54 protein-coding genes, 2 pseudogenes and 1 riboswitch (1 of these 57 running past the window's edge) are annotated in these 50,329 nt (G+C 45.5%); of the genes and pseudogenes, 44 read left to right on the top strand and 12 right to left on the bottom strand.

The genetic code is table 11. The features are described from left to right. Nucleotides 1–230: pseudogene (locus AC5W14_RS03740) on the bottom strand (ectoine hydroxylase); the annotation flags it as partial. Between the two features lie 243 nt (nucleotides 231–473). Here AC5W14_RS03740 and AC5W14_RS03735 point away from each other — a divergent pair. The 24 genes from AC5W14_RS03735 (at nucleotide 474) to AC5W14_RS03620 (ending at nucleotide 25,703) form a co-directional block, all read left to right on the top strand. Next, nucleotides 474–2,861, top strand: coding sequence for a 3-hydroxyacyl-CoA dehydrogenase/enoyl-CoA hydratase family protein (locus AC5W14_RS03735; protein WP_496193679.1), 2,388 nt, complete (start codon nucleotides 474–476; stop codon nucleotides 2,859–2,861). Nucleotides 2,862–2,880: 19 nt separating this feature from the next. Continuing rightward, nucleotides 2,881–4,065, top strand: a complete 1,185-nt coding sequence (locus AC5W14_RS03730; protein WP_496193678.1) for an acetyl-CoA C-acetyltransferase — start codon at nucleotides 2,881–2,883, stop codon at nucleotides 4,063–4,065. Between the two features lie 19 nt (nucleotides 4,066–4,084). Next, entirely contained in the window at nucleotides 4,085–5,869 is a 1,785-nt protein-coding gene (locus tag AC5W14_RS03725) for an acyl-CoA dehydrogenase FadE (RefSeq protein WP_496193677.1), read from the top strand. Between the two features lie 175 nt (nucleotides 5,870–6,044). Beyond that, entirely contained in the window at nucleotides 6,045–7,031 is a 987-nt protein-coding gene (locus AC5W14_RS03720) for a hypothetical protein (protein ID WP_496193676.1), read from the top strand. A 72-nt stretch (nucleotides 7,032–7,103) separates the two neighbouring features. Further along, nucleotides 7,104–7,463, top strand: a complete 360-nt coding sequence (locus tag AC5W14_RS03715) for an arsenate reductase family protein (RefSeq protein WP_496058960.1) — start codon at nucleotides 7,104–7,106, stop codon at nucleotides 7,461–7,463. Nucleotides 7,464–7,490: 27 nt separating this feature from the next. Continuing rightward, the gene (gene gcvH, locus AC5W14_RS03710) at nucleotides 7,491–7,874 is read left to right on the top strand and encodes a glycine cleavage system protein GcvH (RefSeq protein ID WP_496058961.1); all 384 of its coding nucleotides are present in this window, start codon (nucleotides 7,491–7,493) and stop codon (nucleotides 7,872–7,874) included. A 151-nt stretch (nucleotides 7,875–8,025) separates the two neighbouring features. Continuing rightward, nucleotides 8,026–9,282 (top strand): MFS transporter, encoded by a 1,257-nt coding sequence (locus tag AC5W14_RS03705; RefSeq protein WP_496058962.1) that lies wholly within the window; start codon nucleotides 8,026–8,028, stop codon nucleotides 9,280–9,282. 77 nt (nucleotides 9,283–9,359) lie between these two features. After that, nucleotides 9,360–9,468: riboswitch (SAM riboswitch) on the top strand. A gap of 166 nt (nucleotides 9,469–9,634) precedes the next feature. Then, nucleotides 9,635–10,663, top strand: coding sequence for a methionine ABC transporter ATP-binding protein (locus AC5W14_RS03700; protein ID WP_496058963.1), 1,029 nt, complete (start codon nucleotides 9,635–9,637; stop codon nucleotides 10,661–10,663). Then, nucleotides 10,656–11,321 (top strand): methionine ABC transporter permease, encoded by a 666-nt coding sequence (locus AC5W14_RS03695; RefSeq protein ID WP_496193675.1) that lies wholly within the window; start codon nucleotides 10,656–10,658, stop codon nucleotides 11,319–11,321. Before AC5W14_RS03700 ends, AC5W14_RS03695 begins: the two co-directional genes overlap by 8 nt. A gap of 16 nt (nucleotides 11,322–11,337) precedes the next feature. Next, nucleotides 11,338–12,174, top strand: a complete 837-nt coding sequence (locus AC5W14_RS03690) for a MetQ/NlpA family ABC transporter substrate-binding protein (protein ID WP_496058965.1) — start codon at nucleotides 11,338–11,340, stop codon at nucleotides 12,172–12,174. Nucleotides 12,175–12,417: 243 nt separating this feature from the next. Continuing rightward, entirely contained in the window at nucleotides 12,418–13,209 is a 792-nt protein-coding gene (gene sufC / locus AC5W14_RS03685; protein ID WP_496058966.1) for a Fe-S cluster assembly ATPase SufC, read from the top strand. A gap of 20 nt (nucleotides 13,210–13,229) precedes the next feature. Then, the gene (gene sufD / locus AC5W14_RS03680; RefSeq protein WP_496058967.1) at nucleotides 13,230–14,540 is read left to right on the top strand and encodes a Fe-S cluster assembly protein SufD; all 1,311 of its coding nucleotides are present in this window, start codon (nucleotides 13,230–13,232) and stop codon (nucleotides 14,538–14,540) included. After that, a complete protein-coding gene (locus tag AC5W14_RS03675) occupies nucleotides 14,541–15,764 on the top strand; it encodes a cysteine desulfurase (protein ID WP_496058968.1) in 1,224 nt (407 codons plus the stop codon). Next, nucleotides 15,751–16,200, top strand: a complete 450-nt coding sequence (gene sufU / locus AC5W14_RS03670) for a Fe-S cluster assembly sulfur transfer protein SufU (RefSeq protein WP_496058969.1) — start codon at nucleotides 15,751–15,753, stop codon at nucleotides 16,198–16,200. Before AC5W14_RS03675 ends, sufU begins: the two co-directional genes overlap by 14 nt. Nucleotides 16,201–16,265: 65 nt before the next feature. Further along, nucleotides 16,266–17,663 carry a Fe-S cluster assembly protein SufB gene (gene sufB / locus AC5W14_RS03665; protein ID WP_496058970.1) on the top strand — a complete coding sequence of 466 codons (1,398 nt, stop codon included), beginning with the start codon at nucleotides 16,266–16,268 and terminating at the stop codon, nucleotides 17,661–17,663. Between the two features lie 160 nt (nucleotides 17,664–17,823). After that, nucleotides 17,824–18,690 (top strand): DUF72 domain-containing protein, encoded by an 867-nt coding sequence (locus tag AC5W14_RS03660; RefSeq protein ID WP_496058971.1) that lies wholly within the window; start codon nucleotides 17,824–17,826, stop codon nucleotides 18,688–18,690. 74 nt (nucleotides 18,691–18,764) lie between these two features. After that, complete coding sequence (locus tag AC5W14_RS03655) at nucleotides 18,765–19,589, top strand: sulfite exporter TauE/SafE family protein (RefSeq protein WP_496058972.1); 825 nt, start codon at nucleotides 18,765–18,767, stop codon at nucleotides 19,587–19,589. Nucleotides 19,590–19,624: 35 nt separating this feature from the next. After that, nucleotides 19,625–21,022, top strand: a complete 1,398-nt coding sequence (locus tag AC5W14_RS03650) for a bifunctional metallophosphatase/5'-nucleotidase (RefSeq protein ID WP_496193674.1) — start codon at nucleotides 19,625–19,627, stop codon at nucleotides 21,020–21,022. Between the two features lie 16 nt (nucleotides 21,023–21,038). Beyond that, nucleotides 21,039–21,833, top strand: a complete 795-nt coding sequence (locus tag AC5W14_RS03645; protein WP_496058974.1) for a thymidylate synthase — start codon at nucleotides 21,039–21,041, stop codon at nucleotides 21,831–21,833. Beyond that, nucleotides 21,830–22,312, top strand: coding sequence for a dihydrofolate reductase (locus AC5W14_RS03640; RefSeq protein ID WP_496058975.1), 483 nt, complete (start codon nucleotides 21,830–21,832; stop codon nucleotides 22,310–22,312). Before AC5W14_RS03645 ends, AC5W14_RS03640 begins: the two co-directional genes overlap by 4 nt. Nucleotides 22,313–22,574: 262 nt before the next feature. After that, nucleotides 22,575–24,104 (top strand): sodium-dependent transporter, encoded by a 1,530-nt coding sequence (locus AC5W14_RS03635; RefSeq protein WP_496193690.1) that lies wholly within the window; start codon nucleotides 22,575–22,577, stop codon nucleotides 24,102–24,104. Next, nucleotides 24,104–24,208, top strand: coding sequence for a methionine/alanine import family NSS transporter small subunit (locus AC5W14_RS03630; RefSeq protein ID WP_120194430.1), 105 nt, complete (start codon nucleotides 24,104–24,106; stop codon nucleotides 24,206–24,208). The genes AC5W14_RS03635 and AC5W14_RS03630 overlap by 1 nt, the downstream gene beginning before the upstream one ends. Before the next feature lie 192 nt (nucleotides 24,209–24,400). Further along, complete coding sequence (gene lipA, locus AC5W14_RS03625; protein WP_496058976.1) at nucleotides 24,401–25,312, top strand: lipoyl synthase; 912 nt, start codon at nucleotides 24,401–24,403, stop codon at nucleotides 25,310–25,312. Nucleotides 25,313–25,370: 58 nt separating this feature from the next. Further along, the gene (locus tag AC5W14_RS03620; RefSeq protein ID WP_496058977.1) at nucleotides 25,371–25,703 is read left to right on the top strand and encodes a YutD family protein; all 333 of its coding nucleotides are present in this window, start codon (nucleotides 25,371–25,373) and stop codon (nucleotides 25,701–25,703) included. A 45-nt stretch (nucleotides 25,704–25,748) separates the two neighbouring features. Here AC5W14_RS03620 and AC5W14_RS03615 read toward each other — a convergent pair whose 3' ends face one another. Next, nucleotides 25,749–26,027: a DUF3055 domain-containing protein gene (locus tag AC5W14_RS03615; protein WP_252315288.1), complete on the bottom strand. Its 279-nt coding sequence runs from the start codon at nucleotides 26,025–26,027 to the stop codon at nucleotides 25,749–25,751. A gap of 14 nt (nucleotides 26,028–26,041) precedes the next feature. Further along, complete coding sequence (gene glpX, locus AC5W14_RS03610) at nucleotides 26,042–27,016, bottom strand: class II fructose-bisphosphatase (RefSeq protein ID WP_496058978.1); 975 nt, start codon at nucleotides 27,014–27,016, stop codon at nucleotides 26,042–26,044. A 157-nt stretch (nucleotides 27,017–27,173) separates the two neighbouring features. Between glpX and AC5W14_RS03605 the strand changes: the two genes are divergently transcribed. The 5 genes from AC5W14_RS03605 to thrB all read left to right on the top strand — a co-directional run bounded on the left by AC5W14_RS03605 (nucleotide 27,174) and on the right by thrB (nucleotide 31,855). Beyond that, nucleotides 27,174–27,632, top strand: coding sequence for a DUF86 domain-containing protein (locus AC5W14_RS03605; protein ID WP_496193673.1), 459 nt, complete (start codon nucleotides 27,174–27,176; stop codon nucleotides 27,630–27,632). 12 nt (nucleotides 27,633–27,644) lie between these two features. Next, the gene (locus tag AC5W14_RS03600; protein WP_496058980.1) at nucleotides 27,645–28,442 is read left to right on the top strand and encodes a TIGR01457 family HAD-type hydrolase; all 798 of its coding nucleotides are present in this window, start codon (nucleotides 27,645–27,647) and stop codon (nucleotides 28,440–28,442) included. A gap of 128 nt (nucleotides 28,443–28,570) precedes the next feature. Then, nucleotides 28,571–29,869: a homoserine dehydrogenase gene (locus AC5W14_RS03595; RefSeq protein ID WP_496058981.1), complete on the top strand. Its 1,299-nt coding sequence runs from the start codon at nucleotides 28,571–28,573 to the stop codon at nucleotides 29,867–29,869. Then, a complete protein-coding gene (thrC, locus tag AC5W14_RS03590) occupies nucleotides 29,866–30,936 on the top strand; it encodes a threonine synthase (RefSeq protein ID WP_496058982.1) in 1,071 nt (356 codons plus the stop codon). Before AC5W14_RS03595 ends, thrC begins: the two co-directional genes overlap by 4 nt. Further along, nucleotides 30,926–31,855 (top strand): homoserine kinase, encoded by a 930-nt coding sequence (thrB, locus tag AC5W14_RS03585; RefSeq protein ID WP_496058983.1) that lies wholly within the window; start codon nucleotides 30,926–30,928, stop codon nucleotides 31,853–31,855. The genes thrC and thrB overlap by 11 nt, the downstream gene beginning before the upstream one ends. A 75-nt stretch (nucleotides 31,856–31,930) precedes the next feature. Here thrB and AC5W14_RS03580 read toward each other — a convergent pair whose 3' ends face one another. Beyond that, complete coding sequence (locus tag AC5W14_RS03580) at nucleotides 31,931–32,173, bottom strand: NifU family protein (protein WP_252315292.1); 243 nt, start codon at nucleotides 32,171–32,173, stop codon at nucleotides 31,931–31,933. A 203-nt stretch (nucleotides 32,174–32,376) separates the two neighbouring features. On the opposite strand from AC5W14_RS03580, the gene AC5W14_RS03575 reads away from it, so the two are divergent. Further along, the gene (locus AC5W14_RS03575) at nucleotides 32,377–32,688 is read left to right on the top strand and encodes a DUF1462 family protein (protein ID WP_496058984.1); all 312 of its coding nucleotides are present in this window, start codon (nucleotides 32,377–32,379) and stop codon (nucleotides 32,686–32,688) included. A gap of 21 nt (nucleotides 32,689–32,709) precedes the next feature. On the opposite strand, the gene AC5W14_RS03570 is transcribed toward AC5W14_RS03575, so the two are convergent. Beyond that, a complete protein-coding gene (locus tag AC5W14_RS03570; protein WP_496059643.1) occupies nucleotides 32,710–33,783 on the bottom strand; it encodes an NAD(P)/FAD-dependent oxidoreductase in 1,074 nt (357 codons plus the stop codon). Nucleotides 33,784–34,191: 408 nt separating this feature from the next. Further along, nucleotides 34,192–34,344: pseudogene (locus AC5W14_RS03565) on the bottom strand (TetR/AcrR family transcriptional regulator); the annotation flags it as partial. 216 nt (nucleotides 34,345–34,560) lie between these two features. Here AC5W14_RS03565 and AC5W14_RS03560 point away from each other — a divergent pair. Genes AC5W14_RS03560 through dapF form a run of 3 tightly spaced genes read left to right on the top strand, consistent with a single transcriptional unit; the run spans nucleotide 34,561 to nucleotide 35,923 of the window. After that, nucleotides 34,561–34,797, top strand: a complete 237-nt coding sequence (locus AC5W14_RS03560; RefSeq protein ID WP_496193672.1) for a YuzB family protein — start codon at nucleotides 34,561–34,563, stop codon at nucleotides 34,795–34,797. A gap of 17 nt (nucleotides 34,798–34,814) precedes the next feature. Beyond that, nucleotides 34,815–35,063, top strand: a complete 249-nt coding sequence (locus tag AC5W14_RS03555) for a hypothetical protein (RefSeq protein ID WP_496058986.1) — start codon at nucleotides 34,815–34,817, stop codon at nucleotides 35,061–35,063. Further along, nucleotides 35,060–35,923 carry a diaminopimelate epimerase gene (gene dapF, locus AC5W14_RS03550; protein WP_496193671.1) on the top strand — a complete coding sequence of 288 codons (864 nt, stop codon included), beginning with the start codon at nucleotides 35,060–35,062 and terminating at the stop codon, nucleotides 35,921–35,923. The genes AC5W14_RS03555 and dapF overlap by 4 nt, the downstream gene beginning before the upstream one ends. A 19-nt stretch (nucleotides 35,924–35,942) precedes the next feature. On the opposite strand, the gene mqnE is transcribed toward dapF, so the two are convergent. Next, nucleotides 35,943–37,049: an aminofutalosine synthase MqnE gene (gene mqnE / locus AC5W14_RS03545; RefSeq protein WP_496058988.1), complete on the bottom strand. Its 1,107-nt coding sequence runs from the start codon at nucleotides 37,047–37,049 to the stop codon at nucleotides 35,943–35,945. A 263-nt stretch (nucleotides 37,050–37,312) separates the two neighbouring features. On the opposite strand from mqnE, the gene AC5W14_RS03540 reads away from it, so the two are divergent. From AC5W14_RS03540 to AC5W14_RS03530, 3 genes are all read left to right on the top strand, one after another. Then, nucleotides 37,313–37,513, top strand: coding sequence for a Spo0E family sporulation regulatory protein-aspartic acid phosphatase (locus AC5W14_RS03540; RefSeq protein WP_496058989.1), 201 nt, complete (start codon nucleotides 37,313–37,315; stop codon nucleotides 37,511–37,513). Between the two features lie 69 nt (nucleotides 37,514–37,582). After that, a complete protein-coding gene (locus tag AC5W14_RS03535) occupies nucleotides 37,583–37,936 on the top strand; it encodes a HesB/IscA family protein (RefSeq protein WP_496058990.1) in 354 nt (117 codons plus the stop codon). Nucleotides 37,937–38,061: 125 nt separating this feature from the next. Next, the gene (locus AC5W14_RS03530; protein WP_496058991.1) at nucleotides 38,062–38,571 is read left to right on the top strand and encodes a hypothetical protein; all 510 of its coding nucleotides are present in this window, start codon (nucleotides 38,062–38,064) and stop codon (nucleotides 38,569–38,571) included. Nucleotides 38,572–38,628: 57 nt separating this feature from the next. On the opposite strand, the gene AC5W14_RS03525 is transcribed toward AC5W14_RS03530, so the two are convergent. Beyond that, entirely contained in the window at nucleotides 38,629–39,618 is a 990-nt protein-coding gene (locus AC5W14_RS03525; RefSeq protein ID WP_496058992.1) for an NAD(P)/FAD-dependent oxidoreductase, read from the bottom strand. A gap of 326 nt (nucleotides 39,619–39,944) precedes the next feature. Between AC5W14_RS03525 and AC5W14_RS03520 the strand changes: the two genes are divergently transcribed. Beyond that, nucleotides 39,945–41,150, top strand: a complete 1,206-nt coding sequence (locus AC5W14_RS03520) for an NAD(P)/FAD-dependent oxidoreductase (protein ID WP_496058993.1) — start codon at nucleotides 39,945–39,947, stop codon at nucleotides 41,148–41,150. Nucleotides 41,151–41,247: 97 nt separating this feature from the next. Then, nucleotides 41,248–41,577 carry a YuiB family protein gene (locus AC5W14_RS03515; RefSeq protein WP_496193670.1) on the top strand — a complete coding sequence of 110 codons (330 nt, stop codon included), beginning with the start codon at nucleotides 41,248–41,250 and terminating at the stop codon, nucleotides 41,575–41,577. 52 nt (nucleotides 41,578–41,629) lie between these two features. Here AC5W14_RS03515 and AC5W14_RS03510 read toward each other — a convergent pair whose 3' ends face one another. Both AC5W14_RS03510 and AC5W14_RS03505 read right to left on the bottom strand, forming a co-directional pair. Next, complete coding sequence (locus AC5W14_RS03510) at nucleotides 41,630–42,442, bottom strand: cobalamin-binding protein (RefSeq protein WP_496193669.1); 813 nt, start codon at nucleotides 42,440–42,442, stop codon at nucleotides 41,630–41,632. 17 nt (nucleotides 42,443–42,459) lie between these two features. Beyond that, complete coding sequence (locus tag AC5W14_RS03505; RefSeq protein ID WP_496058996.1) at nucleotides 42,460–42,942, bottom strand: divergent PAP2 family protein; 483 nt, start codon at nucleotides 42,940–42,942, stop codon at nucleotides 42,460–42,462. 659 nt (nucleotides 42,943–43,601) lie between these two features. Between AC5W14_RS03505 and AC5W14_RS03500 the strand changes: the two genes are divergently transcribed. The 4 genes from AC5W14_RS03500 to AC5W14_RS03485 all read left to right on the top strand — a co-directional run bounded on the left by AC5W14_RS03500 (nucleotide 43,602) and on the right by AC5W14_RS03485 (nucleotide 47,276). Beyond that, entirely contained in the window at nucleotides 43,602–44,150 is a 549-nt protein-coding gene (locus AC5W14_RS03500) for a TRAP transporter small permease (protein ID WP_496058997.1), read from the top strand. Nucleotides 44,151–44,176: 26 nt separating this feature from the next. Beyond that, nucleotides 44,177–45,442 (top strand): TRAP transporter large permease, encoded by a 1,266-nt coding sequence (locus tag AC5W14_RS03495; RefSeq protein WP_496058998.1) that lies wholly within the window; start codon nucleotides 44,177–44,179, stop codon nucleotides 45,440–45,442. A 51-nt stretch (nucleotides 45,443–45,493) separates the two neighbouring features. Further along, a complete protein-coding gene (dctP, locus tag AC5W14_RS03490) occupies nucleotides 45,494–46,480 on the top strand; it encodes a TRAP transporter substrate-binding protein DctP (RefSeq protein WP_496193668.1) in 987 nt (328 codons plus the stop codon). 325 nt (nucleotides 46,481–46,805) lie between these two features. Further along, nucleotides 46,806–47,276 (top strand): S-ribosylhomocysteine lyase, encoded by a 471-nt coding sequence (locus tag AC5W14_RS03485; protein ID WP_496059000.1) that lies wholly within the window; start codon nucleotides 46,806–46,808, stop codon nucleotides 47,274–47,276. A 60-nt stretch (nucleotides 47,277–47,336) separates the two neighbouring features. Here the strand turns inward: AC5W14_RS03485 and AC5W14_RS03480 are convergent, their stop codons facing one another. Then, a complete protein-coding gene (locus AC5W14_RS03480) occupies nucleotides 47,337–47,927 on the bottom strand; it encodes a cysteine hydrolase family protein (protein WP_496193667.1) in 591 nt (196 codons plus the stop codon). Nucleotides 47,928–48,087: 160 nt separating this feature from the next. Here AC5W14_RS03480 and AC5W14_RS03475 point away from each other — a divergent pair, with 160 nt between their 5' ends. Continuing rightward, nucleotides 48,088–48,585 (top strand): Lrp/AsnC family transcriptional regulator, encoded by a 498-nt coding sequence (locus AC5W14_RS03475; RefSeq protein ID WP_496193666.1) that lies wholly within the window; start codon nucleotides 48,088–48,090, stop codon nucleotides 48,583–48,585. Next, nucleotides 48,585–49,772, top strand: coding sequence for an aminotransferase (locus AC5W14_RS03470; RefSeq protein ID WP_496059003.1), 1,188 nt, complete (start codon nucleotides 48,585–48,587; stop codon nucleotides 49,770–49,772). The genes AC5W14_RS03475 and AC5W14_RS03470 overlap by 1 nt, the downstream gene beginning before the upstream one ends. Nucleotides 49,773–49,810: 38 nt before the next feature. Here the strand turns inward: AC5W14_RS03470 and AC5W14_RS03465 are convergent, their stop codons facing one another. Further along, nucleotides 49,811–50,329 carry the 3' end of a sodium-dependent transporter gene (locus AC5W14_RS03465; RefSeq protein WP_496059004.1) on the bottom strand. It continues 828 nt past the right edge of the window, so only the last 519 of its 1,347 coding nucleotides appear in the window; its start codon lies beyond the right edge, outside the window — the gene reads right to left on this strand; it ends in the stop codon at nucleotides 49,811–49,813.

The following is a 50,329-nucleotide window of genomic DNA, read 5'->3' as shown; positions in this document are numbered from 1 at the left end:
CGCTCCTGGTTGCGTTCCATCGTCTGCTTGAGTTCACGGATCATCGTTTTGATTTCATCGGGCTCAAACAGGTTTTCAAACAGCAGGTAGCCGTTTTCATCGTAAAACGCTTCGTCGGCTTTCGTAAGCGGGCCGTCGGAAAAGTCGGGGTTTCTATACGCCACAGGGTCCTTGCGCTCCGTAATGGACGCCTCGGCCTGGTGGCGGGATGGGTATCTATCTGTTGTCATGGTTTGATGCACTCCTTCAGTATTAAATTTAGACCTCCGGTGTTATAAGCTTTTTCCTATTATTCGGAAAATAAAACATGGAATTACAAAAAGATACAGTTTTCGTGCCTTTTTTATATAGAAGGAAGGTATTTTTTATTTCCATAAAAAATACAATCGGAAGGGCTTGCTAAAGTAAACCCTTTCATTTATAGTTAAAGCATGCATTATGAATGAGTATTCATTCAAACAAGGAGGCCGATCATGAAAACATCCATTCAAAAAGCAGCCGTACTTGGTTCCGGCGTGATGGGATCAGGCATTGCCGCACATTTGGCTAACATAGGAATACCGGTAATCCTAATGGACATCGTTCCAAAAGAGCTGTCTGAAAAAGAACAAAAAGCAGGGTTAACAATGGAAGCTAAAGCCGTTAGGAACCGGCTCAGTGAAGTATCAAAAATGAAGCTGTTAAAGCAGAAGCCTGCGCCTTTAACATCCAGATCCAATTTAAGTTTAATTGAAACCGGTAATATGGAAGATGACATGGAACGCATCGGTGAAGTGGACTGGGTCATTGAAGTAGTAACAGAAAATCTGCCGATTAAACAGAAAGTGTTTGAACAGGTGGATAAATACCGTTCGGATACGACAATAGTAAGCTCCAACACGTCCGGTATTTCCATCGAAGCCATGGCAGAAGGACGCTCCGAGTCTTTTCAAAAGCACTTTCTCGGCACTCATTTCTTCAATCCACCCCGTTATCTAAAGCTGCTGGAAATTATTCCAACCCAGCATACGAGCCGGGAGATTGTGGAAGGGATGAAGCAGTTTGCTGAAGATACGCTCGGAAAAGGCGTTGTAGAAGCAAAAGACACGCCGAATTTTATTGCAAATCGAATTGGAACATACGGGCTTCTCGTCACTGTGCAGGAAATGAAAAAGCAGAATTTATCAGTCGGGCAGGTGGATGCTGTTACAGGACCGCTAATAGGCCGGCCGACAAGTGCGACGTTTCGTACGCTTGATGTTGTAGGGCTGGACACGTTTTTGCATGTAGCCAAAAATGTTCATGACCAAGTGGATGGAGAAGAGAAAGAAGTATTTGATCCTCCTGCTTTTATGAAGGAAATGGGAGAAAAGGGCTGGATTGGCAGCAAAGCCGGCCAGGGATTCTTTAAAAAAGAAAAAACGGCAGAAGGCAGCAGCATTCTCGAGCTGAATACAGACACAATGGAGTACCAGGAACGCCAAAAGTGGAAGTCACCTGTTATGGAGCAGGCAAAACAGCAGAAAGATCCTGCAGCGAAAATGCAGACACTGGTGTTCAGCGAAGATGAAGTCAGCCATTTTTTATGGAGCATCTTAAAGCCGGTTCTTCTATATTCAGCTGAGAAGAAAGAAGAAATTGCAGATGACATTGTCGCAGTAGATGAAGCCATGAAGTGGGGATTCGGCTGGAAGCAGGGACCTTTTGAAATATGGGATGCGCTTGGCTTTAAAAAGACAGCCGGCCGCATGACCGCAGAGGGAATAACACTTCCCGGGTGGATTCAGCACATGCTTGACAGCGGTATTGACTCTTTTTACCAAAATGACGGCACTTACCTTGAGAACGGCTCCTATCAGCAAAAGCAGGTAAATAAAAAAGAGATTTCGCTCGCTTCGATTAAAAAGTCAAACGGCGTCATTAAGCAAAATGCCGGTGCTTCCCTTATTGATATCGGAGATGATACAGCGCTGCTGGAATTCCAATCGCCGAACAACTCCATCGGGCTGGACGTTATTCAAATGATCAATCAGTCGATAGAGGAAGTAAATAAAAATTACAAAGGCCTTGTTATAGGAAACCAGGGTAAGAATTTCTGTGTAGGTGCGAATTTAATGATGATTCTCATGGAAGCCCAGGATGATAATTTCTTTGAAATAGATATGGTCATCAAACAGTTCCAGCAGGCGGCTATGGCCATTAAATATGCAGAACGTCCGGTCGTTACGGCTCCTCATGCGATGACGCTCGGTGGCGGAGCGGAAATATGCCTGCCGTCTGCGAGTATTCAGGCTGCCTCGGAAACTTACATGGGGCTTGTGGAAGTCGGTGTCGGTCTTATACCGGGCGGCGGCGGAAACAAAGAGCTTTACATGCGTAACATTGAAGGCCTGGATCCAAAAGATACAGCCGGTCTTCTGAAAGCTTCTTTTAAAACCTTTGAAACGATTGCAACGGCTAAAACCTCAACGTCCGGCCATGAAGCAATAGACAATGGATTCTTAAAGGACAGAGACGCGGTTATTACGAATGCAGACCACGTGCTTTATCATGCGAAACAGCAGGTAAATCATCTCTTTGATACAGGCTACCGCGCTCCGCAGCGTGAGAAAGTTGCCGTGTCCGGAGAAGCAGGCTACGCCGCAATGAAGCTTGGTGCAAAAACAATGGAGCTTGGAGGCATGGCCTCACCACATGACTTGAAAATTGCTGAAAAGCTGGCACATGTTATTGCCGGTGGAAAAGTTCCAAAAGGAACGATGGTGGACGAACAATACCTCCTTGACCTGGAAAGAGAAGCATTCCTGAGTCTTGTAGGAGAACCGAAGTCACAGCAGCGCATGCAGCACATGCTGTCTAAAGGAAAACCGTTGAGAAATTAAATGAATGGAGGGATCAGCCTTGAATGAAGCAGTAATTGTTACAGGAGCAAGAACTCCTGTTGGAAAAGCAAATAAAGGTACACTCGCTGCCACCCGCCCGGATGATCTGGGAGCCTTAACGATAAAAGAAACACTGAAAAGAGCAGGCGGACTTGACCCGTCAACGATTGATGATGTCATTATCGGATGCGCGATGCCGGAAGCAGAGCAGGGAATGAACGTTGCAAGAAGCATCTCTGCATTAGCCGGTCTGCCTTATACGGTGCCGTCTATCACAATTAACAGATATTGTTCATCCGGCCTGCAGAGCATTGCATACGGTGCAGAGCGGATTATGCTGGGGCACTCCCAGACTGTTATCGCCGGAGGTGCGGAATCAATGAGTATGATTCCAATGGGCGGACACGTGATCGCTCCCAATCCAACGCTTGTAGATGAAGCGCCGGAGTATTATATCGGCATGGGTTATACAGCCGAGGAAGTAGCGAACCGCTTTGGTGTGAGCCGGGCAGATCAGGATGCATTTGCAGCAGAAAGCCACCGTAGAGCGGCGGCCGCTGTAGAGCAGGGGAAATTCACCGATGAAATCGTGCCGGTTGAAGTGACAAAACGTTCAGTAGGCAAAGATAATAAATTAAAAGAATCCAAGGCAATGTTTTCAATGGATGAAGGCATCCGTAAAGACACAACAGCAGAAACGCTCGCAGGTCTCCGCCCGGCGTTTCATCCGAAAGGATCTGTCACTGCCGGAAACGCGTCGCAGATGAGTGACGGTGCAGCCTCTGTACTCCTGATGGACAGGCAGAAGGCCGAAGCAGAAGGGCATAAGCCAATTTTAAAATTTCATGGTTTTTCCGTCGCCGGTGTTCCACCTGAAGTAATGGGAATCGGGCCGGTCGAGGCCATCCCTAAAGCAGTCAAGCTGGCGGGACTCGAGATGTCGGATATCGGGCTGTTTGAGCTGAATGAAGCATTTGCTTCCCAGGCTCTGCAGGTTATCAGAGAGCTGAAGCTTGATCATACAAAAGTAAACGTCAACGGAGGCGCGATCGCCTTAGGGCATCCGCTTGGATGTACAGGAACGAAGCTCACTTTGTCTCTTATGCATGAAATGATCAGACGCAATGAACAGTTTGGTGTTGTAACGATGTGTATTGGCGGAGGAATGGGCGCTGCTGGTGTGTTTGAACTGCTTCCACAATAATAAAAAGGAGGAATAGATTATGAGCAGCACAATAGAGCTTCATACAAAAGGCGGAGGGTTTTTACTTGGTGAGGTAACAGCAGACCAGGTATTCACACCGGAGGATTTCACAGACGAGCATAAAATGATTGCCAAAACGACAGAAGACTTTGTGGTTGGAAAAGTAGTGCCCGAAACAGAAAAGCTGGAAAATCATCAGTTTGACGTCTCCCGCCGCCTGTTAACCCAGGCGGGGGAACTCGGCCTGCTTGGCGCGGATGTTCCGGAGAAATACGGCGGCATCGGCCTTGATAAAATCAGCTCCACTCTTATTACAGAAAAATTCTCGCGTGCCGGTTCCTTCTCGTTGAGCCAGGGAGCGCATGTTGGTATCGGCTCTCTTCCAATTGTGTTTTTCGGCAATGAAGAGCAGAAAGCCAAGTATCTTCCGGATCTGGCGACAGGCACGAAAATTGCAGCCTACGCGCTGACAGAGCCGAGCTCCGGTTCCGATGCCCTCGGTGCAAAGACAACCGCTGTTCTAAATGATGCCGGGACCCACTATAAGCTCACAGGTGAGAAGCAATGGATTACAAACTCCGCCTTTGCCGACGTCTTTATTGTGTATGCCAAAATCGACGGCGAGCATTTCTCCGCCTTTATTGTAGATCGGGAAATCGAAGGGGTATCTACAGGTCCGGAAGAGAAAAAAATGGGTATTAAAGGGTCTTCTACAAGAACCTTGATTCTGGATAATGCCCACGTACCGAAAGAAAATCTGCTCGGTGAAGCAGGACGCGGCCACATTATTGCGTTTAATATTTTGAATGTAGGCCGTTATAAGCTTGGCGTCGGCTGCGTCGGCGGTTCCAAACGGGGAATTGAGCTGTCTGCCAAGTACGCGAACGAGCGCAAGCAGTTTAAAGTGCCGATTGCTTCTTTCAGAGGCATTCAGGAAAAGCTTGCTACGATGGCATCAGAAACGTATGCATTGGAGAGCTCCATTTACCGCACCGGTGGTCTTTTCGAAGAGCAGCTCGGCAGGCTGAGCGAAGCGGAACAGGAAGATGGCGGAAAAGTAGCGGGGGCGATTGCTGAATATGCGATTGAGTGCTCCCTGAATAAATTCTACGGATCGGAAACACTCGATTATGTCGTAGATGAAGCGGTACAGATTCACGGCGGCTACGGCTTTATGGCGGAGTACGAAGTAGAGCGCGCCTACCGCGATTCCCGAATCAACCGTATTTTTGAAGGCACGAACGAAATCAACCGCCTGCTTGTACCAGGCACGATTATGCGGAAAGCGATGAAAGGCGAGCTTCCGTTTTTAGAAGAAGCCAAAAAGCTTCAGTCCGAAATCATGTCAATGATGCCGGAAGAGCCGGGATCCGAGCCGCTCGAACAGGAAAAAATGCTTCTTAGAAATCTCAAAAAAGTATTTCTTCTCGTATCGGGGAGTGCTGCTCAGAAATATGGCAAAGGGCTTGACCAGGAGCAGGAGCTTCTCTTTAACTCGGCTGATATCGTAAGCGATATTTATTCCATGGAATCCGCGATTCTCCGCACAGAGAAAGCGATGAACAAAAATGGAGCCGAAAAAGAAAACATGAAAATCATGCTCACTCAGGTGTTCTGCCAGGAGGCAGTAAACCGTATTGAAGCCCATGCTAAAGAATCCATTATTCATATGGAAGAAGGAGACTCGCTCCGCACGATGCTCTCCATTCTCCGTAAACTGACGCGACACACGCCGACAGACGTGATCCGCATTAAGCGCAGTATCGCAGAAAAGGTGCTTAAAGAAGAGCGCTATGTAATCTAAAAATGCATAAAAAGAAAACGGGCAGAGTTTCTGTCCGTTTTTTTTAATGCTTATACATAAAAATCTTTTTATGATTATGTACCTATTACTTTGTGTTTACATAAAAGTAAAAATTCGTTAAAATGTATATAATATACGATAACGAAAAGGGAGGAATGGTTGAATGAAGAGGGGGATGAACCAAAAGATGATAATGGCGGCTGGTTTACTTGTCATCTTAGCAGCTGGATGCTCGGAGGAAGAAGCAGGGCCGGAAGCGGAAGAAGTAGAAAGTGCAGAGATTTCAGAGGGAGAAGAGGCTGCACCGGAAACAGAGGAAGAAGTAGTAGAAGAGCCTGCCACTGAAGAAAAAGCAGAAAACAGCGAAGAGGAACAGGCAGATGAGACGGCAGCTTCCCTGGAGGAGGAGCAGGAACCATCAACTGAAGAAACGATAGAAGAAGAAAAAGAGGACATACAACATGAGGAATTGGCTGGATTGGAAGGGGAATGGCTGAATTTAGAAGATGAAACAGGACACTTTATTTTTTTTGAGGTTAAATTAGGCAATGATAATAATACATTTCAAGTTATATACGATGATGATTTTCATTCTAATAAAACAGAAGTCAATTATGAAATTATCGACATAAATGATGGAGTAATAAAAGCAGAAGGAGATGTAGATTATGGAACAGGATCTACACTTATCATAGAACTATTAGAAAGTGATAGGCTTTTGTGGAAACAGCCATCAAGTGAAATATTTTTTGGCAAATTAGAAAATGGGTCATTTAAAGAAAGTGAAAATCAACCGAACGACGAACGAAATGAAACGGAATCCGGCAGTGAATCAAATACAGGATCTGCGTCAGAAGAAGCAGACTCCGAATCGGAAACAGATGCTGTGCCGGATACAGAATCAATAACTTTGGAGGAACAGCTGGTAGAAGAACTGATTCAATATGGGATTGAAAACGGCGGTACCCGTGACAGCTTTACATTTTACGAACAGGCCTGGGAAACCGGAGCGGATGGCAACCGGTATTATGTTATGACGGTTGGAGACGGTTCGAGAGTGACTACTTTCCATGGTGGAGAGGACGGGCATCTTTATTTCTTGAACCTGGATGCTTTCCCGGATGCGGAGACCGTAGAATATACGAGAGTGGACTCTTATTAAGCCTGTTAATTATTGAGTCCAACCAGAAAGAAAGATAAGCTATACTAACAAGTAGAAGAAAGGAGGCATAACATGGCAGTGGACATTTACAGCTATCCAGCCTGCAGCACCTGCAAAAAAGCAGAAAAGTGGCTGGAATCGCAGGAGGTACCATTTACAAAGCATCATATTGTAGAATCTACTCCCTCAGCAGAAGAAATTAAAAAACTTCATCACCTCAGCGGGTATCCGATCCAGAAATTTTTCAACACGAGTGGAAAGAAATACCGCGAACTGGGCCTCAAAGATAAAGTGAAAGAAGCGGAGAACGAGGAACTATATGATATTCTCGCCTCAGATGGTATGCTAATAAAAAGGCCTATCGTAACAGATGGGAGCCAGGTTACATTAGGGTTTAAAGAAGCGCTGTTTGAGGAAACGTGGAAACAGTAAAGATAATGAAAACTGGAGGAATGAATAATGAGCGTACCAACGGAATTGAAGTATTCACAGGAGCATGAGTGGGTAAAGACCGAAGGAGAAAAAGCAAGAGTCGGCATTACAGACTTTGCCCAGTCTGAGCTTGGAGACATCGTATTTGTTGAACTGCCGGAAGTAGGAGACGAAGTTCAGGCAGATGAACCTTTTGGAAGTGTAGAATCAGTAAAGACAGTTTCTGAACTATACGCGCCTATCAGCGGTAAGGTTGTTGAAGTGAATGAAACCCTGGACGATTCGCCGGAATTTGTAAATGAATCTCCTTATGAAAAGGCCTGGATGATTGTTGTAGAACCATCCGACAGCAGCCAGATCGATAACTTAATGTCTGCAGAAGCTTACGAGAAAATGGTAAGCGCAGAGTAAATCACGGTTACATAAGAAGCCCGCCTCTAAAGCAGAGGCGGGCTTCTTTTATTTGAAATAAACTACCCTCTTTTCTTTTTCGGCAATGTTCTATATATTAAAAGGAGTGAATTTCATTCGGTTGTCGAAATAAAACGGAGGCACTCTGATCATGAAGGGTATTGCGAGGGAATGGACTCATCAATTTAAGCATTACAATAAAAATGTACGTTTGTTCTTAATCGCTTCCGTGCTTTCCAACATGGGCATGGGAGTCTTTATGATTATGTATAACTACTACATAAGAGAACTCGGGTACCTGGATGATGTAAACGGACGGGTGATCGCGGCCCAGGCAACGGCTACAGCGATTGCACTGCTTCCTGCCGGCCTGCTGAGCGACCGTATCGGGCGGAAAAAAGTTATTATGGCCGGGGCCCTTATGCTTGGGGTGAGTCTGTTTCTTCGTTCCGTCGTGGAAGCAGAAGGCCTGCTGCTGGCGGGAGCGTTTTTAACAGGAGCGTTTATGTCTTTTGTGCAGGTTTCTTCCATTCCGCTGCTGGCTGAAAATTCCACGGAAAAGCAGCGCGTCCATTTATTCAGCTTTAATTTTGCATTAATTATGGTGGCGAACGTCATAGGAAATGGCATGGGAGGACTGATGAGTGACGGCGCCCGGATGCTGCTCGACTTTTCCGCTCTGCAGAGCCTGCGTCTTACTCTGCTGACAGGAGCCTGTTTAAGTTTTGCTGCTATATTTCCGGTATTGAAAATTAAAGAAGAACGCAGGCTGACGGTAACGAAGACCGGTGCCGGCTCTTTTAAGGAAATTTTACATACAAATCGGGCCGGTATCAAAATGATTGCCCTGTTTGCCGTGGCGCAGATGATTATCGGATTCGGCTCCGGACTTGTTATTCCGTACCTGAATTTGTATTTTACCGACCGCTTTGACGTAAGTTATACCGCCGTCGGCCTGATCCTGGCTTTAGGGCAGGGTATGACGGCTGTAGCATTTATGATAGGCCCGACGCTTGTCCAGAAAGTCGGGGAAGTACGTGCGGTAGTTATTTTACAGCTGAGTTCGCTTCCGTTTCTGCTTGTTACCGCCTACACGCAGAATATCTGGTTTGCGGTTATCGGTTTTTTATTCCGTCAGGCTTTAATGAACGCAGGGAACCCGATCCAGATGTCGTTAATGATGAGAAGCGTAGGGGATAATATTAAAGGCCTTGCCAACTCTATCGGGCAGATGGTATTTCAGCTGGGCTGGGCTGTAATGGGACCGGTATCGACGTCGATTGTACTCCTATATGGCCCATATTATGGATGGGCATGGGTATTTACGTTAACGTGTGCTCTCTATTTAACAGGGTCCATTTATTTCTATCTCGTGTTTAGAAAAGTCCCGCAGAGCAGTGATATATAAGCCCCGGCAAATGATTTGACACCCGGGCAGTCCCATGCTAAGCTTCGATTTGTACTCAATAACCTACATATGAAACACTCTTATCATGAGAGGTGGAGGGACTGGCCCTTTGAAGCCCGGCAACCGTCATTACATGTAATGAAATGGTGCCAATTCCTGCGAAGCATCCGCTTTGGCAGATGAGAGAAAGGAATGAACCGAGCCCTTTCTGCTTATGATAAAAGCTGAAGGGTATTTTCTTATGGTTAAATAAGGGAGTACGTATTTTTTAGCTGAATAAAGATTCTGTTCTAAGACCAAGTTATCTGGTATGATAAGTAAGGTTAATAAAGAAAAGAAACAGGGTGGGCATATGATAACACTAGAGAAACTATCGAAAATATTTTCTACATCCAATGGAGATATAACGGCAGTAGACAATATAGACTTAACGATAGATGAAGGAGAAATATTCGGCATTATCGGCTACAGCGGCGCAGGAAAAAGCACGCTCATCCGTCTGTTGAATATGCTTGAGAAACCGACATCTGGAAAAATTATTATTGCAGATAAAAACATGGCCGATCTGCAGGGGGCTTCCCTTCGGCAGGCACGTCAGGAAATCAGCATGATTTTTCAGCATTTTAATCTGCTCTGGTCGAGAACGGTCCGGGAGAACATAGCGTTTCCACTGGAAATAGCGAAGCATTCAAAAAAAGACAAAGATGCGAGAGTAAACGAATTAATAGAACTTGTCGGTCTCAGCGGCAGGGAAGATGCGTATCCGGCCCAGCTGAGCGGAGGCCAGAAGCAGCGTGTCGGCATTGCGAGAGCCCTTGCGAACAACCCTAAAGTACTGCTCTGCGACGAGGCAACGTCTGCGCTTGACCCTAAAACGACAGATTCTATTCTCGAGCTGTTAACGGATATTAATAAAAAGCTTGGATTGACCATTGTGCTGATCACTCATGAAATGCACGTAATCCGGAAAATATGCAACCGCGTTGCTGTAATGGAGAATGGAAAAGTAGTAGAGGAAGGGCAGGTTCTGGATGTGTTCAGACAGCCCCGTGAAGAAATGACGAAAGAATTTGTCAAACAGATTACCGAGCCGGAAGAAACGATGGAAGCAATCCGGGAATTAATGAAGACCGGTGACGACAATCCTATTGTTAAAATTTCTTTTCTCGGCGAAGAAGCGGAGCAGCCTATCATGACAGATCTTATCCTGACATGCGGCGTTTCCGTCAATATTCTGCAGGGCAAAGTCTCCAAGACAAGGGATGGAAGCTACGGCACGTTATTCGTGCAGCTTAAAGGAAACCAGGAACAGCTCGACCATGCGCTGTCCTATTTGAAAGAGCAGCAGGTCCAGACAGAGGTGATGACAGCTCATGAATGAACTATTTGAAAATGTAAACTGGGACAACATGTGGGAAGCCACGGTTGAAACACTGTATATGAGTGCTTTGGCCGTCCTGGCCACTTTTATTTTAGGTGTTCTGCTTGGTCTTGTTCTTTATATGACGGACAAAGGGAACATGTGGGAAAATAACCCGGTTCATCTGGCAGCGGCGGCAATAGTAAACGTCTTCCGTTCCATTCCATTTATTATATTAATTATTCTGCTCGTTCCGTTTACGACTTTTATTGTCGGAACGATGCTTGGCCCGAGCGCGGCGCTTCCTGCTTTAGTAATAGGGGCAGCCCCTTTTTATGCAAGGCTTGTAGAAATTGGCCTTCGCGAAGTTGATAAAGGAGTCATTGAGGCTGCGCAGTCGATGGGAGCTAATCAGTGGCACATTATCTTTAAGGTCCTGATTCCTGAATCTCTACCTGCCTTGATATCCGGTATTACGGTTACAGCTATCACGCTTGTAAGCTATACGGCCATGGCTGGTGTTATCGGAGCCGGCGGCCTTGGTGACCTTGCTTTCCGGGAAGGGTTCCAGCGGAACAATTCAGATGTCACATTAGTAGCAACTGCCGCCATTCTCGTGATTGTTATGATCCTGCAGTGGATTGGCGACAGAATTATATACAGAATAGATAAAAGATAAAAGGGGAGAAAGTAAAATGAAAAAGGTTTGGATGCTTTCAGCATTATCATTAACAATTGTACTGGCAGCCTGCGGAGGCGGCGAAGAATCAGGTTCCGAAGAAGAACCAACGACGCTTACAGTAGGTGCTTCCAACGTACCTCACGCAGAAATTCTGGAATTTGCTTCCGATCAACTTGAAGAAGAAGGCGTGGACCTGCAGATTGAAACATTTAACGACTACATCGTGCCGAACCAGGCACTCGCAGAAGAGGAAATTGACGCTAACTATTTCCAGCACGTGCCTTACTTTGAATCGCAGATTGAAGAAAATGACTATGACTTCGCCGATGCCGGTGCAATTCATATAGAGCCAATGGGCGTATATTCCCAGGATTATGACAGCCTCGAGGAACTGCCTGAAGGTGCTGAAGTGATCATGAGCAGCTCTGTTGCTGACCACGGCCGTATCCTGAGCATGCTTGAAGACGAAGGCGTTATTACAATGGAAGAAGATGCCGGCATTGAAGCAACGTTGGATGACATTGCAGAAAATCCAAAAGACATTCAGTTCAGTGCCAATGTAGAAGCAGCGACGCTTCCCCAGGCTTACCAGAACGGCGAAGGCGATGCCGTATTTATTAACTCCAACTATGCACTCGACAGCGACCTGAGCCCTAGCGAAGACGCTATCGCTATTGAAAGCGCAGAGGACAATCCTTACGCAAATATTATAGCGGTACGCAGCGGCGACGAAGATCGTGAAGAAATCCAGACGCTGGTGGATGTACTTCATTCCGATGAAGTGAAGTCATTTATTGAAGATGAATACGAAGGCGCGGTTCTTCCTGCTGAAGGCGAGAACGCTGAATAAAATACTGTTCCTTAACAGTTTATGTTTTAACAAAGCAATCTAGTTTGTTATACTAAAAACAATAAGGGGGGCTATCCTGAAAGAGAAAGCTTTTAGGCGGTCCTCCTTTTTGTATTCCGTTCGGATAAAGTAAAGTGTGTTTCTTGAACTCTGTTTACATTTGTTATAAACTGATAATGATAATAAAGTGAGAATGAGAAACCACTTTCTGTGGTTAAAATAAAGTTAATGGAGGTTTTTTTAATGTCAGCATCTACTCTTAAAATCGAAGATCTAACGGTTGAAATAGAAGGCTCAGAAATCATTAAGCACTTCAACCTTGAAATAAAAGGCGGGGAAATCCACGCTATCATGGGACCAAACGGTACCGGTAAGTCTACATTGGCTTCTGCTATCATGGGTCACCCAAAGTATGAAATCACTCACGGAAGCGTCATTCTTGATGGCGAAGACGTATTGGAAATGGAAGTGGATGAGCGTGCTAAAGCCGGCTTGTTCCTTGCAATGCAGTACCCAAGCGAAATCAGCGGCGTAACAAACGCAGACTTTATGCGCTCTGCTATTAATTCAAAGCGCGAAGAGGGCGACGAGATTTCCCTAATGAAGTTTATCCGCAAGATGGACGAAAAAATGGATAAGCTTGAAATGAATCAGGCATTTTCCCAGCGTTACCTGAACGAAGGTTTCTCCGGCGGAGAGAAAAAGCGTAATGAAATTCTTCAGCTTCTTATGCTGGAGCCGAAAATTGCAATTCTTGATGAAATTGACTCCGGTCTTGATATTGACGCCCTTCGTGTTGTATCCAACGGAATCAATGAAATGAAAAACGAAAGCTTTGGCTGCCTTATTATCACTCACTACCAGCGTCTTCTCAATTACATTACACCGGACAGAGTACACGTAATGATGCAGGGACGTATCGTTAAATCAGGTGGAGCGGAGCTTGCAGAACGCCTTGAGGCAGACGGTTATGACTGGATCAAAGAAGAACTGGGCATCGAAGACGAAAGAGTTGGAAACCAACAGAAAGCGTAAAGAAGGGAGGTCACTATCTTATGTCAGTAGAAACAAAATGGACGTTCGATGAACAGTACGTCAAAGAATTTTCCGAACAAAGAGAAGAACCGGAGTGGCTCAAAGAAGAAAGGCTTACGGCTTTTCGCCTAATTGAGAAACTCGAACTTCCGAAGCCGGAAAAAACAAAGATTACCAAATGGAACTTCACGGAGTTTAAGCACGTAGGAACAGAAGCAGGCACCGTTTCAAGCCTTTCTGATCTTCATGCAGATGTTCAAAAGCTTATTAACGTGACAGAAGAAGACCAGAACCTTCTTGTTGTAAGAGACGGAAAGCCTCTTTACTATAGTCTTTCAACAGAAGCAAAAGAAAAAGGCGTTATCTTTACTGATATCGCAACGGCAGCGAAAGAACACAGCGACCTGCTGAAAAAATATTTCATGGGTGATGCAGTAAAAGTGGATGAGAATAAGCTTACAGCTCTTCATACAGCTTTTCTAAGCGGCGGTGCATTCATTTACGTACCGAAAAACGTCCAGCTTGAAAAGCCTCTGCAGGCCGTATATTTCCAGGAAGATCCGGAAGCCGGCTTGTTCAACCATGTTGTATTGGCGACAGAAGATAACAGTGATGTAACGTACCTGGAAAACTACGTATCATTCAACAGTGAACAGGAATCAGCGGCGAATATTATTGCTGAAGTCTATGCAGGCCCGGCTTCGAAAGTATCCTTCGGCGCTGTAGACCATCTTGAAAAAGGGGTTACTACGTATGTGAACCGCCGTGGTGTTGCTGAAAAGGATGCCCGTATCGACTGGGCTTTAGGCCAGATGAACGACGGCAATACGCTGTCAGATAACACGACCATTTTAAGAGGAGACGGTTCCTACTCCGACGTGAAATCCGTATCGATCGGACGCGGCACGCAGTCTCAGGACTTCTGGACGCAGATCATTCACTTCGGTAAGCACTCAGACGGACAGATTCTTACTCACGGCGTTATGAAAGATTCCGCCCGTGCTATTTTCAACGGTATTTCGAAAATTGAACACGGCGCGACGAAATCAAACGGTGTACAGACAGAACGTGTGTTAATGCTCAGCGAGAAAGCCCGTGGAGATGCGAACCCAATTCTTCTTATCGATGAAGATGACGTAACGGCAGGACACGCAGCTTCCGTAGGACGTATTGACCCGCTTCAGATGTTCTACTTGATGAGCCGTGGTTTAAGCCGTCTTGAAGCCGAGCGCCTTATCATTCATGGTTTCCTTCAGCCGGTAGTTGCAGAGCTCCCTATCCAGGCTGTGAAAGATAGATTGACTGAGGTTATCGAAAGGAAAGTGTATTAAATGAACATTCAGGAGATCCGTCGCCAGTTCCCTATATTAAATGAACAGGTCAACGGTCACCCTCTTGTTTATCTTGACAGCGCGGCGACATCACAGAAGCCGCTGGCTGTTATTGAGAAAATAGATGAATATTACAGGAAGTACAATTCCAATGTGCACCGCGGCGTTCATACACTTGGCAGTATGGCAACCGATGGATACGAAGGAGCACGGGAGAAAGTCCGGAACTTTCTTCATGCGTCTTCTGTAGAAGAGATTATCTTCACCCGTGGCACAACAACAGCGATTAATATCGTAGCCCAGTCTTACGGCGAAGCCAACCTGCAGGAAGATGATGAAATTGTGCTCACCTATATGGAACATCACAGCAACATCATTCCCTGGCAGCAGACAGCCAAAAGAACCGGGGCAAAGCTGAAATACCTTCCAATGAACGAGGACGGCACGCTTTCTATGGCAGATGTAAAAGAAGCGGTCGGCCCGAAAACTAAAATCGTTGCGGTTACTCATGTTTCCAATGTACTCGGTACCGTGAATCCGGTTAAAGAGATCGCAGAAATCGCCCATGCCAATGACGCTGTTATTGTCGTGGACGGGGCGCAGGGAGCTCCGCATATCAAAGTAGATGTGCAGGACCTTAACTGTGACTTTTATGCTTTTTCCGGCCACAAAATGGGCGGACCTACCGGAATCGGTGTGCTGTACGGCAAAAAAGCACTCCTGAATAAAATGGAGCCTGTAGAGTTCGGCGGGGAAATGATCGATTTCGTCGGCCTGCATGAGTCCACCTGGAAAGAGCTTCCCTGGAAATTTGAAGGGGGAACCCCGATCATTGCAGGAGCTATTGGTCTTGGAGCGGCAATTGATTTTATTAACAGCATTGGATTTGATACAATAGAGTCACACGAAAAAGAACTTGCAGGCTACGCAATGGAAGTCTTGAGTAATGTAGATGGATTAACAATATACGGTCCGAAAGAACGAGCAGGTGTGGTCACATTTAATATGGATGATGTTCACCCGCACGATGTAGCAACCGTCCTTGATTCAGAAGGAATTGCTATCCGTGCCGGACACCATTGTGCCCAGCCTCTGATGAAATGGCTTGACGTAAGCTCTACTGCCCGTGCCAGCTTTTATATTTACAACACGAAGGAAGAAGTGGATCGTCTGGCCGAAGGGCTAATAAAAACAAAGGAGTATTTTGGTGATGTCTTCGCATAATAATCTTGATACTCTCTACCGCCAGGTTATTATGGATCATTACAAGAATCCCAGAAACCGCGGAGAGCTGGAAAACGAAACGCTTCACGTCAATATGAACAACCCTACCTGCGGCGACCGTATTCAGCTTCAGCTGGAGGTAGAGGACGGCCTGATCAAAAACGCCAGCTTCATCGGAGAAGGCTGCTCCATCAGTTTGTCATCCGCTTCAATGATGACAGATATTGTTAAAGGCAAATCCATTGAGGATGCGCTGGAGCTTTCTGCTATTTTCTCGGATATGATGCTTGGAAAAGACTACGAAGAAGGCAAGTTTGACCTTGGCGATATTGAAGCTCTCCAGGGAGTCACAAAGTTTCCAGCACGTATTAAGTGTGCTACACTTGCGTGGAAGGCAATGGAAAAAGGTATCGATGAAAACGGGCAGAACGAATAGCCCTGCATATAAAGCACGAAAGCAAGGGGCGCATAAGCCCCTGCTAACCTAAGGGAGGTATTCAAATGGCAAAAAAAATGCCGGAACTAGGAGATTACCAATATGGATTCGCCGATCGTGACGTATCCATTTTCCGCTCTGAGCGTGGACTAACGGAAGCAGTGGTTCGTGAGATTTCTTCAATTAAGGACGAGCCGCAGTGGATGCTGGACTTCCGCTTGAAATCATTGGCTCAGTTTTACAAAATGCCAATGCCGCAGTGGGGCGGAGACCTTACAGGCCTCGTATTCGACGATATTACGTATTACGTGAAGCCTTCGGAGCGCTCTGAAACATCTTGGGACGAAGTACCCGAAGAGATCAAGAATACGTTTGATAAGCTTGGTATTCCTGAAGCAGAGCAGAAGTATCTTGCTGGTGTATCTGCGCAGTATGAATCAGAAGTGGTTTATCACAGCATGAAGCAGGAACTGACAGATCAGGGAATCGTCTTTAAAGACACCGATACGGCTCTTAAAGAAAACGAAGACCTTTTCCGTGAGCACTTCGGTAAAACGATTCCACCATCAGACAACAAGTTCGCAGCGCTTAACTCGGCCGTATGGTCCGGCGGATCGTTCATCTACGTGCCAAAAGGCGCAAAAGTAGATACCCCGCTTCAGGCATATTTCCGTATTAACTCTGAAAACATGGGACAGTTCGAAAGAACGCTCATTATTGCAGATGAAGACAGCTCCGTACACTATGTAGAAGGCTGTACAGCTCCTGTCTATACGACAAGTTCCCTTCACAGTGCCGTTGTTGAAATTATCGTTAAGAAGAACGCCTACTGCCGTTACACGACAATCCAGAACTGGTCTTCCAACATCTATAACCTCGTAACAAAAAGAGCGGTATGTGATGAAGGCGCCACAATGGAATGGGTGGATGGCAACATCGGCTCTAAGCTTACGATGAAATACCCTGCTGTTATTATGCGCGGCGAAGGCGCAAAGGGAACAATCCTTTCCATCGCCATCGCAGGCAAAGGACAGCACCAGGATGCAGGCGCAAAAGTAACGCACCTGGCACCAAACTGTTCCTCTACGATTGTATCGAAGTCGATTTCCAAGCACGGCGGTAAAGTAACCTACCGCGGTATTGCTCACTTCGGACGCAGATCAGCCGGCTCTTTCTCCAAGATTGAGTGCGATACGCTGATCATGGACAACCAGTCCACGTCAGATACAATTCCTTATAATGAAATTCTTAACAACAATATTACGCTTGAACACGAAGCGACGGTTTCAAAAGTATCAGAAGAGCAGCTCTTCTATCTAATGAGCCGCGGTGTCTCCGAGCAGGAAGCTACAGAAATGATCGTAATGGGCTTTATCGAGCCGTTCACGAAAGAGCTTCCAATGGAGTACGCTGTAGAAATGAACCGTTTGATCAGCTTCGAAATGGAAGGATCCATCGGTTAATCGTTTCTTATCACTTAGAACCGGCCTCTTACAAGAGGCCGGTTTTTTATATGCCGGGCGGTTGAAGTCAAATAGAAACGGCACGCTGTCGTGTTTTCTTTCCGTTGAAAAGGGCTATGAGAAAGGAAAGGAATACAGATAAAGTGAAGGAGGAGCAGCGATGATTATCACAGGACTCACAGGGTGGGGAGATCATGTGTCTTTGTATCCAAAGGGAATAAAACCCGGTGAAAAACTGGCGGAGTATGCCGGGCATTTCCCAACGGTGGAAGTAGATGCAGCCTTTTATGCGGTGCAGCCCAGGAAAAATTATGATAAGTGGATACGAGACACCCCGGACCGTTTTTCTTTTATTGTAAAAGCCTACCAGGGCATTACAGGGCACGAGCGGGGGGAGATACCCTTTGCTTCTAAAGAAGAAATGTTTAAAGCTTATGCAGATTCCGTCCGTCCGGTCATGGAGTCGGGTAAATTGGGGATGGTGCTGTGCCAGTTCCCGCCCTGGTTCGAGTGCAATAAAGAGAATGTCGAGTATCTTCGTTACGTACGGGAGCAGCTGGCTGCCTTTCCGTGCGCGCTGGAATTCAGGCATCAGTCCTGGTTCGAACCGGAGTTCAAGGAAAGAACGCTGGAATTTATGAAAGACGAGGAATGGATTCACAGCATCTGCGACGAACCGCAGATCGAAGGCGGTTCCGTTCCGATTGTGATGCATCCCACGCATAAAGAAAAAACACTTGTACGTCTGCACGGCAGAAATATAGAAGCATGGAAAAAGCCGGCAAAAGGTGAAAAGTGGCGGGAAATCCGTTACTTGTATGATTACAATGATACTGAACTGAATGAATGGAAAGAGCGCGTGAAAACGCTGGAGAAAACATCTGAAAATATTTATGTAGTCTTTAATAACAATTCCGGACGCCATGCAGCACCTAACGCCAAGCGTTTTTTGGAACTGGCGGATATTTCGTACGACGGGCTGGCGCCCCGCCAGATTTCCCTATTCGATCAAGGCGATTTCTCTTAAAAAATGGTATCATAATAAAAGAATGCAGGATAAGCAGCAAAAGCAGCAAAAGCAGCTGAAGAAAGAAGGATGCTATGGATTGGTTACTGCTGGTCGTATTGGGCCTCGTGGCTGGAACATTTGGAAGCCTTCTTGGACTGGGCGGCGGTATTATTGTCGTGCCGGCCCTGCTGGTGATGAGTGACATTATTCCCTCTTTTGCAGGTGTAACTCCCCAGACAGCCGTAGGCACCTCTTTATTAATTATGATTTTCACCGGGTTGTCATCTACCATTTCGTACACAAAGCAAAAGGTTATTGATATGAAATCCGGCTTTATTTTTTTTGCAGGAAGCGGGCCGGGCGCTTTATTTGGCGTCTGGCTGAATAAAGGCATGGAAACGAATGTATTTCTCATTATCTTTGGCTTGTTTATGCTGTTTATTGCATTTATTTTATTTATCCGCAATTATTTAAAACCGCTGCCGGTCAAGCGTACATCCATTAAGCGGGAGTACATAACAGAACTGGGAGAAAAGCAGGAATACGGATTTTCGCTCGGACTGGGTTTGAGCATCGCGTTTGCCGTAGGAACCCTATCGGGTCTGTTCGGTATTGGCGGCGGCTCCCTGATGGTGCCGGCGATGATTCTTTTGTTTGGATTCCCCCCGCACGTGGCGGTGGCGACTTCTATGTTTATGATTTTATTTTCCTCTATGGTAAGCTCGATTTCACATATATCACTGGGGAATGTAGAATGGCTTTATTCCCTTGCTCTCATTCCGGGAGCATGGTTTGGAGCCACTATTGGAGCTGCCATTAATAAACGATTGAAAAGCAATACCCTGATTATTCTGCTGAGGTTCTTTTTAATTATTATTGCCTTTCGGCTGATCTGGCAGGGTATTCAGGGGATGTAGAGAGAATAGTTGATAGGAGAAGGCGGTGTAGCAGGGTGTCAGCAATTGTCCCCATCACGATATATCATACCAATGATCTGCACAGTGATTTAACCCAGTGGACCTCCGCCGTTTCTTACTTAAAAGCGCAGCGGCGGTTTCATGATAAAAAAAAGGAAACAGCTTTGTTTTTTGATATAGGCGACCATGCCGACCGCTCCCATATGGTAACAGAAGCCACCAGAGGAAAAGGGAACGTGGAGCTTCTAAATGAAGCGGAAGTTTCGCATGTAACGATAGGAAACAATGAGGGGATTACCTTTTCAAGGCAGGAATTGGAATGCCTCTATGCAGAAGCTGATTTTAAGGTTCTGCTGGCAAATTTGTTTGATGAACAGGGGAAACGGCCGAACTGGGCGGTTCCTTATGACATCATTGAAACAAAGGAAGGCGTGAAGCTGGGACTGATCGGCATTACGATTCCTTTTTACCCGTTTTACAATGAGCTGGGCTGGGATATCCAGGACCCATTAGTGCTGCTTCCCGGTATTCTGGAAGAAGTGAAAAAACAGTCGGATATTATTGTTCTCCTTTCTCATATGGGGCTGGATTATGATGAAGAAATAGCAGAATCGTTTCCGGATATCGACGTTATTCTCGGGGCCCACACTCACCATCTCTTAAAAGAATCAGAAATCATTAACCAGTCGCTTGTAGCGCAGTGCGGAAAAAATGCCTATTATGTAGGACAGGTGGACCTGGAGTTCGATACGAAAAAAAGAGAAGTAGTTTCAAAAAAAGGGTACGCGGTCGATGTAAGCCATGAACCGCCCTCCCCGGAAACGGCTGCGCTGCTGAACCGGCTGGAAACTGAGGCAAAAGCAGAGATGCATGAGGAAATAGCCCGGATTCCGTCGGCCCTTCCCGTTTCCTGGACCGAGCCGTCTCCTTTTGCCGATTTACTGGCGGAGGGCCTTCGGGACTGGTGCCAGACGGATCTGGCTCTAATAAATTCGGGGCTTCTGCTGGAGTCGCTGGATCCCGGCTCTGTTACGAAGGAAGACATTCACCGGCTCTGTCCGCATCCGATTAATCCAGCGGTTATTGAAATATCAGGTGCCGTACTCAAAGAGTCGATCCATGCGGCCTATACCCAAAAGATGATCCATCTCCCTTTAAAAGGACTCGGTTTCCGGGGGATTAAGCTCGGCGTGCTCGCCTTCAGCGGCATTACCGTAGAAATGGGCGCAGCGGGTGGAGAGTCTTACGTGAAAAAGATAAAGATTCAGGGCACAGACATTGAAAACAAAAAAATGTACCGCCTGGCAGCTCCTGATATGTTCACATTTGGACCGCTGTATCCCGGGATGTCCCAGGCCAGGCATAAGAAATACTTTATGCCGGAAATGATGAGAGACGTGCTTCAATTCATACTGGAAAAGAAATACTCATAAAAGGCAGGTAGGTAGTATGAAACAATATTTAGATTTATGCAGTCACATTTTGGAACATGGGGCAGAGAAAAGCGATCGCACCGGAACCGGGACGATCAGTACGTTTGGCTATCAGATGCGTTATTCGCTGGAGGACAGTTTTCCCGTTCTGACAACCAAAAAACTTCACCTGCGTTCGATTATCCATGAACTGCTCTGGTTTTTAAAAGGTGATACCAATATCGAGTATTTAAAAGAAAACAACGTCCGCATCTGGAACGAATGGGCAGACGAAAGCGGCGACCTGGGTCCGGTATACGGCAAACAGTGGCGTTCGTGGGAAGGTGCCAACGGGCGGACAGTGGACCAGATTTCCGATGTGATCAGACAGATTAAGGAAAATCCGGATTCGCGCCGGCTTATTGTCAACGCCTGGAACGTGGCAGAAATTGATGATATGGCTTTGGCCCCGTGCCACTGTTTGTTTCAGTTTTACGTAAACGACGGCAAGCTCTCCTGCCAGTTGTATCAGCGCAGCGCAGACGTGTTTCTCGGAGTGCCGTTTAACATTGCAAGCTATGCCCTGTTAACAAAAATGATTGCCCAGGTAACCGGCCTGCAGGCACATGAGTTTATTCATACGCTTGGGGATGCCCACATTTACAGCAACCATTTGGATCAAGTGAAGCTTCAGTTAACAAGGGACACAAAAGAACTTCCACAGATGAAAATAAACCCTGATGTGACATCGATTTTTGATTTCACGATTGATGACTTTGAATTAACCGGATACGATCCGCATCCTCACATTAAAGGGGAGGTTTCTGTATGATTTCATTCGTTGCTGCTATGGATCAGAACCGTCTCATCGGAAAAGACAATGAACTGCCGTGGCATCTTCCCGTCGATTTGAAACACTTTAAGAAAGTGACAAGCGGCGGAACGATTGTGATGGGGCGCAAAACGTTTGAATCGATTGGAAAGCCGCTTCCGAATCGAAAAAATATTATTGTAACAAAAAATAAAACATTTCAGGCAGACGGTTGTGAAGTCCTTCATTCCCTGGAGGAAGTACAGCAGCTCGGTGAAAAAGCAGAAGAATTTTTTGTTATCGGCGGTGCGGAAATTTTTAAGGCCTGCCTGCCGTACGCGGATAAAATGTATCTAACCCATATTGATGAATCGTTTGAAGGAGATACATTTTTTCCAGAGTGGAATACGGCAGAGTGGGAAAAGCTTGAGGAAGAGCAGGGCGTGCTTGATGAAAAAAACAAGCATCCCCACCGATTTATTACGTGGAAAAAAGTTTAATAAAACAGCATGGAAATAAATAAAGCAGAAAAAGCCTTTCCGAAAGGAAGGCTTTTTCCAATTTAAAAATATTTTGACAAATTCAAAAATAAAAATTATAATAAAATAACGAATTATCAGACAAAAGTTCTAGGAAGGAGGTTGCTCCAGCAGTAAATATTTTAACAGCGGAGACGATGTATACTTAAAAAGAAAGCGGAATGTTTTCTGAATATTCTATACAGAAAGTCAGAAAGTCAAGAAAACAAAGGGGGAACACATGATGGAAGCCAGAGAACAATGGGGTACAAGAGCAGGCTTTATCATGGCTGCGATTGGCTCAGCCATCGGGCTCGGTAATATTTGGCGCTTTCCTGCAGTAGCCTATGACGGCGGCGGCGGAGCCTTTTTCATACCATATCTTATCGCACTTCTAACAGCGGGTATTCCGCTATTGATCATGGAATTTACGATTGGCCATAAATACCGGGGCTCGGCTCCACTGAGCTATTCCCGCATGAACAAAAAAGCAGAATGGATTGGCTGGTGGGCGGTATTTGTCGCCTTTGTCATTTCCACCTACTATTCTGTAATTATTGCCTGGGCGATGAGCTACAGCGTTTTTGCCCTCAATCAATCGTGGGGGGACGACACAGAAGGATTTTTATTTGGGGAATACCTGCAAGTGGCGGATGCAGGCCAGATTGGAAGCCTTGTACCGGGAGTGCTTATCCCGCTTATTATCGTATGGGTCATCACGCTCGGCGTTCTGTTTAGAGGCGTCCAGCGCGGCATAGAGATTGCCAACCGTATTTTCATTCCGACCCTGGTCGTTATCTTCTTAATTATATGTATTCGTGCTGTGACGCTTCCTGGGGCTGCTTTAGGCCTGCAGGCATTCTTCCAGCCGGATTTCAGCGCTATTACATCCGGCGAGGTATGGGTGGCAGCCTACGGGCAGATATTCTTTAGTTTATCGATTGCTTTTGCAATCATGATCACCTACTCGAGTTATCTTCCTAAAAAGTCTGACATTACAAATAACGCCTTTATTACCGGATTTAGTAACTCGAGTTTTGAACTGCTGGCTGGTATCGGCGTATTCGCCGCACTTGGTTTCATGGCTACGCAGGCAGGAGTCGGGGTAGATGAAGTAGTAGCAGGAGGCATCGGTCTCGCCTTTGTTGTCTTCCCGCAGATCATTAATGCGTTCCCTGCATTAAGCGGCCTGTTTGGATTCCTTTTCTTCCTGTCGCTCGTTCTGGCAGGACTGAGCTCCCTGATTTCTATTTCGGAAACATACGTAAAAGGAATCTCTGAGAAATTCAATATTTCCAGAGCGAAATCCGTGGCCATAGGCGGCGGAGCAGCAGCTCTTATTTCCTTGATTTTTGCCACAAACGGTGGAATTAACTTCCTGGATGCTGCCGATTACTTCATTAACCAATTCGGTGTCGCACTCATTGGTCTTGTGGAAGTTATTGTAGTCGCCTGGTTCCTCCGTAAGCTTCCGGAATTTCAGGAGCATGCGAATGGCGTATCTGATATTCCAGTCGGTTTATGGTGGAGAGTATGTCTGGGTATCATTACGCCGATTATCCTTGGGTACATGATGTTCAGCTTGTTTGTACAGAACCTGTTCCGTCAGTTTGATACGGAAACAGGAAACTATGAAGGATACGCGAATTCCTTTATTGTCTTCAGCGGCTGGTCGGTTGCACTCTTTGCTCTTGCTGCTGGTGTTGTTCTTTCGTTGGTTAAGTGGAAAAACAAACCTGAATTAGCACGTAGAGATGAAGGAGGTAAAAAATAATGACAGCCGGTGCGATTATCATGATGATTATAGGCATAGTAATTATTTGGGGAGGTCTTGCAGGCAGTTTACTGTACGCAAGAACAGTTTCCAAAAGAAAATAAATAACAGGCAGCTGCTTGCTTTATAAGCGGCTGCTTTTTTTATGCAGAAAAGGAAAAAAACAATCAACTGAAAAATAAACGGTACATTTGTCGAGGCAGTATAGAACATGTTAAAGTATTAATATCAAAGACTTCTTTGACAGGGTACGATGGTTTATAATGAGGTTGAGGAAAAAATGGGGAGTGAGCGGTTTGGCAAAAACAGAAGAATATCTTCGTAAGCCGGAATGGCTGAAGATTAAATTAAATACAAATGAATCTTATAAGGGTCTTAAGAAAATGATGCGTGAAAAAAACCTTCATACCGTATGTGAGGAAGCGCGCTGTCCGAACATCCATGAGTGCTGGTCAGAAAGAAAAACAGCAACATTTATGATCCTTGGCGACGTTTGTACACGTGCCTGCCGCTTTTGTGCAGTAAATACCGGACTGCCAAATGAACTGGACTGGCAGGAGCCTGAGCGTGTTGCTGAGTCAGTGGAGCAGATGGGACTTAAGCACGTTGTTATTACGGCTGTAGCAAGAGATGATCTTAAAGACGGCGGATCTGCCGTTTTCGCAGAAACAGTCAGAGCTGTGCGCCGCAGAAATCCTAACACGACGATCGAAGTTCTTCCATCTGACATGATGGGTGTGCAGGAGAACCTGGAGGCGCTGATGGAAGCCCGCCCGAATATTTTGAACCACAACATTGAAACGGTAAGACGGTTGACGCCAAGAGTCCGCGCCAGAGCTACATACGAGCGTTCTCTTGAATTCCTGCAGCGTTCCAAAGAAATCCATCCGGATATTCCAACCAAGTCAAGTCTGATGATCGGTCTTGGGGAAACAGACGAAGAAATTATTGAAACAATGGATGATCTTCGTGCGCATAATATTGATATTATGACGATCGGCCAGTATCTTCAGCCGACGAAGAAGCATTTAAAAGTGAAAAAATACTACACTCCTGAAGAATTTGCCAACTTTAAGGAAATTGCGATGGAAAAAGGCTTCAGCCACTGTGAAGCCGGTCCGCTTGTCCGTTCTTCCTATCACGCAGATGAGCAGGTTAATAAAGCACAAGTTCATGAAGAAGCAAATAAGTATAAACAGGCCGAATAATTAATATGTGACCGGTTCCCTTCAACGGGAGCCGGTTTTTATAAAAGGAGGGAATGTAATGGTCGAAGTCCAGGGCTATACGTACGAAGTGGTCGAAGAAAACAGGTCCGGCTGGAACGAAGAAGTGTTTGTAGAACGTTACAGTGAAGTGCTTCATAAATACGACTATATCCTGGGAGACTGGGGGCACGAACAGCTCCGCCTGCGTGGTTTTTTTGAAGATTCACGAAAAAAAGTGTCCTACGATATGAAAATCAGCACCCTCCACGATTATCTGCTGGAGTACTGCAACTTTGGCTGTGCTTATTTTGTAGTCAAAAAGCAGAAGAAGCAGGAAAAGCCGGAAGTAGAAAAAGAAGAAACAGAAGAAACAGAAGAAGTAAACTCATAAGAAAAGAAAGCCACCGCAGCAGCGGAGGCTTTCTTTTCTGTTATGTTAATATTCTACAATGGCTTCCAACAAAAAAGCCCGTAGTTCTTCGGCTGTTTCTTCATCAATCTGATACGCATCTTCGAGAAGACCCTGCTCTTCGAGGTCATCCACTCCTAAAAGGGCAAAGCGCTGGGTACGCATATCCAAAACTACCTGCTTTCCATAATAACGTTCTGTAGACACAAGAGCCAGGTCAAATCGTTCATCATTATCGCCCATAAAGCTGACGAATCGGACGCTTGATTCTTCTTCTTCATCATGAAGGAAAAAACGGTCGCTCATAATAGTATTCTCCTTTACTCGTCATCTGCAAGCAGATGCGGTTTATTCTGCAGGTGGTGATGTGCTTTAATATAACGCACTGTTTTAGTTTTGGCACGCATGACAATCGAATCCGTTTCCACAAGGTCTCCGCCAAGAAAACGAACGCCTTCGAGCAGTTCCCCGGATGAAACGCCGGTCGCAGCAAAAATAGCATCGTCCCCTTTAACCAGGTCATCCAGATACAGAAGCTGGCGGGGATCTGCCAGACCCATCGCGATACAGCGCTGTTCTTCCTCTTCGTTATCCGGAACAAGACGGGCCTGCATGTCGCCGCCTAATGCTTTAATGGCAGCCGCGGAAATCACGCCTTCCGGTGCGCCGCCTGTGCCGACAAACAGGTCAATGCCGGTCTGGGGGAGGGATGTGGCAATAGATGCGCCGACATCTCCGTCACCGAACAATTTAACACGTGAACCCTTGGCGCGGACCCGGTCAATAATATCCTGGTGACGCTCCCGGTCCTGAATAATAACCGTGACGTCGCGGGTACGTTTATTATTCATTTTGGCTACAATATCGATCGTTTTTTCAATAGGGTCATCGAGTCTTACGAGTCCGGCTGCCTCCGGTCCGACCACAAGCTTCTCCATATACATATCAGGAGCATGAAGCAGGGTGCCGCGGTCCCCTAAAGCCAGAACGGCCATAGCATTGCCGCGGCCGTTGGCCACAATATTTGTTCCTTCAAGCGGGTCAACAGCGATGTCTACTTCCGGTCCGTTGCCATTGCCGACCTCTTCGCCAATGTAGAGCATAGGGGCTTCATCAAGCTCTCCTTCTCCAATGACGACGGTTCCCTTGCAGCTGACCGAATCAAAAATCAGCCGCATGGCGGAAGTGGCTGCATCATCAGCTTCTATTTTTTTACCTCGTCCCATCCACTGTGCTGAGGAAATAGCCGCAGCCTCGGTCACTCTAATTACTTCTAAAGCAAGCTCTCTATCCATACTTTCTCTCCTTTTATGTACTATCTCTTATAAAAACAAACTATAATCAGCATTCTTTATCCTATCATATTATCGAGGGTTTGCGCGTCATGCGGTTTGAAAACCTCCTGTGATATACTAGTTTTATTATGGAAAAAAGGCACAGGGGGGATGAACAATGTATTTTGTGGATCGACAGAAAATTGAAGCCCAGCTGGCTTATATAGAGTCTTTGTATGAAGCAGTCACGTCTTTTCAGTCAATGGGGGACATAATTCAGCGTCTTGCTCTGGAACGGTTGGCACAGGGGTGGATTGAAGCGGTTATTGATACGGGTAACCAGATGATTGATGGCTTCATAATGAGAGATCCGGGCAGCTACGAAGATATTCTGTCAATTTTGGAAGACGAAAAGGTAATTCCGGAAGACGTATTTGCAGGACTTACCCGGCTGATTAAGCTTAGAAAAACGCTGACCCGGGATTATATAGAAATAGACCATGACGCCTTATGGACAAACGTCCAGGCGGAAGCTGAATACGTAAAGAAATTTCCGGAGTGCGTACGCACTTATATCGATAAAGAACTCGGGCCGGTGTCTGCCTTTCTGCCGGAAAATAAACAGGATAAGAAATAGGAGAGATACTGCATGAAAGCTTATGAAGGATATATGCTTGATTTAGATGGAACCGTATATAGAGGAAAAGAGCCGATACCGGAAGCGATAGCTTTTATTCATCAATTAAAAGAGGCCGGTCTTCCTTATTTGTTTATAACCAATAATTCCTCTGCCACTCCGGAAGAGGTCAGCCGTAAGCTCCAGGCATTTAATGTGCCGGCAGAACCGGCACAGGTCTGGACGACCGCTCTTGCAGCTGCAGCTTATGTAAAAGCTGGTCCCGCTCCGCATACTGCTTATATTATAGGAGAAACAGGACTGCTGCAGGCGATGGAAGAAGCAGGAGTGGAGTATACAGAAGAGAACCCGGCGTACGTGGTAATGGGAATAGACCGGGGAATTACTTATGAAAAGCTGGCAAAGGCGGCCCTGGCCGTAAGAAATGGTGCTGTTTTTGTTTCAACAAACAGTGACAAAGCTCTTCCTACGGAAAGAGGATTTCTGCCGGGAAACGGAGCGTTTACCTCTGTCGTACAGACAGCCACCGGACAGGATCCGGTCTTTATCGGAAAGCCGGAACGCGTTATTATAGAACAAGCCCTCTATATACTCGGTACACCGCTCGAAAAAACGGTCTTGATTGGAGACAACTACGATACAGATATACTAGCCGGCATTCGAAGCGGCATGGACACGATTCACGTGCAGACAGGTATTACAAGCCTGGAAGAAATTCAGCAGAAAACGGCTCTGCCCTCTTACAGTATACAGAGCATGGCAGACTGGACGCTTCAAGAGAACACAGAAGAAAAAAGCGATAAGAAGTAATCTATAAATGTCCTTTATAAAAAGACATATGTTTCCCCCTTGTAAACATACAGGGTAATTCGTTACAATGGACAATATACCTTTAAGAACAGAGAGAACGAAGCAGTCAGTGGTGAGGAGTGGAGAGAATGAGCAAGGATATACAAATTGGGTTATTAGGATCAGGAACGGTAGGAACTGGGGTTCTGCAGATTATTAAAGATCATCAAAAAGATTTAGCACATCAGGTGGGCTCCGGCATTAAGGTGAAAAGAGTACTTGTCCGGGATATGGACAAGTACAAAGATATAGAAAATGCAGATCAGCTTCTCACCGACAGAGTAGAAGATATTCTGGAAGATAAAGAGATTAAAGTGGTTATTGAAGTAATGGGCGGAATTGATGAAGCAAAAGACTACATCATCCGTGCGTTAAAAAATAAAAAAAATGTCGTCACGGCAAACAAAGATTTGATTGCCCTTCACGGAGCAGAGCTTGTGAAAATCGCATCGGAAAACAACTGCGATTTATTTTATGAAGCAAGTGTTGCCGGCGGTATTCCGATTATACGCGGACTTACCGAAGGCCTGTCCTCGGACCGCATTTCCCAGATGATGGGAATTGTGAATGGAACAACGAATTATATTCTAACAAAAATGAGCCAGGACGGACGCGCCTACGACGATGTATTGGCTGAAGCCCAGGCACTCGGGTTTGCTGAAAGTGATCCAACTTCCGATGTGGAAGGACTCGATGCCGCCCGGAAAATGGCTATTCTTGCCTCGCTTGGTTTTTCCATGGATGTAGAGCTTGAAGACGTGGATGTCCGGGGCATTACTACCGTAACGATTGATGATATTAAATATGCCGAACAAATGGGCTATGCATTAAAACTGATCGGTCTTGCAAAACGGGATGGAGAGCGGATTGAATTGACGGTACAGCCTATGCTCCTGCCGGCTAAACACCCGCTTTCTTCCGTCCACGATGAATATAATGCGGTATATGTATACGGAGATGCTATTGGAGAAACAATGTTTTACGGACCAGGTGCCGGTTCCCTTCCAACAGCGACAGCTATCGTTTCCGACCTGGTAACGGTAGTGAAGAACATGAAGCTTGGTGTCAGCGGCAGAAGCATTGTTCCTCCGTTGTACCATAAACAGCTGAAAACGCACGATGAAGTACGGTCCAAATACTTTATCCGCCTGCACGTAAAAGATGAAACAGGTACGTTCGCTGCCTTGACTTCTGTTTTTGCCAAAGAAAATGTAAGCTTTGAGAAATTAATGCAGTGGCCGATTGAGCACCAGATCGCTGAAGTAGCAGTGATTACACATACGACTACCAAGTCCGTATATGAAAGAATTTTTGCAGAACTGGAAAAAATGGACGTGGTTGTAGCTGTTAAAAGCAGTTATCGTGTCGAGGGAGGAAACGCAGAATGAGCAGTTGGAAAGGCCTATTGGAAACGTATAAAGAATTTTTGCCGGTAACAGAAGATACACCTCTTTTATCTTTACGGGAGGGAAACACGCCTCTTATTCCACTGGAAAAGCTATCAAAAGAGTGGGGCGTGGAAATTCACGTCAAAACCGAAGGCACCAACCCTACCGGTTCTTTTAAGGACCGCGGAATGGTTATGGCGGTAGCCAAGGCGAAAGAAGAAGGCAGCAAAGCCATCATCTGCGCCTCCACAGGAAATACATCAGCGGCGGCGGCCGCTTACGGCGCCCGTGCAGGTCTTCGCTGTATCGTTGTTATTCCCGAGGGGAAAATTGCCCTCGGAAAGCTGGCGCAGGCTGTTATGTACGGCGCGGAAGTGTTTGAAATTCAGGGAAACTTTGACAACGCCCTTGAAATCGTAAAGCTTATCAGTGATAAAGAACCGATTACGCTCGTTAATTCCGTGAATCCCTACCGGATTGAAGGCCAGAAAACGGCTGCCTTTGAAGTGTGCGAACAGCTTGGACAGGCACCGGACGTTCTGGCGATCCCCGTCGGCAACGCTGGTAATATTACAGCGTATTGGAAAGGGTTTAAAGAATATCACGAGAGAAACGGCACCGGCCTTCCGCAGATGCGCGGATTTGAAGCAGAAGGATCAGCCGCGATTGTCAGAAATGAAATTATTGAAGAACCGGAAACCATTGCTACGGCTATCCGTATCGGAAATCCGGCCAGCTGGACAAAAGCTGTTACAGCAGTTAATCAATCCAACGGAAAAATTGATATGGTAACAGATGAAGAAATACTGGAAGCGTATCAGCTGCTTGCCCAGACGGAGGGCGTCTTTGCAGAGCCTGCTTCGTGTGCGTCCATAGCTGGCTTGAAAAAGCAGATTGAAAGCGGTGAAATCGCTAAAGGATCCAAAGTAGTGTGCGTACTCACTGGAAACGGTCTGAAAGATCCAAGTACCGCTATTGATACGATTACGGTTAAGCCTACTGTGCTGCCAAACAGCCGGGAGGCCTTCCTCGAACAAATTAAAGGAGGTGTCGTAAGTGAGGGGTGAAAAGTTGGTCGTCACTGTACCAGCGAGCTCTGCTAACCTGGGTCCGGGTTTTGACTCTATCGGCCTGGCGGTTGACCGTTATTTAACGATGGAGGTTACCCTTGCAGAAGAGTGGTCTTTTACATCGGACTCAGCTGAATTAGAAGGCATTCCTTCAGGGAAAGACAACCTTATCTATATTGTTGCAGAGACACTGGCCAAGGAGCTTAACAAAGAGCTGCCCGCCTGCCGTGTGCATATGACGAGCAATATCCCGCTTGCAAGAGGCCTTGGAAGCAGTGCAGCGGCTATCATTGCCGGAATCGAAATGACTGACCAGGTAACGTCCGCCGGTATGACAAAAGAAGAAAAAATGCGGTTTGCCAGCATCTGGGAAGGGCATCCTGATAATGTAGGGCCGTGCCTCTATGGTGGGCTTATTATTGGTGCCCATAGTAACGATGCAACGAGTATGGTCCACGCCGGCGTGCCGGATATTGATATTGTGATTGCAGTTCCAGAGCAGGAATTGATGACAAAAAAAGCCAGAGGTATTCTGCCGGCGCAGCTGCCGTATAAAGATGCGATCAAAGGCAGCGCAGTGAGCAATGTGCTGACAGCCGGCATTCTGACCGGTAACTGGGAACTTGTCGGCGATATGATGGTACGCGACGTGTTTCACCACCCTTACCGGGCCGGTCTCGTACCGGGACTGATGGATATTATGCAGGAGGCAAAGGCATATGGTGCCCACGGGGCAGCGCTGAGCGGTGCCGGTCCTACTGTGTTGTGTATTGTCCCTAAAGGAGACGGAGAAAAAGTAAGAAAGAAAATCCAGAAGGACTATCCCGATTTTGACGTGCAGATTGCAGCACCGGACGAAAAGGGATCACAGGTTTTCTATGTGAAATCAGATGCAGGAGCAGGCATTCCATCCTAACGAAAAAGAGTACGTTCCCGATAGGGAGCGTACTCTTTTGATTCGTCAAAGCAATAACCTTTTATGAAGGAGTGCTTAAAATACCTGCTCTATTTCGACAACGCCTGGTACTTCTTCCAGAAGCGCGCGCTCGATTCCTGCTTTAAGAGTAATCGTTGAAGAAGGGCAGGATCCGCATGCTCCCATTAGACGAACTTTTACAATACCGTCCTCAATATCTACCAGCTCAACGTCACCGCCGTCGCGAAGTAGGAAAGGACGTAGTTTGTCCAATACTTCTAAAACCTGTCCGTTCATTTCTTCAGTAGCTTGTGCCATGATGTATCTCTCCTTTCATTGCCTTTATTATAGTACCTCCTGTACAGGTAGTCTATAATTAAAGGAGCTTAAGTTATATTCTACTATGAATTGCTTTTCGATGACAACTAATGCGAAGCATTCTCATTAATGTTTTCTGAAAAAATACTTCAAAATGCTTCACCACCGGAACCCGGAAAGAAGAAGAAAGAAGGGATCATGACATGAATCAGCCAATTACAGTAAAAGTATACGGATCGGAAGAAAAATGTTCCGGATGCGTCCAGCTGCCTTCCAGCATTGAAACAAAAGAATGGCTGGAAGCGGCTCTGCAGAGAAAATATCCGAATAAACCGCTGGACGTCGTGTATGTGGATATGCACCAGCCTAACGGAAAAGAAGAAGAGGAAACAGCTCGTGACATGATAGAAAACGATAGAATTTATCCGCTCGTTCTCATAAACGGGGAAGTTGTCGCAGAAGGAAATCCGCGTCTGAAAAAAGTGTATGAATACATTGAAAAGCTCCCTTCCTAAGAAGAGAGCTTTTTTCTGTCTTTATACACCGTTATGGTTTTTGTACATCCAGAGGACACCACTTTTCAGCATCCGGGCTACCCGGCCTGTAACAGCAGCCTTTTCGCCCATGACACCAAAGCCATGTTTTTTACCAAGGGAGCCAAGGACACCCTTTAATTTAATTTCAGGCAGTGTTTCGGGAAGGGATTCGCCTTTCCATCTCTTTTTGAGTACCATCGCAATCTGTTCGGCCTGGCCTTCAGCAAGCTGGGCACTTGGAGCATGAGGAAGGCTAGCGCAGTCCCCGACAACAAAAACGTTTTTGTTGTCCGGGAGATGGTGGTGGGGCGTGAGAATGACCCGTCCTCTTGGATCTTTTTCCACGTCCATGTCACGGACTACTTTATTTGGCTGAATACCGGCAGTCCAGATAATAACATCAGACTCAAGCGGTTTGCCGTGATTATAAATCGTATGTTCATCCACCTGTGTGATATCGGAATTACTGATCACTTCCACCTGATGGTTCTCAAACCACTTCTGCACGTATCTGCTTAGACGGCTCGGGAACATTGGCAGAATAGTATCCCCGCGGTCAAATAGGCGGATTCTAAGATCGGAGCGGCTCTCACGCAGTTCACTGGCCAGCTCCACGCCGCTCAGTCCAGCTCCTACGATGGAAACGCTGGAACTTGCAGGAAGGCTTGTAAGCACCTGATAGCTTTTACGCGTGGCTTCCATTGTTTGAATGCTGTACGTATGCTCAGCAGCACCGGGTACTTCATGAAATTTATCTTCACAGCCGAGTCCAACAATCAGGCTGTCATAAGCAACCGGATTTTCCCCTTTCATATGAACGAGTTTACTGTCCATATCAATGCGGTCGATGGTGCCAAACTGAAGACGCAGCTGATTATGAGTAGGAAACGGCACCCGGATCTGATGATCGGATTCCGTACCTGCAGCAAGCGCATAGTATTCTGTTTTCATACAGTGGTAAGGCAGTTTATCAATCAGCACGATTTCGACATCGGACGGAAGGTCATTGGTAAGCAGGCGCTGCAGCAGACGCAGACCGCCGTACCCTCCGCCAAGTATAACAACTCTTTTCATTATTTCATGTCCCCTTTTTGTGGTAATACTATGGAGGCTTGTATACATCATGGCCATCATTTCTTCGATAAATTCCTCCCGGTTTTCAGCAGTGCTTGTTGCCAGCAGGTAATGAAAGTGGCTGTTCATAATATGGCTCCATGCCGGAATATCCAGATGCGGCTTTATTTCACCGCGGCGTTCGCTTTCATAAAGCAGCTGCTCCCAGTGGGTACGGAGCAGCACTTCGTGTTCCACAACGTGCTGCCATACTTTTCTTGTCAACTGTGGATTCAGCTGGTATTCTCCAAGAAAGTAGCTGATGTAAGCACGGATCCTGGAAAACAAAGCGAGGCGGTGCAGGGCATATCGGTCGATATACGATTCTACCTGATGCAGCCGGTCTTCTGCCAGAGACTGCATGATGGACTCTTTTGTAGGGAAATAATTAAAAAAAGTCCCCTTCGCCACATTGGCGGCTTCTGTTATTTCCTGGACAGTCGTAGCATCGAATCCTTTCTCGCGGAAAAGGTAAAGCGCTTCCGAAAGAATTTTTTGCTTTGTTCGTTCTTTTTTCTGCATTCTATTCATAACTTGACCTCTCCGTTACTTCAAAGGATACTTTCTGTCAAAAGTGACCCTGGTCAATTTTATTATAAAGATTTTAAACTGACATTACAACAACTGGAAAATAGTCAGAAAACTTAACCTGCAGAAATAAATAGAGTAGATACATTGACGGTTGGAAGCATTGAACGGTAGGATAATTGCAGAGCTGAAAAAAGGGTGGTAGAGCAAATGAGACCAATTGTAGAGTTTTGCCTGAGTAATCTGGCCAGCGGGTCCCAGGCTGCTATGGAAAAACTGGAAAAAGATCCGAACTTCGATATTATTGAATACGGCTGTCTCGGTAACTGTGGTTTATGTGCGGATACAAACTATGCGCTGGTCAATGGCGAAGTCATTGAAGGAGAAACGCCCGAGGAACTGGTCGATAATATATATCAGTATTTAGAAGAAAATCCAATGTTTTAACTGGAAGGAGACCAGGTATGGTATTTCTAACATTCGAAAATACATGGCCGTACGAAAAAATGGGAGACGATATTTACGTACAGGAATGCCCTTACTGTGGTCAGGAAAATGTATTAACACACTTAACTAAAGGAAATCTGCAAAGAGCGCTGGAGGAAATAAAAACACCTCTTATTATGCCGTGCTGTTTAACGCGGATGGTCATCATACAAGCAGACGAAGATTATTTCTGGACAGAGGATAAACTGAGGGGAGCAGGACGATGAAGTTTACAAAGATGCACGGACTGGGCAACAGCTATATTTATATTGATTTATTTGAAGAAGAACTGGAAGAAAGAAGCCTGAGCGAACTGGCGGTTTATGTGTCCGATAAAAACAGGGGAATAGGCGCGGACGGGTTAATTCTTATTGAACCGTCCCGTACCGAAGACGCCCGGATGAGAATATTTAACGCCGACGGATCGGAGGCAATGACCTGCGGCAATGGCCTTCGCTGCACAGCGAAATACGTATTCGAAAAAAAATATGTAGATAATGAACGGTTTACGATTGAAACAAAAGGCGGTACGGTAAAAGCTACTGTCCATCCAGATCATTCTAAATCGATTGTTGATATGGTGACAATTGATATGGGAAAGCCGCGGCTGCAGAAGAAACATATTCCGATGCTGGCCGGTGATCCGGAAAGTGAAGCAGTCCGGGAACTGCTGGAAGCCGGCGGTACCAGCTTTGAAGTAACGGCATTATCGATGGGAAATCCGCATGCCGTGCTGTTTGTAGATGATACAAAGGAAGCTCCTGTTCTTACGCTTGGACCTATGCTGGAAAAGCACGAATGCTTCCCGGAACGAGCTAACGTGGAGTTTGTACAGATTCTGTCTGAAACAGAAATGAATTTCCGGGTATGGGAGCGCGGATCCGGCGAGACTCAGGCCTGCGGGACTGGAGCCTGTGCCGCCGTCGCAGCAGCCATTTTAAACGGAAAGATGCAGAAGAACAAAGAAATTACCGTACATCTGCCGGGGGGGGATTTATATATTACCTGGCAGCGGGACGGTCATATTACGATGAATGGTGCAGCGGAAACGATCTGCGAAGGCACATTAAAAAATAGACCCCGGTAGGGTCTATTTTTTTGTGGTGTTAATATCTTTTAATTTCGTTGTAGAAGGTATCGCGTTCAATCGGCTGCTTGTTTGCTCCTTTGATCAGGTGGACAAGTTCTTTTCTTGTTAATCCCTGAGAAGTAAGGGCGCCGACAGAGTGGGAGATTCTTTCTTCAATAAGCGTACCGTGTATATCATCGGATCCAAATGTAAGGGCCATCTGAGTAAGCTGAGGACCAATATTAATCCAGTATGCTTTAATATGGTCAAAGTTATCAAGCATCAGGCGGGAGATGGCAATCGTACGCATGTCGTCATAAGCAGACGTTCTCCGGTTTAAGCCGGCTCCAACTTTTTTCGGCTGCATCGCAAGCGGGATAAATACCATAAATCCGTTAGTTTTATCCTGAAGCTGACGGAGCCTGTCCATATGAATTAAGCGCTCTTCAAACGTATCAATCGAACCATAGAGCATTGTAGCATGGGTTTTCATCCCAAGGTCATGTGCAATCTCATGTGCTTCGAGCCATTCATCTGTAGAGGCCTTGTCCGGGCTCATTTTGGCTCTGTACCGCTCTGTTAGTATTTCAGCGCCGCCGCCTGGAAGAGTGTCCAGCCCGGCATCCATAAGCTCCTGAAGCACTTCTCGCATAGACAGCCCGGAGATTCTGGAGAAAAATTCAATTTCTGCGCCGGTATATGCTTTAATGGAAGCCGAAGGATAGTGTTTCTTAAGCGTGCGGACCGTATTTACATAATACTCAAAGCCGACTTCTACGTTATGGCCGCCGACAATATGAAATTCGCGGATGTTATCGTTCCAGCGTTTTTCTACATACTCAAGAAGCTCTTCTTCATGCATCGTATACGCGCCTTCTTCGCCGGGCTTTCGTTTGAAGCCGCAGAAGCTGCAGCTTGCTTCACATACATTTGTTGGATTAATGTACATATTTTCTATAAAATATACATTATTTCCATTTCTCTGCTCATTTACCTGGTTTGCCAGCTGGGCTACGGTGAGCAGGTCCGTGGTGTTGTATAGGTGGAGCCCGTCATCAATAGACAAGCGCTGCCCATGATTGACTTTTTCAATGATTTCTTTCATTCGTACGTCCGTGTTTAATGTTACAGGCACATCCATCATCCCTTTCTAAATCCTCTTGTCTCTACTTGACTCTGAAAAAGTATACTATATAAAACCTAACAAGTTATCCTGCTTTGAAAATATATACTTAATATAGCTGCAATTTCCATTATACATCCTGGAATTAGTAAATTAAAGAGAACTGATTTGAAATAAATTTAATCAAATGGTAATCATCTATTTATTGTTTTAAATTGGTAATTGACATATAATTGAAGAAATAAATAGATATGCTATTGCCAAATAAAAAAAGGAGACTCGTTATGCAGATAACAGCAGAGCAAAATGAAAAAAGAATCGAAGAACTTCGTGTAAAGATGATGAATGCCGCTTCCACGTATGGATTTAGCCATCCACTTGTACTATATTACAGCGAAAAGCTCGACAGGCATCATAACATGCTTATGGAATTGGATCCACCGGCTGCTGTTGTTCAAAGATCGGTCTCCTTCCAGATCATTTGAATTTACAGGCTATAGCATATATAATTTTCTTAAAGGACAGCAACTATTCCTTAAAGGAGGATATATACTATGCTTAATATTACAGAACCAGCTGCGGCTCGCGTTAAAGAGATGATGCAGGAAGAAGAAGATACAAACCTTATGCTCCGTGTAGGTGTTAAAGGCGGCGGATGCAGCGGGCTTTCATATGGAATGGGATTTGATTCCGTTAAAGAAGAAGAAGACGACGTGCTCCAGATCAGTGGACTCGACGTTATTGTAGATAAAGAAAGCGCCCCAATTCTGGATGGAGTAGTCATCGACTACAAACAAAACATGATGGGCGGCGGTTTTACGATCGACAATCCAAATGCGATTGCGTCGTGCGGCTGCGGATCATCTTTCCGCACAGCAACGAAAGCCGGCACACCGGAAGATTGTTAACAGGTTGATAAGAGCTTTCTTCGTTGAAAACGGAGAGAGTTTTTCTTTTGTTTAAGATGTCAGAATTTATTGACTTTTTTTGCCTGGTAGCCTACTGTTTAAGCATACAGAGGGAGTGATAGTCTATGGAAATCAATCAAATTATAGAGAATTTAAAAATGGAGCTTGCGGAGTGCAGCTCGAATGAAGAAGAAGAAAAACAGAAGTTGAATTATTTTATTAATGGGTGCAGCCAGTTTATTAAGCCCCGCCTCAAAAGCGGCAGTATTCTCGTAGAGCGTTGGGAAAGCAGGGAAGATGTTCTGGAGGTACTGGAGTTTGAATCCCGTACGAGAGCATTATACAAATACACAATTGCATGTGAAAAAACGGCCCTGCCGCTGGTAGGCTCGTATACAGTCAGCAGAAAAGTACTGCCGGACCATCTATATAAAGAAATGTATTACAAAGGACCGGAAATGAAAAATGAATATTATGACTGGGGTCAGAAATTATTCAGAGGCCTTACGGCAGGATACGGGAACAACATAGAAATTGAAATTAAAGTAGATGTAAACAACCCTTACAGCAGGGATGAAGCAGCAAAGAGTGAATGGATCGAGCGGCTGGAGATTTTTGCAGATCAGCTCATTTAATATGAAACAAAAAGCCCCCCGGCTCATATAACCGGAGGGCTTGATTTATGCTGTTTTTTAAAACATGTGGGAGCTGTGGCCCGGCTGCAGCTTTGCGTCAGGGTCAAGGTACGCTTTCGCATTATTCACGGCTGTCGGTGCTTCACCGAAGCCGGTCGCAATAAGCTTTACTTTGCCGTCGTAAGTGGCAACGTCGCCTGCGGCGTAGATGCCTGGAATATTCGTTTCCATACGGCTGTTCACCTTAATCGTATTCTTTTCAATATCAAGTCCCCATTCTTTAATAGGACCGAGAGAGGAAACGAAACCATAGTTAACGATAAGGGAATCCACATCCACCAGTAATTTTTCTTCTCCTTTTACTTCCTGGAGTTCTACCTGCTGGATCTTTTTTCCGTCTCCGTGGATGGCGGTTACCTGGTAGGGAGTCATCACTTCTACATCAGACTGTTCAAGCTGCTCCACGCTGTGTTCATGTGCACGGAACTTAGCACGACGGTGAACAAGCTTTACTTCTGAGATAGGGTCAAGCATGTTAGCCCAATCTACAGCGGAATCGCCGCCGCCGAGAATCATCACTTTTTCGTCTGCAAACGTCTGCAGATCGTTAATGAAGTAGTGCAGGTTTCCTTTTTCATAAGGATCTGCTCCGTCCACCTGAAGCCGGCGGGGCTGGAATGCACCGACGCCGGCTGTAATAATAATGGTTTTTGTATAATGAATTTCTTTGTCTGTATGCAGTTCTATAATATCGTCATTTACTTTGATTACATTTTCCACCGATTGTTCCAATACGACCTTGGGACCAAATGGTGTCATCTGCTCAATTAAGTTGTCGACAAGTTCCTGTGCCCGGATTTTTGGGAAACCTGCTACATCATATATATATTTTTCAGGATAAAGAGCCGAAAGCTGTCCTCCAAGCTGGGGCATGCTTTCAATAATTTTTACTTTTGACTGACGCATTCCCCCGTAGAATGCTGTGAAAAGACCGGTCGGCCCTCCGCCGATAATGGTTATATCATATATGTCCTGCTCAAGTGCCACGTTATCTACCTCCAAATTATGCTGAGAAAACTACCTCTATTATACGCATATCAAGTCCTTTTTTAAAAGTCCTGCATATTATTTGGGGGAAATGTATGGAAAGCGCTGTAATAAAAAGAGAAAAGCCGTAAAAAAAGGTTGAAATATGCGATTAAAACCAATATCATTAATAATGAGATTTGTGAATATTTTACGACTTTTTCATGCTTTTGCTATGAAAGAGTCTGGTCCTATAGACAACAAGAATATTTCTGCGTATCTGAACGTGAAATAGATCACAAACACACTTATAAACATAAATTATATTCTCTAGGGAGTGACATACCATGGCAGGAAAGCCAAATATTCTTATTTTAGGTGCAGGGTACGCCGGAATGGTTACGGCAGCAAAAATTTTCAAAAAAATTGACCGCAATCAGGCCAATGTAACATTAATAAGCAAGCACGACTATCATTACCAGACGACGTGGCTTCATGAGCCGGCCGCAGGAACGCTGCATCCGGACCGCACACGGATGAACATTAAAGACGTTTTAGATACAACAAAAATCAACTTTATTCAAGATGAAGTAGTAGAAATTAAACCAGCGGAAAACAAAGTAGTGCTTAAAAACACTGGAAGCGCTGATTACGATTATATTGTTACAGGTTTGGGAGCGGTGCCGGAGACGTTTGGTGTAGAGGGCGTTTTTGAACACGCATACAGCAAATGGACACTTAATGGAGCGCGCCAGATTAAAGACCATATTGAATTTATGTTCTCCAAATACAATAACGATCCAGAGCCTAAAGAAGCAGATTTATCATTTGCTGTAGCCGGAGCCGGGTTTACCGGTATGGAATTTATTGGTGAATTAAGCGAACGCATTCCGGAACTAAGCAAAAAATATGATATCCCGATGAATAAAATTAAAATGTATGTCGTAGAGGCTGCACCGACAGCTCTTCCCGGATTTGATCCGGAGCTCGTAGAGTATGCGATGAACCTGCTTGAAAACCGCGGAGTGGAATTCAAAATTAATACGCCTATCTCAGAAGTAACGGCAGAAGGGCTTGTCCTTAAAAACGGAGAAGACGTTAAAGCGTCTACTGTTGTTTGGGCTACCGGTGTCCGTGGAAATCCGGTTATCGAAAAATCCGGTTTTGAAAATATGCGCGGCCGCGTAAAAGTAGATAAAGACCTTCGTGCTCCCGGGCATGAGAACGTGTTTATTATTGGAGACTGTTCACTTATGATTAATGAGGAAACCGAGCGTCCTTATCCGCCGACTGCACAGATTGCTATGCAGCAGGCTGTGACAGTAGCCAATAACCTGAATGCGTTAATTAATAATAAGCCGCTTGAAGAATTCAAGCCGGAAATTAAAGGTACCGTAGCCTCCCTTGGCGGCAAAGAAGCCATCGGTGTAATTGGAAAACGCAAAGTATTTGGCAGTTCCGCCAACTTCATGAAAAAAATGATTGATAATCGTTATTTATGGATCCTGGGCGGACCGGCCCTCGTACTCAAAAAGGGGAAAAACCCATTCTAAACATTATTCAGGGCAGAACAGCTGGAAATACCGCTGAAACGGTATTTCCGGTTTTTCTCCGCCTGTGTAAGCGTGATCAATACAGGGGGTATGGGAAATGACAGGAATCGGAAGCCTCCCGCAGCTTATTATTTCAATGATGCTGTTTTTACTGCTGTTTTTTGGCATTGGTTTTCTGCTGAATATGATTTTACGGTCTACGTGGGTGATGGCGATAGTCTATCCGCTTATCGTAGTATGGATAGTGGATAGTTTAGGAATCTGGAGTTACTTCTCTGCACCGGCAGCTTCTTTTTCCCAGTTGGGTGGACAGCTGCTCTCTTTGCAGATTGTGGATTATCTCATTTTATCGAGCGGCTTTATCGGTGCCGTTGTTGCCGGAATAGCGATTCGTATGCTGAGAGTCAGAGGATACCAGATGTTTTAGATACAAAAAGCCGCTCCTTCCGAGGCGCGGCTTTTTGTATGAAGCGATTCTCTTATGGATAAAGCAGTACATCCGAGGACAACGGTTCGGGAAAAACATCCGGATGCAGAAGATAGGCCAGTTCAGCCATCCCGGTAAAAAGACGCGGAGAGGGACGACAGTAAAGCGGCTCAGGAAGAACGTGGATGCGGTCGTCTGTCATAGCTTTCATAGACGGCCATCCTTCTCTTTTCTTCAACAAATCCGGTTTTACTTTATCAAAGGGAACACCCACCCAGGCAAGGCAGATCCGATCCGGATCCCGCTGCTGGATTTCTTCCCAGGTCGTTTTAACACTGGCTTCTTCTTTATCGGCAAAGATATTTTCAGCACCTGCCAGCGCGCTGATTTCTGTAAGCCAATTGCCGCCGCCCGGCGTGAAAGGGGGCTTTGGCCACCATTCCCAGTAAAGTCTGGAAGGATGGCATTCGGAAGCAAGTTCACGGTATGTATCCATTATCCGGCGGCAGGCATCAATTACTGCTTTTGCTTTTTCAACCGTTCCGGTAGCTTCTCCAATAATCATCAAATCATCGAGAACATCTTCCAGCGTGTTGGGAGATGTTAACACGTAGGAAATGCCTCTTTTGTCCATTTCCTGCGTATTCTTTTCCATACCGGGTACACTATGAGATGCAAGTACTACGTCCGGCTTGAGCTCCATGACCGCATCCATATCAATGGAAAGATCCGGACCGAGATCGGGAAGAGCTTTCACTTCTTCGGGCCAGTCAGAATAGGAATCAACGCCGACAAGATTCGGGGTCAGGGCAAGATAGGCCGCTACTTCCGTGCTGCTTGGACATAAAGAAACAATTCGGGTCATAATGTGCACCTGCCTTTTTAGGATCCGATAAAGTACATATTGGCAAAGTAAGCAATAAGAATACCGAGAAGCGCGCCAAAGAATACTTCTACCGGCTGGTGGCCGAGCAGTTCTTTTAATTCTTCGCGTTTTTCCGTTTCTTCTTTTTTCTGCCACGTGCGTGCTTCAGTAACAAATTTGTTAAAGTCTACGACAAGCTGATTAATCATCGTCGCGTGGTAGCCGGCATGACGGCGGACGCCGGTTGCGTCAAACATCACGATTACACCAAAAATGGTACAGACGGCAAACAGGGAAGAGTCAAATCCTTGTTCAAGACCGATAGCCGTACAGACGGAGGTAACTGCCGCAGAGTGTGAACTCGGCATTCCTCCCGTACTCGTGATTAAAGTCATATCCCATCTTTTTGATGCAATAAACGCCAGGGGAATTTTAATGCCCTGGGCAAAAAGGATAGAGAACAAAGCTACCCATAATGGAAAGTTATTTATAATTTCCATGTAATATGATCTTCCTTTCCATTCGTTTTCTTTCGTTGAGCAGTGAATCCTGTTTTCAGCGGCAGCACGCAGAGAAGCTGGAAATGATTCAGGGCTGCTTATACTTTTCTAATATAAAATAAAAAAAGTAAAAGATGTCATAAATTAGTTTTAAAGAACTAATTCTTTTATATTTTTCGGAAAATTGGTATAATTACAAAAACCTTTATAGATGCGAAAAACACAAAGGAATTAGGAAACTTTAGTACATAATATGACAAGCCGTGTGATCATTTAACTAACTTATTATAGGATAGAAATAATCGCAGGAGGATTAATTCGTTACCAGATAAATATAAATACTATTGGCACAAAATATTTATAGTCTGCGCATGCCCTATGTTTTCACCCTATCACAGACAGGCTCTCTATCACAGAATAAATGCCTTAATTTCATAAACTGTTTACAAAGTAAGTGGACGAAAGGAGGAGGAAAAGAAGATACGCAAAGAAATGTCAATGATATTAACACCATACAGCTGTTTATCCTTCTTTACGGGCTTTCAAACCCTTTGACGGTATTTGAACAGAAGGAGTAGTTCTTTTACTATTAGAAGTGAGCCTAAAGTATCAGGGAATTATTAATCAGTACACTCTTAGAGAATGGATGTTGATGACAGATGAAAATACTTAAGTGGCTTGATATTGGGCTGAAAAGAGTGGAAGAACTGATCCTGGCATTATCGATTATTACTATTACAGTTATGGTGGCAGGAAATACAGTCAGCCGTAACCTGAACATGGGGAGCTGGGCTTTTACAGAAGAAATCAGCCAGCTTGCTCTTTATATGGCTACCTTCATGGGGATAAGCTATGTCGCCAGGCAGGGGCGCCACATCAGCATGTCAGCAGTGTTTGATAATATGCCCTATAAGCCAAGAAAAGCACTGGCTCTGATTATTCCATTTGTTACTGCCATTATTTTATTTATTTTAGCTTTTTATTCGTACCAATATGTAATGTCTGTCTACAACTCAGGCAGAACGACCTCAGCTCTGCGTTTTCCTTACTACTGGATGCTCATATGGGCACCGCTCGGATTTACACTTGGTGGAATCCAGTTTCTTAGAAATTTCTGGGTGAACGTTAAAAACAAAGAAGTATACTTAGCAGCTGAACGAAAGGACTATGATTCAGACAGCGATATGGAAAAACCCACGAACATCTAATTCATGCAGATAGCGAGGTAACCACAATGATCCTAACACTTGTTGGAATAATGCTTGTATTTCTAATGCTGGGCTTTCCAATGATGATTCCGCTTATCCTTGCTCCGCTGGTAGTGGTCATATTTTTCTTTCCGAACGTGGAACCATTCTTTATGGTCCAGCAGATGCTTGAAGGCATTTCGAACTATGCCCTGCTGGCTGTGCCGCTGTTTATCTTCGCAGCTGACATCATGTCAAAAGGACGCACTTCAAACAGGCTTTTGGATTTCATCGGGGCCTTTGTCGGCCACCTGCGCGGAGGCTATGCAATTACAACGGCTGCCGCCTGTGCCATGTTCGGTTCTATTTCAGGCTCCACCCAGGCTACCGTTGTAGCGATCGGAAAGCCTATGAGAGAAAGGCTTTTGAAAATAGGCTACAAGGATTCAACGGCGATTGCTTTTATTATTAACGCAAGCGATGTGGCGCTTATCATCCCGCCGAGTATTGCCATGATCATCTATGCATTAATTTCCGGTACTTCCGTAGGCGATTTATTTATTGCAGGTATTGGTCCCGGCCTTTTGGTTTTGTTCTGTTTTGCTCTTTACGGCTATATTCATGCGAAAATTAACAATATTCCGTTAGCCGAAAAGATAGGTTGGAAAGAACGCGGTGTTGTTACATATAAAGCGATTTTGCCTTTGCTTTTTCCGGTAATTATTATTGGTGGAATCTACACAGGATTTTTTACGCCGACAGAAGCTGCCGCAGTTTCTGTATTGTATGCTCTTCTGCTTGAAGTAGTGATCTACCGTTCCATCAAAATCATGGAAATACCCAAAGTAGCTTTATCGACCGGCCTGGTTACGTCGGCTGTCTTTATTCTCGTAGCGGGCGGCCAGGCGTTTGCCTGGGCGATCCAGTTTGCAAGAATTCCGCAGCTGATTACCGAGACATTTCTTTCCGGCAATCCAGGACCTATATACGTCCTGTTAATTGTAGCCATCTTCTTTTTTATCGGGTGCATGTTTGTGGATCCGATCGTCGTTATTCTTATATTAACGCCGATTTTTTACCCGGCTGCCATGCAGGCAGGTGTTGATCCTATCCATCTTGGCATTGTCATTACGTTTCAGGCAGCGCTCGGCTCGGCCACTCCACCATTTGGTGTTGATATATTTACGGCAAGCGCTGTGTTCAACCGATCCTATATGGATACGATCCGTGGAACACCTCCGTTTATTGTCATGATGGTGCTTATTGGAATTATTGTCATTATTTTTGAACCACTTTCACTTTTCCTGCTGTAAAGCGGGAGTGAATATAGATTATTTACTATACTTAAGGGGGACAATAACATAATGAGAAAAAGTAAGTATGGATGGCTCGCAGGTTCAGCAATGGTATCAGCACTCGTATTATCAGCATGTGGAGGCGGCGGTGATGAAGAAGCCGGCGGCGATGGGGAAGAAACATACGATTGGCGGTTTGTAACAGAGGAAAATGAAGGACAGGTCCAGTATGAATATGCCGTGGAGTTTGCGGAGCGTTTGAACGATAAATCAGACGGCCGTATTAACATGGATGTATTTGAGTTTGGCGGACTGGGCAGTGAAGTCGATCAGGTGGAGCAGCTGCAGAGCGGGGCTGTGGAATTTGCAATCGTGTCGCCGGGCTTTACAGGAACGATGGTAGAAGAAGGACAGATCTTCTCGCTTCAATTCCTGCTTCCGGATGATCAGGAAGTGACGCATCAGCTGTTAAACGAAAGTGAAGCCTTGAATGAAGACCTGGCTGCTTTGTATGAAGAAAACAATGTACTTCCACTCAGTTTCTGGACAGAAGGCGCCACCCAGTGGACCGGAAGCAGAGAATTAACGGAGCCGGAAGATTTTGAAGGGTTTCGTATGAGAACGCAGGATTCTCCATTAAACCAGCGTTCGTATGAAGCATATGGAGCGGATCCGACAGTGATGAGTGCAGGAGACCTCTATGGTGCGCTTCAGCAGGGCACAGTCGACGGTCAGGAAAATCCAATCTTCTTTATTCAGGATTCTTCTTATCACGAAGTGCAGGACTACATGACCATTTCCAACCATAATACGTATGTGGCAATGACCACGGTTAATCCTGATTTTTATAACGAACTGCCTGAAGACATTCAGGGCATGATCGATGAGACAGTCGATGAAATGCGTGACGAAAGCTACGCCCTTCAGGAGCGTCTGAACGAAGAACTATTAACAGACATAGAAGAAAATGAAGATACGCCGACGGAGGTAACAGAACTGTCAGAAGAGCAGCGGGATGCTTTCCGCGAGCTTGCTGTACNCTTCAGGAGCGTCTGAACGAAGAACTATTAACAGACATAGAAGAAAATGAAGATACGCCGACGGAGGTAACAGAACTGTCAGAAGAGCAGCGGGATGCTTTCCGCGAGCTTGCTGTACCACAGCGTGAGTTTTTCGCAGAAAACAGCGGAGAAGATGCCGCTGCCCTTTTAGAAAAGCTTGAAGGAGAAATTGAAGAGCTGGACGGCGGAGAAACAATAGAGTAATATGCAGCAGCCGAAGCGGTGGCCCCGCTTCGGTTTTTGTATGCCGCTATGTTTGTCATCTCCCTTTATTCATTGTATGATGAGTGGATAAGAACAGATAAAAGAGGAGTGTTATTGTGGCAAGAGTAGAAAGCTTTGAACTAGACCATACAAAAGTAAAAGCACCGTACGTCCGCCAGGCAGGATTTCAAAAGGTTGGCACAGATGGTATGGTAAATAAATTTGACATACGTTTCTGCCAGCCGAATAAGGATAATCTGCAGCCGCCGGTTATTCATACGCTCGAACACCTGCTTGCGTTAAACATCCGCGATTTTGCAGAAGACTATGACCACTTTGAAGTGATTGATCTTTCTCCAATGGGCTGTCAGACCGGTTTTTACCTTATTATGAACGGAGAGCCTAAAGTATCCGAGCTCATTGATATTCTGGAAAAGACAATGCATGCGGCTCTTCCTATTGAAGAAGTACCGGCAGCAACGGAGCTTCAGTGCGGCCAGGCAAAGCTTCATGATTTGGAAGGCGCTAAGAAATGGATGAGATTCTGGCTGGATCAGGACAAAAAAGAACTCGAACAGGTATTTTAATAAAAAGAGACTTTTTCGCAGCAATTGCGAAAAAGTCTCTTTTTTTGAAAAGGCTGCTAGTTATCTGCGGCTGATTTTCTCCAGGGAAAGCTCGGTGGACGGTGTAGTATCAGCGCCGTTTACATTTTCCATTAATTCAAGCGTCAGCTTATTATTTTCTTCCTCATCTGATGCCATACAGTCAGATGGAATGTACAGATTATAGGAGCGCATATAAGCATCGTTCGCCGAAAAATGAATGCATTTATCGCCCGATACGCCGGTCATAATAAGCGTGTCTGTTTCGAGATGGTTTAAAAGCAGTTCAAGCGGGGTGGCAAAAAAAGCGGAGAACTGAGGTTTCAGCACAAAATAGTCTTCGTCTGCGGGTTTCATTTTTTTCGTTACGCCGCTTCCGCGTTTGCCTTCTTCTGCGCAGGCTTCGTAGATTTCCCGGAAATCGCTCTGCCATCTGCCATAGTTGTCGTTTACATAAATAACCGGGATGCCCTGGTCTTTTGCACGTTGTTTCAGGTCATTAATACAGTCGGCTGCTTTAGAAGCGTATGGCAGCAGATCCTCTCCTCCGGGAAACTCAAGATCGTTGATCATATCTATAATTAACAGTGCCGTATTGGATTTCTGGTGAATGTGTGGGGTTTCTTCGCCCATTAAAACATGCTCCTTTCTTTTATACGTAATATTCCTCTATTCCCCAAACATGCGAAAGTTTAATCTTTTTTTCACTGCTGGATATCCGGCAAATATGATATGATAGACGATAACTATAAGACTATATAAAGCTAGAGCAGTCCAGGGAGGAGTGTAGAACATGGATCACAAAGAGTTGGAAATTCTTCATCTGCTTGAAGGAAATGCAAGATTAGACATAGAAACCATTGCGAAAATGACAGCAATGACAATAGAAGAAGTAGAGCAGGTGATTCAAAAGCTTGAAAATGAAAATATTATCCTGAACTACTCGACGGTTATTGACTGGAGCAAAGTCCGCCGCTATGAAGGGGTGACGGCGATGATTGATGTGAAAGTAACGCCGCAGAGAGGGGTAGGCTTTGATGAAGTGGCGGAACGGATTCATCGTTTCCCGGAAGTGAAAGCACTTTACTTAATGTCAGGTGCCTATGATTTATCGGTTACGATTGAAGCAGGCAGAATGACAGAGATTGCCAGGTTTGTATCAGAAAAGTTATCTGCGCTCGATTCGGTTATTTCCACCACCACCCACTTTCAGCTGAAGACGTATAAGCATGATGGGATCGTGTTTGGAGACAAACGAGAAGGCGATAAAAGAATCGTGGTGTCTCCATAATGGAATCGACTACGGGCCGGAAGCAGCGGCTGTCGCAGAACGTGCAGCACATTAAGCCATCGGGCATCCGACGCTTTTTTGACATGGCTTCTACAATGGAAGATGTTATCTCGTTAGGGGTGGGGGAACCTGATTTTGTCACACCCTGGAATGTGAGAGAGGCAAGTATTCTTTCCATGGAACGCGGCTATACGGCTTACACTGCCAACGCCGGCATGCTTGAACTCAGACAAGAAATCTCCCGTTATCTGCAGGAACGCTTTAAAACGCCCTATGATCCGGAATCAGAAATTGTTGTAACTGTAGGGGCGAGTGAAGCGATTGATATTGCCGTACGGGCGATAGTAGATCCCGGCGAAGAAGTAATCATTGTGGAGCCGAGCTTCGTTTCCTATGCCCCGATTGTTTCCCTTGCGGGGGGAGTGCCGGTTTCCGTGCAGACGAAAAAAGAAAACGGGTTTAAGCTGATGCCTTCGGAACTGAAAGAAGCCATTACGCCGAAAACGAAAGCCGTGATTGTCTGCTTTCCAAACAATCCGACAGGGACGATTCTCGAAGAAGCAGAACTGCTGGAGCTTTCCACGGTCATAAAGGAACACGACTTAATGGTCATCTCCGATGAGATCTACGCGGAGCTCAGCTATGATACGAAGCACTGCAGTTTTCCAAAAATCGAAGGCATGAGGGACCGGACGATATTAATATCCGGCTTTTCCAAAGCATTTGCGATGACAGGCTGGAGAGTAGGGTATGTCTGTGCGCCGGAGGATATTTCGGCAGCGATGCTGAAAATCCATCAGTACACAATGATGTGTGCTTCAACGTTAGCGCAGTTTGGAGCGCTCGAAGCGCTTCGCGATGGAAAAGATGACGTAAAGCGAATGGTCATCAGCTACCGTCAGCGCCGCAATTATATGATAGAAGCATTTAAAGAGATCGGCCTGGACTGCCATGTGCCGGGAGGCGCTTTTTACCTCTTTCCTTCCATTCAGAACACAGGGCTTGATTCAGAAACATTTGCAGAACTTCTTTTAAAGGAAGAGAAAGTAGCCGTTGTTCCCGGGAGCGTGTTCGGAGAAGGCGGCGAAGGTTATGTCCGCTGTTCTTACGCCACCTCCATGGATTCTTTGAAAACCGCAGTAAGCCGCATGGAGAGGTTCTTGTCCAAACGAATAGCTGCTAAATAATAAAAGCGGGCCCGCTGACAAAGCAGGCCCGCTTTTATTTATAGAATTCCAAGTAAGTCAAGCATTGCTATCGCAATAGCGACAGGCGTAACGTACTTTATAAGGAAGTACCAGACGGAAAAGTAACGAGGGTGCAGGCTTGAGCCGGTCAGCAGTTCGTTTTTCAGTTCGGCTTTTCCCATTTTCAGCGGCACAAAAATAGAGATGAGAAGCGCCCCGAGAGGAAGCAGAACGTTGCTGACAAGAAAATCGATTTGATTAAAGAATGTATCGCCGAACACATCCCAGTCAGCAAGCAGGCCGAAAGAAAGATTGGAAGGAATGCCGAGCAGAAAAACGGCCAGACCTGCCATCCAGGCTGCTTTTTTACGGCGCTGCTTATTGTTTTTAGCTACTGTCGTTACAACAATCTCCAAAAGGGAAAAAGCGGAAGTTAACGTTGCGAATAACAAAAGCATCAAAAACAGGCTTAAAAACAGCCCGCCAAAAGCAATTTCGCTGAATACGGCCGGCAGCACCGTGAAAATAAGGCTCGGACCTTCATCCGGTTGAAGCCC

The organism is Sinobaca sp. TMA16-18 (assembly GCF_059510535.1).
The sequence above is the reverse complement of the archived record's forward strand: the minus strand, read 5'-3'. Positions and strand labels throughout refer to the sequence as shown.

Bases quoted from the DNA above. Each gene is read 5' to 3' on its own strand.
- AC5W14_RS03735 (WP_496193679.1), top strand. From the start codon at position 474: ATGAAAACATCCATTCAAAAAGCAGCCGTACTTGGTTCCGGCGTGATG.
- AC5W14_RS03725 (WP_496193677.1), top strand. From the start codon at position 4,085: ATGAGCAGCACAATAGAGCTTCATACAAAAGGCGGAGGGTTTTTACTT.
- AC5W14_RS03720 (WP_496193676.1), top strand. From the start codon at position 6,045: ATGAACCAAAAGATGATAATGGCGGCTGGTTTACTTGTCATCTTAGCA.
- AC5W14_RS03715 (WP_496058960.1), top strand. From the start codon at position 7,104: ATGGCAGTGGACATTTACAGCTATCCAGCCTGCAGCACCTGCAAAAAA.
- gcvH (WP_496058961.1), top strand. From the start codon at position 7,491: ATGAGCGTACCAACGGAATTGAAGTATTCACAGGAGCATGAGTGGGTA.
- AC5W14_RS03705 (WP_496058962.1), top strand. From the start codon at position 8,026: ATGAAGGGTATTGCGAGGGAATGGACTCATCAATTTAAGCATTACAAT.
- AC5W14_RS03700 (WP_496058963.1), top strand. From the start codon at position 9,635: ATGATAACACTAGAGAAACTATCGAAAATATTTTCTACATCCAATGGA.
- AC5W14_RS03695 (WP_496193675.1), top strand. From the start codon at position 10,656: ATGAATGAACTATTTGAAAATGTAAACTGGGACAACATGTGGGAAGCC.
- AC5W14_RS03690 (WP_496058965.1), top strand. From the start codon at position 11,338: ATGAAAAAGGTTTGGATGCTTTCAGCATTATCATTAACAATTGTACTG.
- sufC (WP_496058966.1), top strand. From the start codon at position 12,418: ATGTCAGCATCTACTCTTAAAATCGAAGATCTAACGGTTGAAATAGAA.
- sufD (WP_496058967.1), top strand. From the start codon at position 13,230: ATGTCAGTAGAAACAAAATGGACGTTCGATGAACAGTACGTCAAAGAA.
- AC5W14_RS03675 (WP_496058968.1), top strand. From the start codon at position 14,541: ATGAACATTCAGGAGATCCGTCGCCAGTTCCCTATATTAAATGAACAG.
- sufU (WP_496058969.1), top strand. From the start codon at position 15,751: ATGTCTTCGCATAATAATCTTGATACTCTCTACCGCCAGGTTATTATG.
- sufB (WP_496058970.1), top strand. From the start codon at position 16,266: ATGGCAAAAAAAATGCCGGAACTAGGAGATTACCAATATGGATTCGCC.
- AC5W14_RS03660 (WP_496058971.1), top strand. From the start codon at position 17,824: ATGATTATCACAGGACTCACAGGGTGGGGAGATCATGTGTCTTTGTAT.
- AC5W14_RS03655 (WP_496058972.1), top strand. From the start codon at position 18,765: ATGGATTGGTTACTGCTGGTCGTATTGGGCCTCGTGGCTGGAACATTT.
- AC5W14_RS03645 (WP_496058974.1), top strand. From the start codon at position 21,039: ATGAAACAATATTTAGATTTATGCAGTCACATTTTGGAACATGGGGCA.
- AC5W14_RS03640 (WP_496058975.1), top strand. From the start codon at position 21,830: ATGATTTCATTCGTTGCTGCTATGGATCAGAACCGTCTCATCGGAAAA.
- AC5W14_RS03635 (WP_496193690.1), top strand. From the start codon at position 22,575: ATGGAAGCCAGAGAACAATGGGGTACAAGAGCAGGCTTTATCATGGCT.
- AC5W14_RS03630 (WP_120194430.1), top strand. From the start codon at position 24,104: ATGACAGCCGGTGCGATTATCATGATGATTATAGGCATAGTAATTATT.
- AC5W14_RS03620 (WP_496058977.1), top strand. From the start codon at position 25,371: ATGGTCGAAGTCCAGGGCTATACGTACGAAGTGGTCGAAGAAAACAGG.
- AC5W14_RS03615 (WP_252315288.1), bottom strand. From the start codon at position 26,027: ATGAGCGACCGTTTTTTCCTTCATGATGAAGAAGAAGAATCAAGCGTC.
- glpX (WP_496058978.1), bottom strand. From the start codon at position 27,016: ATGGATAGAGAGCTTGCTTTAGAAGTAATTAGAGTGACCGAGGCTGCG.
- AC5W14_RS03605 (WP_496193673.1), top strand. From the start codon at position 27,174: ATGTATTTTGTGGATCGACAGAAAATTGAAGCCCAGCTGGCTTATATA.
- AC5W14_RS03600 (WP_496058980.1), top strand. From the start codon at position 27,645: ATGAAAGCTTATGAAGGATATATGCTTGATTTAGATGGAACCGTATAT.
- AC5W14_RS03595 (WP_496058981.1), top strand. From the start codon at position 28,571: ATGAGCAAGGATATACAAATTGGGTTATTAGGATCAGGAACGGTAGGA.
- thrC (WP_496058982.1), top strand. From the start codon at position 29,866: ATGAGCAGTTGGAAAGGCCTATTGGAAACGTATAAAGAATTTTTGCCG.
- AC5W14_RS03580 (WP_252315292.1), bottom strand. From the start codon at position 32,173: ATGGCACAAGCTACTGAAGAAATGAACGGACAGGTTTTAGAAGTATTG.
- AC5W14_RS03575 (WP_496058984.1), top strand. From the start codon at position 32,377: ATGAATCAGCCAATTACAGTAAAAGTATACGGATCGGAAGAAAAATGT.
- AC5W14_RS03570 (WP_496059643.1), bottom strand. From the start codon at position 33,783: ATGAAAAGAGTTGTTATACTTGGCGGAGGGTACGGCGGTCTGCGTCTG.
- AC5W14_RS03560 (WP_496193672.1), top strand. From the start codon at position 34,561: ATGAGACCAATTGTAGAGTTTTGCCTGAGTAATCTGGCCAGCGGGTCC.
- AC5W14_RS03555 (WP_496058986.1), top strand. From the start codon at position 34,815: ATGGTATTTCTAACATTCGAAAATACATGGCCGTACGAAAAAATGGGA.
- dapF (WP_496193671.1), top strand. From the start codon at position 35,060: ATGAAGTTTACAAAGATGCACGGACTGGGCAACAGCTATATTTATATT.
- mqnE (WP_496058988.1), bottom strand. From the start codon at position 37,049: ATGATGGATGTGCCTGTAACATTAAACACGGACGTACGAATGAAAGAA.
- AC5W14_RS03540 (WP_496058989.1), top strand. From the start codon at position 37,313: ATGCAGATAACAGCAGAGCAAAATGAAAAAAGAATCGAAGAACTTCGT.
- AC5W14_RS03535 (WP_496058990.1), top strand. From the start codon at position 37,583: ATGCTTAATATTACAGAACCAGCTGCGGCTCGCGTTAAAGAGATGATG.
- AC5W14_RS03530 (WP_496058991.1), top strand. From the start codon at position 38,062: ATGGAAATCAATCAAATTATAGAGAATTTAAAAATGGAGCTTGCGGAG.
- AC5W14_RS03520 (WP_496058993.1), top strand. From the start codon at position 39,945: ATGGCAGGAAAGCCAAATATTCTTATTTTAGGTGCAGGGTACGCCGGA.
- AC5W14_RS03515 (WP_496193670.1), top strand. From the start codon at position 41,248: ATGACAGGAATCGGAAGCCTCCCGCAGCTTATTATTTCAATGATGCTG.
- AC5W14_RS03510 (WP_496193669.1), bottom strand. From the start codon at position 42,442: ATGACCCGAATTGTTTCTTTATGTCCAAGCAGCACGGAAGTAGCGGCC.
- AC5W14_RS03505 (WP_496058996.1), bottom strand. From the start codon at position 42,942: ATGGAAATTATAAATAACTTTCCATTATGGGTAGCTTTGTTCTCTATC.
- AC5W14_RS03500 (WP_496058997.1), top strand. From the start codon at position 43,602: ATGAAAATACTTAAGTGGCTTGATATTGGGCTGAAAAGAGTGGAAGAA.
- AC5W14_RS03495 (WP_496058998.1), top strand. From the start codon at position 44,177: ATGATCCTAACACTTGTTGGAATAATGCTTGTATTTCTAATGCTGGGC.
- AC5W14_RS03480 (WP_496193667.1), bottom strand. From the start codon at position 47,927: ATGGGCGAAGAAACCCCACACATTCACCAGAAATCCAATACGGCACTG.
- AC5W14_RS03475 (WP_496193666.1), top strand. From the start codon at position 48,088: ATGGATCACAAAGAGTTGGAAATTCTTCATCTGCTTGAAGGAAATGCA.
- AC5W14_RS03470 (WP_496059003.1), top strand. From the start codon at position 48,585: ATGGAATCGACTACGGGCCGGAAGCAGCGGCTGTCGCAGAACGTGCAG.